We start from the raw sequence: 55,426 nt of genomic DNA, 5'->3' as shown, positions 1-55,426 counted from the left end.
GGAGCGGCGGGCATCGATGACGCCCGCAAGCTGGGCCGCGTGGCCACCAAAACCCTCATCTATTACTTCGCCACCACCGGCATCGCCGTGGCCATCGGCCTGTTCATGGCCAACATGGTCGAGCCCGGAACAGGTCTGAGCCTCGCCACCACCGGCCTGAAGGCCAAGGAGGTCACGCCGCCGAGCATGGTCGACACCTTGCTCAACATCGTGCCCATCAACCCCGTGGAGGCCATGGCCAAGGGCAACATGCTCCAGGTCATCTTCTTCGCGGTGGTCTTCGGCTTCGCTCTGAGTTCCATGGGCGAGACCGGACGCCCCCTGCTGCGCTTCTTCGAGCAGGTGGCGGACGTCATGGTCCGCGTCACCAACCTCGTCATGATCTACGCCCCCATCGGCGTGTTCGGCCTCATGGCCTACGCCGTGAGCCTGCACGGCCTCAAGGTTCTGCTGCCGCTCGGCAAGATCATCGTGGTCATGTACGCCGCCAGTCTGGCGCACGTCTGCATCACCTACCTGCCAAGCGTGCGCTTCATCGGCGGCATGTCGCCGCTGAAGTTCCTGCGCGGCGTGATCGAACCGGTCCTGGTGGCCTTCACCACCTGCTCCAGCGCCGCCGCCCTGCCCTCCAACCTGCGCTCGGTGCAGAAGCTCGGGGCCTCCAAGTCCGTATCCAGCTTCTCCATCCCCCTGGGCAACACGGTGAACATGGACGGCGCGGCCATCTACATGGGCGTGGCTGCGGTCTTCGTGGCCGAGGTCTACGGCATCCCCATGCCCCTGGACAAGCAGATCACCGTCCTGCTCATGGCCATGCTGGCCTCCGTGGGCTCGGTGGGCGTGCCCGGCGCGGCCCTGATCATGATCACCATGGTCTTCACCCAGGTGGGCATCCCGCTTGAGGGCATCGCCCTGGTGGCAGGCGTGGACCGCGTCATGGATATGGCCCGCACCACTCTGAACGTCCTGGGCGACGCCACCGGCGCGGTGGTGGTCTCCCGCCTCGAAGGCGATCTGACCAATGGAGACGAGGCCGCCGCGACGGAAAACGCCTGATACCCGCCCCCCACGTCGCACGCCTCGCACGGCCCCCGGTTTCCGCCGGGGGCCTTTTTCATCTCATGCGGCGTCCGCCTCGGCCGAAAAGTTCGCCGTCCAGGAGCAGATGGGAGAGGTAACCCAGGCCCAGTGCCAGGGCGTAGGGCAGGAAGTCGGCGGCCGGGCGGTCGTAGAGGAAGACCGGCACGGCCCAGACCGCCTGGGGGATGAGCAGCATGGACCAGACCGAGTGGGTCCAGCCCCGATGCGGGGTCACGCCCGGAATGATCGCGGCCAGCCCGAGGTAGGCGGCCCATTCGTAGCGCTTCTGGAACAACAGACCCGCGTCCAGGGCCAGCAGCGCGGCATAGAACAGATACTGGCCCTTGGACTTGGTGTCGATATCCGGGAACAGGGCCCCCACGAGGCAGAAACCAGTGAGCCCAGCCAGGGTCAGCCAGTCCCGCGGCAGCAGGCCCAGGAGCCAGAGCCCCAGCCCCAGCAGCCCGGCGGCGCAGAGCGCCCCGGCGATGTGTCCCTTGTACCCCGGCATGGCGTCACCTGAAAAAAACGGCCCGGACTCTCGCCCGGGCCGTCCGCGTTTCCGAAGGCCCGCTGGGGCCTAGAACATGTCCTTCTCGGACTCGGCGATGGTCTTCTGGATGGTGTCCTGGAGCTTCTTGGGCAGGCCCATGATCTCCACGTTCAGGAAGCCGCGCACGATGGTCGAGGTGGCCTCCTCCTCGTCCATGCCCCGGGCCATGAGGTACTCGATCTCTTCCTGGGCGATCTTGCCCACGGCGGCCTCGTGGGACAGCTCCACTCCGGCCACCGTGCCCTTCAGCTCGGGGATGGCGTGGATCACGCCCTTGCCCAGGATGAGGCCCTTGCATTCCAGGTGTCCGCGCGCGGGCACGGCGTTGGCCTCGATCATGGCGGGCACGATCATGGTGCCGCCGGTGGTGATGGTCCGCGAGATGATCTCGGCCCTGGTCTCGGGCGCGTCCATGATCACCCGGTTGCCCATGTTGAGCAGGGAGCCCTCCGGGGCCACGACCACGGAGTTGAAGCGGGCCACGGCCCCGCGTCCGGCCAGGCGGATGGTGGGATACATCTGGAGGTCGTGCACCGGCTTCATGAGCACGTAGTTGCTCAGGTACACGCCGCCCTCCTCCACCAGACCGTAGGAGCGCGGTCGCACGGTGACCTTCTCGCCCCAATTGTGGATCATGGTGAAGGTCAGCTTGCCGCCCTTCTTGACGTAGAATTCGGAGATGCCGAGGTGCGCGCCCTCGGTGTGCTGATCCGAGACGAGGCAGCCGGTGATGATGTGGACCTCGGAATCCTCCTCCACCACCACGATGTTGTGCACGTTCTGCCCGGCCTTGTCGGCCTTGATGAGCAGACAGGACTGCACCGGCTTTTCGATCTTGGCCCCCTTCCGCGTGCGGATGAAGTAGCCGCCGTGGAGGTTTTCGGCCGCCGCGCGGGTGAACTCGTCCTGGTTCTTGTCGATGAGCTTCCAGAAGTATTCGGGCAGCCCGTCATACTTGGCCAGGGCCTTCTTGATGTCCATGATCTCCACGGCCGGGTCGTTGGACTCGCAGTGGACGTTGGAGTGGTCCATGTGCAGGAAGGAGGCGCTGCGCTCCTTCTCCTCCACGTCCACGCCGGTCATGACGAGCTGTTCCTTGTCGGCCTCGGAGAGGACGCGCAGGTCGGGAATGGCCTCGTGATCCAGTCCCTGGAAGGTGAAGTTCGAAAGATCGACTTTGCTCATGGCTTGCTCCTCAGTGCAGGCAGCGCACGCATTCCTGGTAGCCGTAGGAGCGGATGTGCTCCAGAATGTCCCGGGGCCGGGCCTCGCAGCAGAGGTGCCCGTTGTAGAGCACCTGTCCCCGGTCGGCGTTGACGTAGTCCAGGATGTAGCCGGTGTGGGTGATGATGAGCCCGGAGCGGGCGGTGCGCGACTTCTGCTCCTTCATGGACAGCGGGGCCCGGGGCGAAAGCTCCCCGGAGAGCAGGGAGCGGACCACCTTGCCGATGAGCTGCATGTTCTCCAGGTCCACCCCGGACTCGGGCTCGTCGAAAAGCACGAGCTTGGGGTTTTGGGCCATGAGTTGGAGGAGTTCCGAACGCTTGATCTCGCCGCCGGAGAAGCCGGCGTTGATGTCGCGCTCCAGGAAGTCCGTAAAGTTGACCTTCTCGGCCAAGGCCTCGACGTCCACCGGACGCCCCTGTCCGCACATCTGCACGAGATGGCGGGTCTTCAGGCCGTGGATGGTCGGCGGGCGCTGGAAGGACATGCCCAAGCCGAGGCGCGCGCGCTCGTAGGACGGGGCGTGCGTCACATCCTGGCCTCGGAAGATGATCCGGCCGCCGGTCACGGTGTAGCCGGAAAAACCCATCAGGGTCATGAGCAGGGAGGTCTTGCCCGAGCCGTTGGGGCCGAACAGGATGAAGGTCTCCCCTTCCTGGATATGCAGGTTGATCCCCTTGAGGACCTCCCGCTCGCCGATTGAGACGCGCAAGTCTTCGATCTTGAGCATGCCGTTCCTCGCTCTGAAGTCAAGATGGCCGGAAGCGGAACAAGTCCGCGCGGCCTGCCGGTTGTACAGAAGCCCGGGCGTGAAGTCCAGGAAATCCCGGACGGCGCAGAGTTCTAAGATGAGTCACAAGGCGGCGATGTCAAGGGTCGCCCCCCTTGACGCCGGGGCCCGGCGGCCCCATCATCTGGGCCAACGAAACGTCCGGAGCCGCCATGACCAAACGCATGAAGTCCCTCTCCGACCTCAAGTCCCTGACCCTCGAAGCCACGGACGACAAACCCGCGCCCATCACCGCCCGCTCCGTCAAGGCGGCTCTCAAGGCGGCCGGCGGCAAGCCGTTCCATGTCACGCCCGCGAAGCCCAAGGAGCCGCCGACGCCCGCTCCCGACCCCGGCGGCGACGAGGAGGATCTTTTCCTGAACGCCATGCAGGGGGTGGACCGCATCCACGAGGACCAGGGCCGTCAGGTCACGGCCCGCCCCGCCGCGCCCGAGCCGGCGGCCCCTCCGGCCGCCAACGACGAGGCCCAGGCCCTGGCCCGTTTCCTGCGCGGCGAGATCGACTTCGAACTGGAGTTTTCCGAGGAATACATGCACGGCGTCGTGCGCGGGTTGGACCGGAAGATATTCCAGATGCTCAAGAGCGGGCGACTCTCGCACGAAGCCCATCTGGACATGCACGGGCTCAACGCGGACCAAGCATATGACGGCCTGCTCTTCTTCCTGCGCGAGAGTTATCTTCAGGGGCGACGTTGTGTGCTGCTCATCACCGGACGGGGCAAGAACTCCCCGGGCGGCCAGAGCATCCTCAAGCGGGAGATTCAGACCTGGCTCACCCGCGAACCCCTGCGCCGTGCGGTGCTGGCCTTCTGCACGGCCCAGCCCAAGGACGGCGGCGCGGGAGCGCTCTACGTGCTCCTGCGCAAGGTGAAGAAGAGCCAGGGCAAGGTGCGCTGGGACACGCTGACCAACTGGGAGACGGAGGACTTCTAGGCCGCGGCTTCGCGGGGCGCGGCGTCCTTCTGTCCCATGCCCCGCACCAGGGCCAGCTCCTCGGCCGAGAAGATGCGGCCGATGTCCAGGATGATGATGAAGTTCTCGTCCTGGCGGCCCATGCCCCGGATATACTCGGCGTTCACGGCCGCGCCCATCCTGGGGGCGGGTTCGATGGCCTCGGGAGCCATCTCGAAGACCTCGCGCACCGAATCGACCAGCGCGCCCATGACCGTGCGCTCGCCGTCGAAGTCGATCTCCACGATGATGATGCAGGTGTCCACCGTGTCCGAGCCCTTGGACATGCCGAGCTTGAGGCGCATGTCCACCACTGGCACCGCGTGGCCGCGCAGGTTGATGACCCCGCGCATGTAAGCCGGGGTGCGGGGAATCTTCGTGATGGTCGTCAGCTCCAACACCTCGCGCACGGTGCCGATGTCCAGGGCGAAGATCTCCTTGCCCAAGGTGAAGGTCAGAAACTGGTTGATGTCTTTGGCGGCGTTCTCGTCCATGCGTCCTCCCAGCCCGGGGGCCCGTGATTGCCGGATTCTTCTCGCCTGAAACGAAGGTGCCTCCGGCGGGCCGCGCTGTCAATGAAAAGGCCGAGATTATAAAGGGAGCCTTGCGGCTTTCCCTGTTGACAATCCACGGGGCGAAGGGTATCAACCTTCCCTCGCGACGATGTCGGGATGTAGCGCAGCCTGGAAGCGCACTTGAATGGGGTTCAAGGGGCCGGAGGTTCAAATCCTCTCATCCCGACCACGATGCGACAATGAAAACGGCAGGTTATCACCTGCCGTTTTTCGTTTTCCGAAGGGGAATTAAGGGTTGTGTTCCCTTTGTGTCCCCTTCGGGCGGACCAGCGTAGTGCTTGGCCAGCTTTAGTTGCACGGCATTGTCCATGAGCCCTTCCAGGTTACAATACCGGTCTGTCATCCTCACGTCTTTGTGCCCGATCATGACGGCAGCGTGTTTCATGGTCCCGCCAACAAGCAGGATGTTGGTACAAAAGGTATGCCGGTTATCGTGAAAATGGTAATCGTCGATCCCGAGTTCCGCACAAACAGCTGCCCACGCCTTTCGAAACTCCTTCTTTCTGGTGCCGTCCAAATGACCAAGCACGTGGTCCCCGCGCACCGTGATATGCCGCCGCTCCCGGCGTTCTTGAAGATGTTCCTTCCTTTCCAGCAATGCGGCCCTGGTGCGGGGCATCAGCAGTTGCAGCCGCTCTTGCTGGTTCTTGGTTCGATAGAACCGAATCATCCCTTCATTTCGAAATGAGAAGTCGATGTCCGTCCACTTCAAATCAAGGATTTCCTGACGGCTACAGCCATGCTCAACCGCCAGCAATATTATCAGCGGCAGATAATGCTTAGCGGACGACCGAGCCGCCTCCTCCAACAGACGATCCACATGCTCCGGTAACAGGAACGCTTTGCGTTCGTGCTCTTTCTCGCTCAGATACCGGATTTTGGCCGAAGGGTCCTGTCGGATCACGCCATCATGCAGCGCTTTGGACAGGACCTGCTTGGCGATGAACAGTCGCCTGTTCGCCAAGGCGGGCGAAAAACTATCCGACACGTCTGCCCGATAATCCAGCAGGACCTGCTGCGTGAGGCTGGAAATCAGACGCTTCCCCCATACTTTCACCAAGGGAGCCAGGAAGGTTTGGTAGCCTGCCAGGGTGACGGCGCTCATGCTCCCTTCCTTCACCCTGCGTCGCCATTCCGCCAAACATTGCTCGGCAACCTGCCCGAAGGTCGTGCTCCGGCTTTTCACGGCTGTGGCCCGGTCTTCCGGGGCCTGGCCGCCGGATAGCAGCTGCTTCAGCTTCGTCCGTTCGGCATCGGCTTCATGCCAGGTGCGGTACGTGGCGTGGTGTTTCTTCTCGCCGGTTCCCGGCACCTTGTACTGCACGATGTAGCTTTTGCCTTTGGTGCGCTTCCGCGCAACAATAGTAACAGTTGCCATAGGTCATCGCTCCATCGAGCTTTCTCCCGTCGACATCCCTATTTGGCTGTCAATGAACTTGCGCAGGTCGGTTCCCCTGACCCGCGTACAGGACCGTATCGCGAGCGCTGGCAAAGCGCCAGAGGCGATCAGCCGCGAGATTGTGGAACGGTGGACCCTCAAGATTCGGGCGACTTCTTCCATGGTCAGCAGTTTCAGTTCGGTGCACATCATCCCTTGGCTCCTGGGCGGTACGAACGGCTATCCATGCTGTTGCGCGCTCGCCCGCAGCCGGTTGGCGTTGGTTCCTCATTGCCTCTGATGACCCAAGCAAACCACCGGGCCGCCCTAGCGGACAAGACCTTGAGGGGGGAAATTTTAAAAAAACCTTTTTCCGCCTAGGGCAGGCTTGGAGCCCTGGGCGGAAAAAGGGGGGGACAGGGGCCTCAGGCCCCTGCGGGAGGGGTCACGGGGGGGGCTGGTCCCCCCCGAAGGCCGATGGCGGGGTGAGAAATCAGAAGTACGTCGTCCCAGGTTGCAGCGTAGGCCTATTTGCTGCTTCCCAAATAGGCATTCGATATGTCGCGCCGCCCTGGCGAATGTCCTGCCGTGGCTTCAATTTGATCGCGCACCTCAGCATCACGTTGCATCCAACCCGTTCCCGCTACATTTTGGGCCGCTTCCTGGAACGCATCCAGTGATGAATGACAATTGGGCGGTAAAAATCCGCAATGGTCCTTGTACATTTTGCGAAATCGCTCATGACGGCACCCATGAAGGGTGCACCCCATTTCTTTTTTCGTCATACCATGTGTCCTGGCCGCATAGTCGACGCGGTGTAGCCACTCGTCGCCCATTCCTTGGGGCATCAGATTATAGATTCCTTTCCGGTTCGATGGGCTGACGAAAGCCTCAGCCCGCTTCAGGGCGGTTTCTTGTTGTTCAGACAGAGCCTCAATGACCCGCGGGCGGCCGCCTTTTGTGCCATGCTGTATCAATAGTGTGTGCTCAATCCGGTTCCAGTCATTAACCAAATCGACCTTGGCCGCTTCTTCCCGCCGCAAGCCCAGTTGGTACATCAGCTCGATTTGTGCTGCTGCCCGGGGAGCATGAACATAGCTTGTATCCATCCGAAGTGCGTGCAGCACCTGTGCAACCTTGTCCGGATCGGCTGCCTTGGTTGTCGGGTTGGCGATGGTGCCCCGATGCACGCCGAAGGTACTGTTGTCCCGGCTTACGCATTCGTTGCCGTAAGCCCTACACACATGCCTGGCGGCTGAAAGGACTTCAGCGATTCTCCCGTCTCCAGCCCCTCGCCCGCGCATCTGGTCCACAACGCGTTGGAAATGCTTATTGTTCAGGTTGCTCCATTTCTGGGCACCCATGCGCGCCGCGCGGAGCGTTTGGGCAAAGAATCGCGCGGTTTCCCGAATTCTTTCCTGCTTACTTCTCGGGCCCGACAAGGTGCCGCGGTTCACCCCAAAGACCAAACTGTCAGATTTCCCGGCCATGTGTTCCCTCCCGGTTGCCCTGGTACTCCTTCAGGGAACACCACCGATGACTCGGAGCGCAAGAGCGGTAAGGGGGGAATGGATACTTTTTTGAAACACGAAAACCCCGACAGGCGGGGTGTTCGATCTCGTGGAATGGCAAACGCGGAACATAGGCCGCGTCATTTTGCGTTCCCTATCAGGCTGGCTGTCGGGATCCATTCGCCATATTCTGGGGAAGCCCCAGGGCAAAGCGACCCAAAGGGTCGCCTGTGGCGGAATCCACCACACACAGCAGCTACGGGATGAACAAATGCCCTTTTCCCACTGGGAATGGTCCCGCGAATTCAGTCAATAGCGGATGCTGCCCCGCTGGCGCTATGTCCAGCGTTTGATATGGCAGCCATGGGGGAAGGCGGCAATGACGAGGGAGCCCTCGCCATTCATCCAGCAACGGGTGCGCAGTGTGGCCTGAAGGATGCGTTTGGATTGTAACCAGGGTCGTTTGGTCGGAAAACGGTGTGCGAAGTCTTGCAGTTTCTTAATTTCACAGCGTCATCAGTTTTGATTCCATCAAAACCGATGACGCGACTTCCGGTGTGCTGTCTGACCTCCTTGGGGTTGAAGAAACCAATGGTTTCCTTAAGCATACCACGCCCCAAAGAAAACGCGCAAGCGCCTACCAGGAAACCATAAACCCTGCCAGAAACCTACAGTCGCCGGTCGTACATTCAAACTGACCGAGCCCCCGATAATTCCAAATTCTGAAAAAAGTCCCACCGGAAAACGCGTTGTGGTGTTCTTTGAAACGTTGTCCCTTAGAATTCTGACATGTTGGCTACGGTTGAAAACGGTTTGAGAGGCAGGTTGGCTCACTTTCGAGTTCGAGGGCCCTCTTCTTAGAAACAATACCGCGGGCCGTCCGTTGTAACGCATGATACATTTAACTTGACACTATCAATGTATACTTGTATCAACAGTTACAAGAAAACGCAAATAGGCGCATAGGGGGAATACATGGAACACGCACTCACCATAGGCATGGTCCTCTCGGGACTGTTCTTCGGCTGGACCATCGGCTCGCACTACACCGGGGCCACCATGGGCATGGCCTACGGAGCTGGGGTCATCAAGAAGCCCATCACCGCCTGTCTGCTCATCGCCTTCTTCGTCATCCTGGGGGCCACGTTCGAAAGCCACAACGTGGTGCAGACCGTGGGCACCGGCATCATCCGGGGCGAGGACATGACCCCGCTGGGGGCCATGGTCATGATGTTTACCGCGGCCATGGTGACCGCGGCCAACACCTGGTTCAAGTGGCCCGTGTCCACCTCGCAGCTGGCCTGCTTCTCGGTGGTGGGCTCGGCCCTGGCCATGGGCGCGCCGGTCTTCTGGAAGACGACCATCGTCTTCCTCTTCGTGACCTGGATCGGCACCCCCATCATGAGCGCCCTGCTCGGTTTCCTGCTCACCCGGCTGACCGACCGGGTGATGAAGAACTGCTCCGCCCGGGGCACCAAGTGTCTTCAGTGGGCGCTGCTGGCGGGCTGCTGCTACGCGGCCTACACCCTGGGAGCCAACAACACCGGCAACGCCGTGGGCGTGTTCTACGGCCTCAAGCTCCTGACGCCCATGAAGGCCGGGTTCATCGGCGGCATCGTCATGGCCATCGGCGCCCTGACCTGGGGCAAGCCCATTCTGGAAAAGGTCGGCAAGGGCATCGTCCAACTGGACCTGAACATGGGAGTCGGAGCCAAGCTGGCCCAGAGCATCACGGCCCACACTGCGGCGTTCATCGGCTACCCCACGTCCATGAACCAGGCGCTCATCGGCGGGGTGGCCGGGGCGGGTGGGGCTCGCGGGCTCAAGACTCTGAATCGCAAGGCACTGGCCGAGATCGTCTTCTCCTGGTTCTTCACGCCGGTGCTGGCCGGAATCGTGTCCTTCTGTCTCTACAAGCTGCTGCACTTCATTCTCAAGGTGCAGTGAGAGAAGGGAATGGACGTCTTCCTCCGACTGGTCCCTGTTCCAACCTTTTGCCGTGGAGTCCCCCGGTGAAAAGAGAAAACACCGTCCCTGCCGGCCAGACTCCGGCCAACACCATCACGGCCAGGCGCGCCACATGGTTCGTGGTGCTCCTCGGCATTGTCAGCCTCTTTGCGGACATGACCTACGAAGGGGCGCGCGGCATCATCGGCCCATATCTGGCGCTGCTCGGCGCCAGCGCCACCGTGGTGGGCGTGGTCGCCGGACTCGGGGAACTGCTCGGATACGCTCTGCGGCTGGTCTCCGGCCGCTTGGCGGACCGGACGGGACGGTACTGGCTGGTGACCATCTGCGGTTATCTGGTCAATCTCCTGGCCGTGCCGCTCTTGGCCATCACCGGGCATTGGCAGTACGCGGTGCTGCTCATGTTCGCGGAACGCGTCGGCAAGGCTCTGCGCTCCCCACCCCGGGACGCCATGCTTTCCTTCGCCGGAAAAACCATGGGCCGGGGCTGGGGGTTCGCCCTGCACGAGGCCATGGACCAGACCGGAGCCACCATTGGCCCTCTGCTCATGGCCGGTGTCATCGCCTGGAAAAACGGCCAGATCCTCCAAGACTACCAATTCGGCTTCGGCCTTCTGCTGATCCCCGCCCTGCTGTCCTTGGGGACCCTGGGACTGGCGCGCGTCCTGTTCCCCAATCCCCGCGACCTGGAGCGGCGCACGCCGGAGCTGGACACCCACGGTTTTGCCGAGCCTTTCTGGCTCTATCTTGCGGCAACGGCCTGCGTCGCCGCCGGATTCGCCGACTACCCCCTCATCGCCTATCACTTCCAGGCTCGGGCTGTGGTCGACGGAGGCTGGATCCCCTTCTTCTACGCCCTGGCCATGGCCGTGGACGGCGCCGCCGCCCTCGTCTTCGGCGCAGTTTACGACCGCAGAGGCATGGGCGTCCTCATCGCGGCCATGCTGGCGGGCGTCCTGGCCGCGCCGCTTCTGTTCCTCGGAGGATTCGCCGGCGCTATCTGCGGTGTCGTCCTCTGGGGCGTGGGAATGGGCGCCCAGGAGTCGGTCATGAAGGCCGTGGTTGCCGCCATGTCCCCGGCCGCCCGCCGCGGCTCGGCCTTCGGCGTCTTCAACATGAGCTTCGGAGTGTTCTGGTTCGCGGGCAGCGCCCTCATGGGCGTCCTGTACGACATGTCGATCCCGGCGCTGGTGAGCTTTTCCGTGGTCGTCCAGTTCCTGGCCATCCCGCTGATGCTTCTCGTCATGCGCCGTCATCGGGCCTCAACCAGCGCGGGGCACGATGTGAAGTGACCGGAGAAGAAAAAACCGCGCCGACTTCCGCCATCTTCCCAGGCGGACCGGTTCCGGCTTTACACGATTCGCCCCGAATCATACAAGGAAGCCACACGCCGGAATGACCGGACTCAACGACGGGGGTGGCAACGACGTGAAGTGGCTCTTTTTCTCCTACACGGTGCCGACGCAGCCGTCCCGGGCCCGCGTCAGCGTCTGGCGGCAGCTCAAGAAGATGGGGGCGGTGAACTGCCTGTCCTTCTGGATCCTGCCGCACCATGTGGACAGGATCGCCGCCTTGGAAAGGCTTTCCACCGAAATCGCCGCCTGCAAGGGCGAAAGCATGCTGATCGAAGGCAAAACCTTGGGCCCGGAGGACGAGGCGCGTATCAAATCCGCGCTCATGGAGTCCGGCAACGAGGAATACGGCGAACTCCTGCACAAGTGCGACGATTTCCTGTTGGAAATTGAAATGGAGACGAAGAAACAGAACTTCATCTTCGGCGAGGTGGAGGAAAACGAGGAAGAACTGGACAAGCTTAAAAAATGGTTGAATAAAATTGAAAAAAGAAACCCCGTCAACTCGCCCTTGCGCAAAGACGTTCTGAAAAAAATCAAGCGCTGCGAAAAGGCGCTGGACGACTTTTCGCGCGCTGTTTATGATAGGGTCCACGGGAAGAAGGACTAGGCACGGCCTTCCCTTCTTCCCTCCAGGGGATGGGGTCCCCCTTGATCCGCTTGTGAAGCCGATGACTCCTGCCGAAAATGATGCGGCAGGAGTCTGTGCAGCAACCGACCACGCCGCGAGGCGTGGTTTTTTTGTTGGGCCCCGCACGGAGCAAAGGACAACGACTATGAGACAGCCCACCTCCCTCCGGGACGTGATACTCCATCTGGAATTTCCCGTGCGCCACACCGGGGAGGACGACCCGTGCCTGCGCCGCGCGGCCCTGCTGCCGGGCTTCGAGAGGACGGGCGAAGGCGGCCGCGTGCGCCTGGGCCTGGGCCAGGCCGGGGTCCTGCGGGACGTGCTCCTGGACCTCTGGAAAGAGGCCAAGGGCCACCCGGGCTCGTTCCTGCGCCTGGATGGGCGGGACTTGGACCTGGAGGGCCTCAAGGAGGTCCTGGCGGTGCTGGACTGCGCCGGGGCTCGGGATGCGGCCCGGGAGGGCCGGAAATACTGCGTGCCGGGCCAAGGTGGCTGGAACTGGGGCTGCCGTCGCCTTGCCCATGTGCCACCCTGGGACGGGGCGGGAGAAACGGACAAGACGGCACTCAAGCAACGACTCCGGGACGAGACCGCCCGGAAACGGCTGGAGCTGTGTCCGCATTTCGACGCGACGCAGGCCGAAGCCCTGGCGGACGCCCTGCCGCGGGACTGCGCGCCGCCCGAGGCCCGGCCCGTGGTTGATCCGGGTCGCGCCAAGCCCCCGGCAGGCGGGGCGTCCGCGGACATCTCCGGCGCGCAACCCGGACGCCTGATTCCCAGGACCAGCTATACCGACGTGGGCGGGCTGGATCAGGCCGTGCGCACCCTGCGCGAGACTGTGGAATTGCCGTTGAAACACCCGGAAGTCCTGCGCCGTCTGGGCATCGCGCATCATCGCGGTGTGCTCCTCTTCGGCCCGCCGGGCTGCGGCAAGACACTGCTGGCCCGGGCTCTGGCCCACGAGTCCGGAGCCGCCTTCCTGCCGGTGAGCGGGCCAGAGCTCATCACCAAGTGGCACGGCGAATCCGAGGAAAAGCTGCGTGAACTTTTCGACGAGGCCCAGAAACGCCAGCCGGCCATCGTCTTCTTCGACGAGATCGACGCCATCGCCCAGTCGCGCTCCTCGGACGAGAGCCTGCGCCTGGACAGTCGCTTCACCACCCAGCTCCTGACTTTGCTGGACGGAGTGTACGACCTGGGCCGGGTCTTTGTCCTGGCCGCCACCAACCGGCCCGACCTCCTGGACCGGGCCCTGCTCCGGCCCGGCCGCTTCGACCGGCTCATCGAGATTCCGCTGCCGGACCTGGACGGACGGCGGAAAATCCTGGGAATCCATACCCGGGGCCTGCCTCTAGAACGCAACGTGGACCTGGCCGCCCTGGCCGGGGACATGGACGGACTCACGGGGGCGGACATCGCCTGCCTGGTGCGCGAGGCGGCCTATGCCTGCCTGCGCAGGCGTTTCGACCTGGACGATCTGCTGCGTGAACCGGCGGCGCTGCCCGAGGACCGGCTCAAGAATCTACGTGTGACGGCCAGGGACTTCCGCCAAGCCCTTGCCTCGGTGCGCAAAAGAACGGAGAATCTGAACCTGTGAGCAAGATGCTTCTCATGGCCCTGGCCGGGGCCGCCGGAACCCTGGCCCGGTACTGGCTGTCCGGCGCGGTCTACGGCGTCATGGGCCGGGATTTCCCCTGGGGCACGACAGCGGTGAACATCCTCGGGTCGTTCCTGTTCGGCCTGGTCTGGGTCCTGTCCGAGGAGCGGCTGCTCCTTGGCGGCCCAGCCCGGATGGTCATCCTGGTCGGCTTCATGGGGGCCTTCACCACCTTTTCCACCTTCATGTTCGAAACCGGCGAGTTGATCCGCTCGGCCCAATGGCTCCTCGCCGGACTCAACTTCCTGGGACAGGGCCTGCTCGGCCTGTCCTGCCTGGCGGCGGGCATGCTGCTCGGCAGGCTGATCTGACAAGGAGCGACACGATGCATATCAAGATCGATGCGGAAATCCTGCGCGTCTACGTGGGGGAAAGCGACCAGATCAAGGGCCGCCCGCTTTTCGAAATCGTGGCCGAGGAGGCCAGGAAACGCGGGCTGGCCGGGGCAACAGTGCTCCGGGGCGTTCTCGGCTTCGGGGCCAACAGCCTAGTGCATACCGCCAAGATCCTCCGATTGTCCGAGGATCTGCCCATGGTGGTGGAGATTGTGGACCGCCCCGAGCGCATCACAGCCTTCCTGCCCTGGCTGGAGGAGACCGTCAGCGAGGGCGCGGTGATTCGCCAGCAGGTTCAGGCGACCTTCTTCCATCCCATGCGGGTCAGCGACGTCATGACTGCGGACGTGGCCACAGTGCCGCCGGACGCTCCCCTGTCCCGGATCCTGGCCGCCATGCTCGAACGGGACATCAAGGCCGTTCCTGTGGTCCAGGACGGGACGGTGCTCGGGATCGTGACAGGCGGAGACCTTCTCGAACGCGGCGGCATGTCCCTGCGCCTCAGCCTGCACCGGGAGCTGCCCGGTCTTGTCCGCGAAGCGCAGGTCAAGGCGCTGGACCATTCGGGAAAGACGGCCCGGGACGTGATGACCGCCCCGGTGGCGACCATCGGCATCCGGGCCAAGGTGCCTGAAGCGGCCCGGCTCATGGCCAAAAAGAAGATCAAACGGCTGCCGGTGCTGGACGAGCGCGGCAAGCTGGCCGGCATCGTCAGCCGCATCGACGTGCTGCGGACCATCGCCACCGCCGCCTCCGTGGCCGACAGCCTGCCCGGTCTGCCTGGCCGCCTGGACGGACTGGCCCGGGATGTCATGCTCCGCGACGTGCCCACGGTGGCCCCGGACGCGCCGCTGGACCAGGCGCTGAAGAAAATCCTGTCCTCGCCTTTGCGGCGCGTGGTGGTCGTGGACCAGGACCGCCGGATGCTCGGCATCATCCTGGACCGGGATCTGTTCCGCCGCTTTGCGGAAAAGACGCGCTCCGGGCCGCTACAGTCCCTGGCGGCGCTTTTCTCGCGGCAACCTGCCGAACCCTCCGGTTTGGAAGGAACCGCGGCCCAAGCCATGCGCACGACCGTGTTCAGCATCGCCGAGGAGACGCCGGTATCCCTTGTGCTCCAGGAAATGGTGCAACGCAAGGCCAAGCGGCTTGTGGTGACCGATGGGCAGGGCCACCTGTCCGGCATGGTGGACAGGGACCAGATGCTCAAGGCCATCGGGGGCGTGCAGTGACGCAATCCCGCATCCGGTCATGGGCGCGCGGGCTCGCGGCCATCTTGGCCGTGCTTCTGTTCCTGGGCGCCCTGTTCCTGGCCGTACGCGGCTGGAACAACATCCATGTGGTGGAGGAGGGGCGGATTTACCGCTCGGCCCAGCTGGACCCGGAAACACTGGGCCGCTTCATTGAAAAACACGGCATCCGCTCCATCCTGAACCTGCGCGGACGCCATCCGGACTCCCATTGGTACCAGCAGGAAACGGCCGTGGCCCGGGAACACGGGGTGGTCCTCTACGACCGCAAGCTTTCGGCCCTGGAGCCTGTCGCGCCAGGAACCCTGGACGAAATAATGGACTGCGTGGACCGGACGCCCAAGCCCCTGCTCATCCACTGCGAGGGAGGCGCGGACCGGACCGGGCTCGTGGTTTCGGCCTGGCTTTTCGCCAGCAGGCATCTCCCGGCGAGTGACGCGGCTGGCCAGCTTTCTTTGCGCTACGGGCACTTCCCCTGGCTCTGGAGCGATACAGACGCCATGGACCACAGCTACTGGGACTACGTCGCCGCACGGGGCGGCATCACCACACAGGCCGAACGGCCTTAGGAGGACCGCATGAAACGGACAATCCGGGCATTGGACGCCATGGAAATCCTTGATTCACGGGGCAACCCGACAATCCGTGTCTTCGTGGAACTGGAGGGGGAGGTCACTGCCTCGGCCTCCGTGCCCTCGGGAGCTTCCACCGGCGAGAACGAGGCCGTGGAACTCCGCGACGGTGACCCCAAGCGTTACGGCGGCAAGGGTGTCCTTCAGGCCGCCGCCAATGTCAGAGACAAAATCGCCCCGGCCCTGGTCGGCCTGGATTGCGCCCAGCAGGCCGAAATCGACCGCCGCATGAGGGAACTGGATGGCACCCCCACCAAGGCCAATCTCGGAGCCAACGCCATCCTGGGCGTGTCCATGGCCGTGGCCCGGGCTGCGGCAGAGGCTTGCGGCCTGCCTCTCTACGCCTATCTTGGTGGATCGAACGCCATGCGCATTCCCGTGCCCATGATGAATGTGCTCAACGGGGGCAAACACGCGGACAACAGTGTGGACTTCCAGGAATTCATGATCGCGCCCATCGGTGCGCCCTGCTTCGCCGAGGCCTTGCGCTACGGTTCGGAGACGTTTCATGCCCTCAAGGCCATTCTCAAGAAAAAGGGTCTCGCCACCTCAGTGGGCGACGAGGGCGGCTTTGCGCCCAACCTGGGCAGCAACGAGGAGGCCTGCGAGGTCATTCTGGAGGCCATAGATGTCGCGGGCTACGTCCCGGGCAAGGATGTGGCCCTGGCCCTTGACCCCGCCGCCTCCTCCTTCGGGGTGGGCGGCGCCTACGACCTGAAAAAATCCGGACAGGGCAGGAAAACAAGCGCCGAAATGGTCGCCCTGTGGAAGGCCTGGACGGATAAGTATCCGATCATCCTCCTGGAGGATGGCCTGGCCGAGGACGACTGGGAGGGCTTCGCTGCCCTGACCAAAGTCCTCGGCGACCGCATCCAGGTCGTGGGCGACGACATCTACGTCACCAACACCCGTTTCATTGAACGCGGCATTCACGAAAAAAGCAGCAACTCGGTGCTCATCAAGCTGAACCAGATCGGCACGGTGACCGAGACCGTGGAGGCGGTGCAGTTGTGCCGCAAGGCCGGATGGAGCTTCCTCATGTCCCATCGCTCCGGAGAAACCGAGGATTCCTTCCTGGCCGACTTCGCCGTGGCCATGGACGGCGGCCAAATCAAGTCCGGCTCGGTCTGCCGCAGTGAGCGCCTGTGCAAGTACAACCGCTTCCTGGAGATCGAGCGAGGGTTGGGAGCCGCGGCCAAGTTTGGGCGGTAGTGAAGCCGACCCGCAACGGCGCCTTGTCACAACGGGAGAAACGTCATGGCGGAAACATGGTTTCTCGCAACGATCTGGATCGGACTCGCCCTGCTCGCCACCTTGTTGTCCATCTGGTTTCGCATCGCCACGGCGCTCTCGGAAATCGTCGTGGGCACCGTGGCGCAGATGGTTCTGGGAGCCGTGCTCGGCGCCTCGCTTGGGGTCGGGGATTCCTGGATCAAGTTCCTCTCCGGTACCGGAGCCATTCTCCTGACCTTCCTGGCAGGCGCCGAGCTTGATCCGACCATCTTCCGCCAGAAATGGAAAGAGGCCACGGCCGTGGGGCTCTTGAGCTTTCTCGCGCCGTTTTTCGGTTGCGCTGCAGCTGCGCACTGGCTTCTCGGCTGGAACGCCACGGCAAGCTGGCTCGCCGGCGTGGCCCTGTCCACAACCTCGGTGGCCGTGGTTTACGCGGTCATGCTGGAGTTCGGCCTGAACAAGACCGAATTCGGCAAAACCCTTCTGGCCGCATGCTTTGTCACGGATCTCGGCACCGTGGTGGCCCTGGGCCTGATCTTCGCCCCCTTCACGTTGCGCACACTCATCTTCGCGGGCGTAGGCACGGCGGCGTTCCTGGTGCTGCCGTGGATCACCGTCCGTTTCTTCGGAAAATACGGAGGACGGCCTTCGGAATTGGAGGCCAAGTACCTGCTCCTGCTGCTCTTCGGCCTCGGCGGTCTCGCCGCCTGGGCCGAAAGCGAGGCGGTGCTTCCAGCCTATCTCATCGGCATGGTCCTGGCCGGAACCGTGGGCAAGGACCACGCGCTCATCCGCCGGCTGCGCACACTGACCTTCGGCCTGCTCACGCCCTTCTACTTCATCCGGGCCGGTTCCCTCGTGTCCGTGCCTGCCCTGGCCGCGGCGCCGATGGTCTTCGTGGTGTTGTTGCTGGTCAAGATGGCGGCCAAGTTCATCGCCGTGTACCCCGCCACCCGCTTTTTTGAGAATCCCCGGCAGGAGGGCATGTACTCGACGATGCTCATGTCCACCGGACTGACCTTCGGCAGCATCGCCGCCCTCTTCGGCCTGAACAAGGGAATCGTCGACGACGCCCAGTATTCCTATCTTGTGGCGGCCGTCATCGCCAGCGCAGTGGTGCCGACGCTCATCGCCAACAAGCTTTTCCTGCCGAGGCACCTACTTCGCTCCGGTGCCGGCAGAACGATTGTCATCCCCCCGCAGCAACCAGTTCAAACGCCAGGAGGCACCCCATGATCAGGAAGCTGCTTGTCGCCTATGACGCCTCGCCCCAGTCAGAAAAGGCATTCGACTTCGCAGTGGGCATCGCCGCGAAGTACGGCGCGAAACTCATCGTCTGCTCCGTGGCGACCCTGCCCGAGCCGCCAGTGAGCGTCGAGGTCTCCGCCGTGTTGGACCACGCGGAAGAATTCTATACGAAGCATTTCACCAAACTGGCAGCCCGCGCCGCAGCTGAAGGCATCACCCCCCGCTTCGAGCTGAAGGTAGGCCACCCCGCGGAGCAGATCATTCTTCTGGCCGAGGAGGAAAAGGTGCAGATGATCGCCATGGGGCATCGAGGGAACACGCTCGTCGAAAAATGGATGCTCGGCTCCGTGTGCCGACGGGTGATCAACTACGCCAACTGCACGGTATCCGTGGTGCGTTGAGCTGGATTCGGCTATTACATGGCGGCAATCATTGGTTGCAGCGGCCGCCTGTTTGGGATAGTTGCAGCCCAGAAAAAGAAAGGAGGTCCGAGATGTCAGCATCCGGCGACAGTAGCCCGATACCGAGTACCCATAACCCGGCTCCCGCGTCCCGGCCCACGACCCGACCTCTGGCATAGTCCCTCTGGTCCGTCCCCGCTGGCGCGCCGCCGGCGCATCAAGGAGACGGACCCATGATCCGCGACATCGATCTCGCCAAGCTGCGCTCCCTGCTGGCCGAATCCGACAGGACCGGGCTGCAGGCATTTTTCAACGCCATCCACCCCACCTTAGGGGCCGAAAACCTGGACTCTTTGCACCAGGAAGAGGCCGCCCGGATCCTCCCGCTGCTCGACCCGGAAAAGGGCGCGGAAGTGTTCGCCCATCTGGAGCCCGGCCGCCAAGTGGAGCTGGCCGCCCGGCTCAAGCGCCGCGACCTTGCCGCCCTCGTCACGGCGATGTCCCCCGACGATCGCGTGGACCTGCTCAAGCGCATTCCCGAGGAAGAGCGGGAGACCATCCTGCCCGGCCTGGCCCAGGCCGAACGCAACGACATTCTGAAGCTGTCGTCCTATCCCGAAGGCACGGCAGGGGCCATCATGACCTCGGAGTACGCCGCGCTCTCCCCGGACATGACTGCCCGGGAGGCCCTGGACGCCCTCCGCCTCGCGGCTCCGGACAAGGAAACCATTTACTACGCCTACGTCCTGGACACCGAGCGGCGGCTCTCCGGGTTCGTCTCGCTCAAGGACCTCATCCTGGCGCGGCCGGAAAGCCGGGTCGGGCAGTTCATGCACAAGGACGTGATCCTGGCCCAGGTGGACGAGGACCAGGAGTCCGCGGTGCGCAAAATCGCCAAGTACGACCTGCTGGCCCTGCCCGTGGTGGATGCCAACCGGTGCCTGGTGGGCATCATCACCCACGACGACGCCATCGACGTCCTGCACCAGGAGCACACCGAGGACATGGAGAAGCTCATGGCCATCGGCGGCCGCCACGAGGCCGGGGCCTACCTGCGGACATCCTCCTGGCGGCACTTCACCAACCGGGCCACCTGGATCGTGGGCTTGGCCGCTCTAGGACTGGTCTCGGGCATGATCATCCACGGCTTCGAAGACACCCTGACGAGCCTGCTCATCCTGGCCCTGTACATGCCCATGGTGGCGGACACCGGCGGCAACACGGGCAGCCAGTCGGCCACGGTGGTGGTCCGAGCCCTGGCCCTCGGGGAGATCAGCCCCCGCGACGTGCTGCCCGTGCTCTGGAAGGAGCTGAAGATATCCATCCTCCTGGCCCTGGTGCTGGGAGTCCTGTCCTACGGCAAGGTCCTCTTCCTTTCGGCGGATTCGGAACTCCCGCCGGGCTTCAACCTGGGCCCCATCGGCCTGGCCATCGCCCTGGCCCTGTCCCTCCAGGTGGTCACCGCCACCCTCATCGGAGCGGTACTGCCACTGGCGGCCGCGCGTCTGGGCAAGGACCCCGCCGTCATCGCCAGCCCGGCCCTGACCACCATCGTGGACATCACCGGACTGCTCCTCTACTTCGGGACGGCAAAAATGATCCTTGGAATATGAGGTGCACTTGATGAGTTTAAGAAAAATAACGTGTAACATCGGCGCAAACTGGGTCCATTGCCAAAGTAGAGACTTTTGGTCCATGAAAATGACCCAGAGTCTCTACTCTCAGCTGGCCTAGGACAGGGAGCTTTACAAATACGCCGTAGTACAGCGAACATTTCCGGGAACCACTTGTGAATATTGGACCAATCCACGCAGGTATGGGGAAAAGGCCAACAAACCTGAATGCTAGATCAACGCATCACTGTATCCACTTGCGCTTGATGTTCCAGAGGCTACCCAGAAACAGCGCGAGGCAGAAGGCTCCCAGGACCGGCAGATCCACGGCGTAGGGCAGCACGTTCCCGCCGCGGACGGCCCCGTGCAAAGCGTCGGCCCCGTAGGTCAGAGGCAGGATGTAGGACAGGGGTTGCAGGGCGAGCGGAAGCTTGGCGACGGGGAAAAAGAGGCCGCAGAGAAAAATCATGGGGAAGCGGAAGAAATTGGAAAAGGTCTGGGCCTCAAAGACCTCGCTCACGGCCACGGCGATGAACAGCCCCAGGAAGGCCGAGACCACGGCCACCAGGACCACGGCCGCGAGGAACGGGGCCCAGGCCAGGGGCGGCAATTCGGAAAACATGGCGGCCAGGGCCACGGGCACGAAGGCGTTGGCCACGCCGAACAGGATGGCCCCGGAGGTCTTGGCCAGCATGAGCAATTCCAGGGAGATGGGCGCCAGAAGCAGGCGCTCGAAGGAGCGGTTCTTCTTCTCGAAGGTCACGGTCACGGCCAGCATGGAGGACGTCCCGAAAAGCACGGACAGGGCCACAACCCCGGGCAGCAGGGACGGGATGCCCTCCAGCCCGGTGCCGGAGCGGATGAAGAACATGCTCGTCCAGGCCAGGGGGAAGATCAGGCCCCAACTGATGTTCGGCGGCTTGAGGTAATAAGTCCGCATGTCCTTGAGCAGAATGTTCCAGAACGCGATCCAGCCCTTCATGCGCGGCCTCCGTTCCTGCCCTTTTCCTGATGCAGGACTTCGGCCCCGATGCCCGTGACCTCGGCGAAGACGTCCTCCAGGGAAGGACGCATGCGCCGGGCCTCGGCCACCTCCACCCCGTGATCCTCCAGGAAGCGCACCAGGGGCCCCACGGGCACGGGGCCGCCCGCCTCCACCCGGAGCAGGTTTCCTCCCTCCACATGGACGGTCAGATACGGAAACACTCGGCCCATCTCTCCGGCAGCGCTTTCCGCCGGACCATTGGCGGTGATCCGCAGCACGTGCCGGGCGCGCACGGGCTGGAGCAGGTTCTCCACGCTGTCCATGCGGATGATCCGCCCGGCGACGATGAAGGCGATACGGCCGCAGAGCCGCTCGGCCTCCTCGATATAATGAGTGGTCAGAAAAATGGTCGTGCCGCCCTGGTTCAGGTCCGCGATGAGCTGCCGGATCTGGCGCACACTGGCCAGGTCGATGCCCGTGGTGGGTTCGTCCAGGAAGAGGATGGGCGGCCGGTGGATGACTCCGGCGGCAATGGCCAGCTTGCGCTTCATGCCCTTGGAGTAGCCGCCGAACTTGCGGTCAGCGGCCTTGGCCAGGGCGAAGGCCTCCAGCAGTTCCCGGGCGCGCATCTGACGCTCTTTTTTGCCCAGGCCATAGAGCGCTGCGCAGAAACAAAGGTTCTCGAAGCCGGTCAGTTCAGGATAGAGATTGCTTTCATCCGGCACCACGCCGATGAGGCCCTGGGCCATCCGGGGGGATCGCACGCAGTCCACTCCGCCCACGCAGATGCCGCCGGAATCGGGCCGGGCCAGGCCGGTGAGCATGTTGATGGTGGTGGATTTCCCCGCCCCGTTGGGGCCCAGGAAGCCGAAGATTTCGCCCTCAGCCACGCGGAACGTGACCCCATCCACGGCCTGGACATCGTCGAAGCGTTTCCGCAGGTCCGTGGCGGCAATGGCCTGGTTCGTCATTCCTTGTGCTCCGGATCGGGATGGAAGCGGCCCAGCAACCCGGAACACGGCGCCGCGGGTCGCAGCAGGCCGCGCATCTCCTTGTCCCAAAGTTCCAGCACTCCGGCATTGGCACGGTAGTGCATGAAATTCCCCTGGCGGTCGGCGGCCACCAGGCCCGCGTCCCGCAGCACGCGCAGGTGCTGGGAAACGGCCGCCGGGGTGATCCCCAGCCGCCGGGCCAGGGCGTTCACGCACAAGGGGTGGGCCTGGAGCAGACCGATCATGCGCAGCCGGGTCTCCACGGAGAGCACCTTGAACATGCGGGCGAGCTTTTCATGATCGGACATGGCGCACCTAGTTTTTAAGTATCAATGCGGACACTTTAATACTGCCCAGAACCGGAGTCAACCGACTCGGCCCATTGCTAGAAATAATAACGAATCCGGGCCTCGACGCGGTAATCGTTCTGCTTCTCGCCGTATTCGGTGTCGTCGTCCCCCCAGGAAGAACCAGGATTTGAGACGAAATTCCCAATTCGTGACCGGGGCGTAGAGAAGTTCGGGGGACAGGGACAGACTGCCGTCGTCCAGGTTGGCGATGGTGGTCAAGGCCGGGGAGAAATAGAGGATGTCAAAGGGGTCCTTCTGCACGATCCGCAGGTAGAGATAGTCCTCCATGGCGTTCTGGCTGGAATATGCCTGGCTGTATTTCCGGCTCTTCATGAGCGGCAGCTTGTTGCCCGTCTGGTAGGCCGCCAGCGCATCCTCGACGAAGCTGTAGTATTCGGTGGTTTCGGTCTGCGAATAGCCCAGGCCGTTGCGGTAGTATTCAAAGATGAACGTGGTGTCGTAGCTGTTCAGGTAGCGCAGCCCGGCCCTGACCACCATCGTGGACATCACTGGACTGCTCCTCTACTTCTCGACGGCAAAGGCTATTCTCGGAATCTAGCCAGAAGAAAAAACACGGCGGACCGATAAAACAAGGGGCTGTCCATTGATCCAGCCTCGTTCATATCTCGGCACAACCCGGGAGAGATACTGGAGTTGGGCGCGTGTCCCCTTTGTGTCCCCTTTTCCAGCAGCGCCCTGCTGAAACCCGCGTCGTTGGACACACGCTGCACACCCTGCACAGCCGGGATGCGACGGGAGATGCTCTTTGTTTTTAGGTTGTTACATTCAATTCTTGACAGCTCCGAGCCTTGAATGGGGTTCAAGGGGTCGGAGGTTCAAATCCTCTCATCCCGACCATGAAGACCTTGCCCCGGGGCCGGTCAGCCATGAGCTGACCGGCCCTTTTTCTTTATGAATTTCCAGGACGGCAGACGTCCAAACCGCTCTGGCCGCCTTCTAACAGGCCGCCCGGACCTTCGAGCAGGCCCTGGCCCTTGTGGATCTGCCCATGCTGCGCCAGAATCTGGCCCGGGCACGCGCGGCCCTCGAGACGACGCACACCGCGCGCCCGAAATGACAGCCCCAGTCCAAGGAGACCGGTCCATGCCCGAGCAGATCATTCGCGACCACCTGCGCCAAATATTTTCCGCCGCGCTCCAGCGCATCGATCCCTACCGCATGCTGCTCGACCACGTACGCCTGGCGGACGACCGGCTCCTGGTGGATATGGAGAACGAACGCCACGAGATCGACCTTTCGACCTTCCGGCGCGTCCTGGTTCTGGGGGCGGGCAAGGCTTCGGCGCGCATGGGGCGGGCCATCGAGGACATCCTCGGCGACCGGGTTTCCGGCGGCTGCATCGTGACCAAGTACGGCCACGCCGAGCCCCTGGAGCGCATCGAGGTGCTGGAGGCCGGGCATCCCGTGCCCGACGAGAACGGCGTGCGCGCGGCCCGCAAGATCGCCGACCTGGCCGACCAGGCCGGGGCCGACACCCTGGTGCTCGCGCTCATCTCCGGCGGCGGCTCGGCGCTCCTGCCCTCGCCCTTGGAGATCGAGGTGGACGGGGAGCGCATCGCCCTGACCCTGGCGGACAAGCAGCAGGCCACCCGCGAACTTCTGGCCTGCGGCGCGGACATCGGGGAGATCAACTGCCTGCGCAAACACCTCTCAGGCCTCAAGGGCGGCCGCCTGCTCCAGCGTCTGTTCCCGGCTCGAAGCTGCAACTTCATCCTCTCCGACGTGGTCGGCGACCACCTGGACACCATCGCCTCGGGCATCACCGCCCACGACCGCTCCACCTTCGCCCAGGCCGCGGCGGTCATCGACAAGTACGGCCTGGACGCGCGCGTCTCGCCCAAGATCATGCACGTCCTGCGCCTGGGCTTGGCCGGGCGCATCCCGGACACGGTGAAACTCGGCGACCCGGCCCTGGATCTGGCCCGAAACATCCTCATCGGCACGAACCACGCAGCCATGCTGGCGGCCTGCGAAACCGCCGCCTCCCTGGGCTACAACGTGGCTCCCCTGACCTGCATGCTCACCGGCGAGGCCCGCGAGGCCGCCAAGTTCATCTCCGGCATCGCCCAGGACGTGCGCCGCCGGGAAATGCTCGTGAAGCGTCCGGCCTGCGTCATCCTGGGCGGCGAGACCGTGGTCACGCTCTTCGGCGAGGGCAAGGGCGGCCGCAACCAGGAGATGGCCCTGGCCTTCCTGGCCCAGATGGACCTGGACGAGGAACGCGGCCGGGGCATCCACTTTCTTTCGGCCTCCACCGACGGCAGCGACGGTCCCACGGACGCGGCCGGGGCCTTCGCCTCCACCGACATCCTGGAACGAGCCAAGAGCGCGGGGCTGTCCCTCGCCGACTCCCTGCGCAACAACGACTCCTATCACTTCTTCGAACGCATCGACGGGCTGTTCAAGACCGGGCCGACCATGACCAACGTCTGCGACCTGCACATTCTGCTCGTGCCCTGAGCGCCGCGCGGGAGGCGTGTTTTTCTCCGAACCGCCTGCTGCACCCGGCGGCCGGATGATGTATGATAGGATCGCAAGACCGTCCCGCGCCCCATCCGGAAGCGTGGGCGGAGATCCGACGTCCGTTCATGCCCTGGAGGTACATCATGCGCGCGGACTCCCTCGACTGCCTCCGTCTGTTCGCCCAGTATGGTCCTGGCTCCGGCCCTGGTTTCGGCCCCGGAGGGGGCTACCAGATGATGTCGCCGCTCGGCGGAGGGCTGGTCATGCTCCTCGGCCTGGCCCTGGTGATCATCCTGGCCGTCTGGCTGCTGCACCGCCCCGGAAACGGCGCGGACGACACGCCCCTGGCCATCCTCAAGACCCGCTATGCCCGAGGGGAGATCAGCCGGGAGGAATTCGAACGAATGAAGAAGGACATCCAGGGGTGATATGATGGGAAGGCCCCGACGGAATCGCAGTCCGCCGGGGCCTTCGCCAAGGGTATGAGGCGAAAGAATTCTAGGCCCGGGAAGGAACCTCGACCCGGCGGCCCTTCCACATGGCTCCCAGAATGATCACCGAGCCGACGCCCAGGGCCAGGCACATGAAGGCGAAGCTCACACTGCCCATGATCGAGAGGGCGCCCTCGGAAACGTCCATGATCCCCAGCTTCACCAGGTACTTGGGTACGGCGATGGCCCGGCTCACGGCCACGATGAGCATGATGGTGGCCATGACGGACTTGATCATGTGCTCGCGCACATAGGTGGTGCCGATGGCGCCGAGTTGCACGCCCAGGAGCGACCCGGCCAGGATGATGAGCACGAGGCGGATGTCGACCATGCCGTGCATGGCCCAGTTGACCGTGCCGGCCATGCCCATGATGAAGGCCACCACCAGTTCACTGGCCGAGGCAACAAGGCTGGACGCGCCGACCACGTAAATCATGCCGGGCACGCCGATGAAGCCGCCCACGGCGATGGTGGCGGCCAGCATGCCGGTGGCCAAGCCCACGGGAATGGTGAACCACAGGGAGATGCGCAGGCCCGAGGTCTTGAAGGTGATCATGGGCCAGAGTTCGATCTTCTGGAGCCGCAGAGCCAGGGAACTCGGCCTCTCCTCGCCACCGCAGCGCGCACACTTCACCGCGTCCATCATGATGTAGCCGCCCACGATGACCAGAACGGCCACGAAAGACAGGCTCACATAGAGGTCCGATCCGGCCTGTCCCCAGCGGTCGAGAATGGCTCGCTGGATCATGATGCCGATCTGCACGCCGACTCCGGCCGAAGCGGCCGTAATGAGACCGAGCTTGATGTCCACTTGGCCGTAGCGGAAGCGCTTGATGGCCCCGACCAGGGCCTTGGGGAACTTGTGGCACATGTTGCTGGCCACGGCCACGGTGCCGGGCACGCCCAGGCTCATCATGCCGGGAGTGAGCACGAAGGCCCCGCCCGAGCCAATGAAGCCGCTGACCAAGCCGCCGATGAAGCCCACGATGAAGAGGAAGCCCACGGCCTGAAAGTTCAATTCAATGAACTTGCTGGTGTCGAGAAGCAACGTTTCCATGATATCGATCCTTTCATTGTTCCGATTCTAGGCGTTGATGGTGGCGCGGGCCTGGGGACGGGCGGCGGAGCGCTTCGCGGCACGCGGCCTAGCCACGACGCCGAGGCAGGACCAAAGGTTGGAGGCGAATGTTCCGTGGGCATAGGAAAACACGAAGACCGTGAGGATCGGTCCGGCAGCCCAGAAAGAGCCTCGCGAAAAAAGTTCCGTCAAGGTGTTGGCGTGGGTGAACGCCGCCGCATACAACGCCACGGACACCACACCATAAATGATCGTCTTGAGCACGGGCTTCTTGCCCCCGGTCGGCTGCGCCATGATCTTCTTCCTCCTGCAGGTTGTGTGACCCGTTCGTCCGGAACGGGATGGTTTCCTTCAATCCACGGTGAACAGGGCCGAGGGCGCCCGGCCTTCCAGCTTGGCCCCCTCCTCCGGATCGCTCAGAATCAGTTCGACCCGATGCAGGTCGCGGCAAAGTCCCTCGACCTCCCGGGCGGTATCGCCGAAACGCACCACATGCCCTGCCTCCAGGCCCCGGCCCGTGGCCAGCAGCAGCCAGGGGCGGACCTCCTCGCCGGAACGGCGGACAAAGCCGTCGCGCAGATAGGCGTTCATCTGCGGGGTGGACGCGGCGGCCCCGGGGTCGCCGACGTTCAGAAAGACGAGGCCGTATTCCAGACGCTGGGCCAACCCCAGGGCATATTCCGCCAGGCGGGGGGAAAAGGAGTGTCCATGGCCCACGATCAGGATGCGCTTGCGGCCGGAACCGCCGCGCCGAATGACGCCTCCGGCCAGGGCCTGCTCGCCGGCCTCGGCCAGGGCCAGGGCTTCGGCGTAGTCCGCGAAGCGGTCCCGGCCCCCGGGGCCCTTGCGGACCCGGATGCCGTTGGGCCGCGACAATCCGGCCCAGATGCGCCTGGCGATGTTCCGGGGCATGCGGCTACTCCGCCCGCATCACGGCGCGGGGGCGCTTGTCGCGGCGCTTGGAGTCTGCGGGACGTTCCTGCCGTTCCTCATCGGTCTTGGCCAGCCGCACGGCCTCTTCCCGATCGTCGCGCTCGGCGAAGGCCACCGCCACGAACACGCGCTCCATTTTTTCACGGATGGTCGCCATACCGATTTCTCCCGGTTTGATTGTTGCAACCGTCCCAGCCATAACAATTCACGTGCCAACTCGATTTTTCGTCATAATGGCTTTGAATGAATGACTTTATTTAAAAAGGCGAACCAAGGCGCGAAACGAATCCCGTTGCAAAAACGAACGATCAGGAGTATAAAAATATGTATCACATTGATATTTTGATTCTTTTCAAGAAAATGCGGCTGTTCGATCCTGCAACAACAGTTCGATTCCGCAACACCGTTCCGGGGAGGGGCCGATGATCTTCTTCCGCAAAAACGAGGAGCAGCGTCCCGAAGCGGTCGAGGGGCTGGAGGGGCTCAAGGCCAAGGCCGGAAAGGCCGACCTGCCGGAGGCCGCCCGGTGTGCCGTGGACGCCGAACTGGAGCGCCTGGCCAAGACGGACCCCTCGGTGGCCGAGTACGCCATCGGCTCCAACTACTTGGACTACCTGCTCTCCCTGCCCTGGAACGTATTGACCCAGGACAACCTGGACCTGAAACGGGCCGAGGCTGTGCTCGACGGCAGCCATGCGGGGCTCGGCCAGGTCAAGGACCGTGTTCTGGAGTATCTGGCGCAACGGACCATGATCGCGCGCCGCCCGGCCTCCATCCTGGTGGTCGATGACGAACCTATCGCCCGCTCCAACCTCCGTCACATTCTCAGTCGCGAGGGTTATCAGGTCGAGGTGGCGGCCAACGGCGAGGGGGCCCTGGAAAAGGTCCGGCGCTGGGAGTTCGACTGCATCGTCACGGACCTCAAGATGGACCGGATGGACGGCATGACCCTCCTGACCGAGGCCCGCAAGGTTTCACCCAATACGAAGATCATGATCGTCACCGGCTACGCCACCGTGGACACGGCGGTCCAGGCCATGAAGACCGGCGCCGTGCACTACCTCTCCAAGCCCATCGAACTGGACGAACTGCGCTCGGCCGTGCGCGACATTCTCAAGGACGCCGCGCGGCACTATGGCTCCCGTTCGCCCATCCTCTGCTTCACGGGCCCTCCCGGCGTTGGCAAGACCTCTGTGGGCATGGCCGTGGCCGAGGCCCTGGGCCGTAAGTTCTGCCGCCTGTCCCTGGCCGAGTTGCGCGACGAGGCCGAATTGCGCGGCCACCGCCGGACTTACGTCGGCGCCCTGCCCGGCCGCATCATCCAGGCCATACGCGCCGTGGGTGTGAAGAACCCCGTGTTCATGCTCGACGAGATGGACAAGATCGCCCAGGACGCCAAAGGCGACCCCGCCTCGGCTCTGCTGGAAATCCTCGACCCGGAACAGAACGGCCGCTTCCTGGACCGCTATCTGGACGTGCCCTTCGACCTCTCCTCGGTGCTCTTCATCGCCACGGCCAACGGCACGGCCCGCCTGGCCGGTCCGGTGCTGGACCGCATGGAGGTGGTCTCCTTTTCGGGCTATTCCGAGGCTGAAAAGCTGCAAATCGCCGAGCGGTTCCTCGTGCCCCGGCAACTGCGCGAACACGGCCTGACCCAGCCCTTTCCCACCTTCACCACCGGGGCCTTGTCCCTGATCATCCGCGAGCACACCAACGAGGCCGGGGTGCGGGGCCTGGACCGCGAGATCGGCCGGGTATGCCGCAAATTGGCCCGAGCCTGCCTGGAACAAGGCAAGCCAGGCTTCGAGGGCGATATCGACCCGGAGCTGACCGCCTCCCTGTTGGGCCCGGCGCGCTTCAGCCACGAAGCGGCCGCCGCGACGCCCCGCGTGGGCGCGGCCACCGGTCTGGTCTGGTCCGACGCGGGCGGGGAACTGATCTCAGTGGAAGCCTCACGCATGCCCGGCAGCGGGCAACTCCTTCTCACCGGCTCCCTGGGCGAAATACTCAAGGAATCTGCCCAGATCGCCCTGAGCCACATCCGGGGCCGGGCTCCGGAACTGGGCGTGGATCCCGACTTCTTCTCCACCCAGGACATCCACATCCACATCCCGGCCGGGGCCGTGAGCAAGGACGGCCCCTCGGCGGGCCTGACCATCGCCGTGGCTCTGGTCTCCCTGCTCACCGGCCGCGCCGCCCGCGCCGACGTGGCCCTCTCCGGCGAAATCTCGCTCTCCGGCCGAGTTCTGCGCGTGGCCGGGGTGCGGGAAAAACTCCTGGCCGCCGTGCGCGGCGGAGTGCGGCAGGTGATCCTGCCCGCCGAGAACACCGCCGACGTGGAATTGCTGCGCCGAAGCACCCCTGGATTGCCCGAGATCATCCTGACCCGGGACATCGGCGAAGCCCTGGTTTCGGCCTTGGAACAAGGAGTCTCGTCATGATCCTGCCCGACGGCCGTTTCGCCCTGACTATCCGCCAGAAAGTCGTCCTGGGCATCGTCGTGGCCTTGCTGGGCCTGGGGCTGCTGGGCGCGCTGTCCTACCATCACCTCGTGCAGATCGACGAGGCCCTGCGTCTGGCCGAGGTGGTCGACGACTTGGCCAACGACATCCTGGAAGTCCGCCGTTACGAAAAGAACTATCTGCTTTACGCCCAGGAGGAGGACCGTCGGGAAAGCCTGCGCTACGCCGATCTGGGGCTTGAGCGCATCAAGCACATCGCCTCGGCCGAGGCCGAGAGTCGGCCCGGGACCATGGGTTTCGCCGGCCTTCGCAACCTGCTGACGCGCTACAAGGACGGCGTGCTCCGACTGACTTCCGACGGCGGGGACAAGGCCCTGGCCGAGGCCGCCCGCAACGACCTGCGTGAACAGGGCAAGGCCTTGGTGGAGACTTCCCAACGCTTCGTGGCCGCCCAGAGGATCACGATCCTGAATATCGTCAACAGCCTGAAGCGCCAGCTCCTGTTGTCCATCTTCGGGGCCCTGGGCCTGGGTCTGGCCTTCGTCTGGTTCGTTGGCCGGGGCATCATCCAGGCCTTGCAGCTCATCGGACGCTCCACGGCCCGCATCGCCCGAGGCGATTTCAGCCCCCTGCCGGTGCCCGCCACCCGAGACGAAACCCGCAACGTGGCCGAGGCCTTCAACCGCATGATCGTGGAACTGGAGAAGCGCCAGAATCAACTCGTGCAGGAAAAAAAGCTGGCCTCTCTGGGGGTGCTCACCTCGGGGATCGCCCATCAGTTGAACAACCCCCTGAACAACATATCCACCTCCTGCCAAATTCTGCGCGAGGAGGGCGTCATCCGGGAGGACGAATTCACCAGGGAACTCCTGGACAACATCTACCATGAGGTTCTGCGCTCACGAGACATCGTCAAAGGCCTGCTGGAATTTTCGCGGGTCACGGACTTCTCGCTCAAGCCCGTGCCCCTGGACGCCGTGGTGGAACGCTCCATGCGTCTGGTGACCAGCCAACTCCCCGCCGGAGTGGACATCTCGCGCGAAATCCCGGCCGAACTCATGGTGCTCATGGACGCCCAGCGCATGCAGGAGGTCTTCCTGAACCTTTTCATCAACGCCATGCAGGCCATCAAGACCTCGCCGGGCCGGATCACCATCCAGGCCGAGGCCGATATGGCCGCCAACCAGGCCGTGATCCGCGTGGCCGATACGGGCACGGGGATCGCACCCGAAAACCTGGGCCGCATCTTCGATCCTTTCTACACCCTCAAGGAGGTGGGCAAGGGCACAGGCCTGGGCCTGTCCATCGTCTTCGGGATCATCAAGAAACACGGCGGAACCATCGTGGCCGAGAACCGCCAGGACGGTCAGACGGGCGCGGTCTTCACCATCCGGCTGCCGCTGGAGCGGCCCGAACTGGAGGAGGCGTGATGCGAGATATTCCCTCCCTGGTTCTGGTGGTGGACGATGAACCCATCGCCCGCAAGAATCTGGCCCATGTGCTCGGCCGCATGGGCTGCCAAGTGAGCCAGGCCGACGACGGCCGCCAGGCCCTGGCCGAACTGGAGAAGAACGAGTTCGATCTGGTGCTCACGGATCTCATGATGGAAGGAGTGGACGGTTTGGCCGTACTCAAACGGACCAAGGAGCTCTGGCCGGACACGGAAGTCCTGGTGGTCACCGGCTATCCCACGGTGGAGACGGCCGTTGAGGCCATGCGCCGGGGGGCCTATCATTACCTGGCCAAGCCCTACCAGCTCGAAGAGGCCCGCCTGCTGGTCCAGAAGGCCCTGGAGAAGCGGCGTCTGCGCCAGGAGGTCCGGGAACTGCGCGAATGCATGCGCGAACGCTCCGAGCCCCTGCCGATCATCGGCGACTCCCCACCCGTGCGGCGGCTCAAGCAGGCCATCGCCCAGGTGGCGCCCACGGATTCCACCGTGCTCATCCTGGGCGAAACCGGCACGGGCAAAGAACTGGTGGCCCGCACCCTGCATCTTTTGAGCCGCCGAGCCGAGGCCCGCTTCCTGGCCATCAACTGCGGGGCCTTCAACGAGGATCTCCTGGAAAACGAGCTGTTCGGACACGAGGCCGGAGCCTTCTCCGGAGCGCAACGGATGAAGAAGGGCCTGTTCGAGTCCGCGCCCGGCGGCACCCTTTTCCTGGACGAGATGGGCGAGATGTCCATGCCCATGCAGGTCAAGCTCTTGCGGGCCATCCAGGAACGCGTCATCCGCCGCGTGGGCGGCACCGATGACGTGCCCGTTGACGTGCGCCTCGTGGCCGCCACCAACCGCGACCTCAAACACGAGGTCGAGGCCGGGCGGTTCCGTCAGGATCTTTATTACCGGCTGAATGTGATCACCCTGCTCGTGCCGCCGCTGTCCGAGCGTCTCGAGGACATCCCCCTGCTCTGCCAGTTCTTCCTGGCCAAGGCCGCGCGCATGATGGACAAACCCCAGCCGACCCTGGCCCCGGATGTTCCGAAAATTCTCTCGCGCTATGCCTTTCCGGGCAACGTCAGAGAGCTGGAAAACATCCTGGAGCGGGCCGTGATTCTGGCCGAGGACGGCGTGGTGGAGCCCAGACACCTGCCCGAAGACCTGCGCGAGACGGCGGTGCGCGTGGCCCGCCCCGGATTCTCCGAACCCGTGACCCTGGAGGAGAACGAGAAGCGATACATCGCCTGGGTTCTGAAACAGGCCGGGGGGAACCGCACCCAGGCGGCCCGCATCCTGGGCATCGACCGGGCCTCGCTCTGGCGCAAGGTCAAGAAATTCAACCTGGAAGATACGTCAGGGAAGGCTTGATCTGAAAACACGCGACGATGCATGCCCGAGCGGCGGCGGGAGCATATTTCCGCCTTGATCATTCTGCCCAAATTGACATAAGAAAATACGGAACAAGCCGACGCCGCACACCATGAAGGAAAACATCCCCACCATTCGCCTGCACCTCTGGCTGGACACCGACGACGGCGTCTTCTTCGGCTCCGGCCGGGCCCAGCTTCTGGAGCAGATCGACCGGCACGGCTCACTCAAGGCCGCGGCCGAGGCCATGGGCATCTCCTACCGCGCGGCCTGGGGGAAACTGAAGCAAAGCGAGGACGTCCTCGGCGTGCGCCTGGTCCAGACCCGAGGCAGCAACAAGGCGGGTTACGAACTCACCGAGGACGGCCGGATGCTCAAGGACATGTTCCGCCGCTGGTTCGACTCCGTGGAGCAAGCCGCGCTGGAGAAGGCCCGCGAAATCTTCCCTTGGCCGGCCAGGCCCTACCGGGGCACCCCCTCCGACTGATCCCCCGCCCTTTTTTCCCTGCCCGGCAAGGCCCCGGCCGACGGGTTCCGCTCAAGGAATTCCTCTGCTATACCCCACCGACCCGTCGAGTGAGGAGGAGCGAGTGCAGGCCACGGAAGCCCTGACCCTGAAGCAGGTTCTCGAACGCAGCGTGGAGCGTCACGCCGACAGACCCGCCCTGTCCGTGGTGGACGGACCGGTCATGACCTATGCCGAACTGGGCGAACGGGTCCGCGAAACGGCTGAACTCCTGGACGCTCACGGCATCGGGACCGGCGACCGCGTGGCCCTTCTGGCCGAGAACATGCCCAACTGGGGCGTGGCCTACTTCGCCATCGCCCGGATCGGCGCGGTGGCCGTGCCCATTCTGCCGGATTTTCACCAGAGCGCCGTGCATCACATCCTGCGCCACGCCGAATGCTCGGCGGTCTTCGTCTCCAGACGCCTGGCCTGCAAGCTGGACGACGGCGAGCTCGAGGCCTTGCGCGTACGCATCCTCCTGGACGACCTCTCGCTCATCAGCGACCCCGGCAGCGGTCCCCTCAAGGGACTGGTCAAGCGCGCGGCCAAGGAGATCGGCAGAATAAAAGAAAATACACGCCACAACCGCATCGATCGCGGCGAGAAGGAGCACTCCGCCGAAGCGGGTGAAGACGTTCCCGTCAATTCGGCCGACAAGCTGCGCAAGGTCATCAATGCCGGACGTAAGGAATTCGGCAAGATCAAGGATGCCGCGTTGCGCGCCGCCAATCGCGTCCGTGAATCAGGAGACGAGGGCTCTCCGGCCGACGAGTTGGCGGCGATCATCTACACCTCGGGCACCACGGGCAACTCCAAGGGCGTCATGCTCACGCACCGGAACATCGTCTCCAACGCCCTGGGCTCCGCCGACCTGGCGGGAATCACGGACCAGGACCGCATGCTCTCCATCCTGCCGCTGTCGCACACTTTCGAATGCACCCTGGGTCTGGTCCTGCCGCTGTCGTGCGGCGCCTCGGTGAGCTACCTGGCCAAGCCGCCGACCCCGGCCATCCTGCTTCCGGCCCTGCAGAAAATCCGCCCAACGTTCCTGCTCTGCGTGCCGCTGGTGATCGAAAAGATCTACCGCAACCGCATCCTGCCCGCGCTGCTGAAGAACGCGGCCCTGCGCGGCCTGCTCAAGATCGGCTTCACCCGGCGAAAGCTCTTCCAGGCCGCCGGGCGCAAGCTGTTCGAGACCTTCGGCGGCGCCTTGCGCTGCATGTGCATCGGCGGCGCGGCCCTGGCTCCCGAGGTGGAGGCCTTCCTGCGCGATTCCCGCTTCCCCTACAGCGTGGGCTACGGCCTCACGGAATGCTCTCCCCTGGTTTCGGGCGTCATGCCCGACAAGGTCCGCTACCGGCATTGCGGCACGGCCCTGCCCGGCGTGGAAATCCGCATTGACGCGCCCTCGCCCGACGAGGTCGGAGAAATCCTCGTGCGCGGGCCCAACGTCATGCGCGGCTACTACAAGGCCCCGGCCATCACCGAGGAAACCTTCACGCCCGACGGCTGGCTGCGCACCGGCGACCTGGGACTGCTGGACCAGGATGGCTATCTCTCCATCCGGGGAAGGCTCAAGAACGTCATTCTCGGCCCCAGCGGCGAGAACATCTACCCCGAAGAAATTGAGAGCACACTCTGCCAGTGGCCCTATGTCCTGGAATCCCTGGTCTTCTCCCAGGGCGAGCGGCTTCTGGCGCGCATCCACCTGGACTACGACTACCTGGACGCCCGCTTCGGGGTGCGGGGCCTCACCGAATCCGAGGCCGGAAAACGCATCGGGGAACTATTGGAAGAGCTGCGCCGGGGCGTGAACGAAAAGGTCTCGTCCTTCTGCCGCCTGCATCGGATCATCGAGCAGCCGGAGCCCTTCGAGAAGACTCCGACCCAGAAGATCAAGCGTTACCTGTACGTGGACGGCCAGCCTCGCTGAACCGCTCCCCTGAGCGCACCCAGGCCTCGGCCTCGGCTTCCGGCACGGCCCGCGAGAACAGATAGCCCTGACCGTACTCACAGCCGAGTTCGGCCAGGATGTTCCGCTGGGCCGCGCTCTCGATTCCTTCCGCCACCACCGAAAGCCCCAGGTTGTGGGCCAGGCCGATGATGGTCCTCACGATCTCCAGGTTTTCCGCCGAGGACTCCATGACCCGCACGAAAGACAAGTCGATCTTCAGATCGTCCAGGGGAAACTTCTGCAGGTAGCCCAGGGAGGAATATCCCGTGCCGAAGTCGTCGATGCTGAAACGGATGCCGTCCTGACGCAGCCGATGCAGCTTCTGCACCGAGTTGCGCGGATTGTCCATGATGGCCGTTTCGGTAATCTCCAGCTTGAGGCTTTCCGGCGCGAGTCCCGAGACGCCCACGGCCCGCAGCACGTCGTCGGCCAGGCCGGACTTGGCGAACTGCCGCGCCGAGACGTTCACCGCCAAGCTCAGATTCCCGGCATGGGAATTGGCTTGCTGCCAGCGTCGCATGACCCCGCAGGCTTGGTCCAGAACCCACTGCCCCAACTCGATGATCATGCCCGTCTCCTCGGCCACGGGGATGAAATCCGCCGGCGACACCGCCCCCCGGCGGGGATGATTCCAGCGCAGCAGGGTCTCGAAGCCGCCCAGGCGACCGTCACCAAGCGAGACGATGGGCTGAAACGCCAAATGAAATTCGCCGCGCCGGATGGCCCGCCGCAGATCATTCTCCAGCCGCAGGGCCGCCACGGCCTGCTCCAGCATGCGCTCGTTGAAGACGTGGAAACGGTTCTTGCCCGACTCCTTGGCCTTGTACATGGCGATGTTGGCGTGGCGGATCAACTCCTCGGCGCCGACGTCGCCATCGACGGCCAGGACAAGTCCCAAGCTGGCGGAGGTGGTGATCTCATGGCCGTCGATCACGAAGGGCTTGCGCATGGCGTCGCGCACCCGCTTGGCCACGTGGATGGCCTCCCGAGGCGACTCCAACTCCTCCAACAGCAAAATAAATTCGTCCCCGCCGAAGCGGGCCACCAGATCCACGCCGCGCACACACGCTTGAATGCGCCGGGCCACTTCCACCAACAGCAGGTCGCCGCGAGCGTGCCCCAGACTATCGTTGACGACCTTGAACCGGTCCAAGTCCAGGAAGACGAGGCCCGCCATGTTTTTCCGCCCGCGCTTGAGGCGCTCCAAGGCCAGACTCGTACGGTCCAGAAGCAGGGTTCGGTTGGCCAGTCCCGTGAGCGGATCGTGCAGGGCCAGATGCCGCAGCTGCAGTTCCGCTTCCTTGCGGGCCGTAATGTCGCGCATGGACAGCCGCCAGCCCAGGCTGCCCCCGTTCTCCCGACCGGGAATCTCCCGACGGACCACGTTCAGCCAACGCTGTTCGCCGTCTCGATTCCTGATCCGGAAGTCCAGCGTCTCGGCTCGGGAATCCCCCAGGAAACGCCGTATCGTATCGCGATCGTCAGGGGTTACGATGGTATGCAGAAATTCGGGATCTTCCTGGAACACGCCGGGCGGGTAGCCGGAAATTCTCTCGCAGGACGGACTCACGTAAAGCGCCCGGCCGTCGGGGCCGATCCAGGACTCCCAGTCGTGGTTGTAGTCCGCCACCGTGCGGTAGCGCAGTTCGGATTCCTCCAAGGCCGCCTTGGAAACCCGCAATTCCTCCACGCTCCGCAACAATTGGCGGGAGGCCTCCTCCAGCGCCTGCCGCTGGCGATGCAGTTCCACGAAAACCCTGACCTTGCCGCAGAGCACCTCGGCCTCCACGGGTTTGAACAGGTAATCCACCGCCCCCAGCTCGTAGCCCCGGAAGACGTGCTTCTGCTCCTTGTTGATGGCCGTGACGAAGATGATCGGGATGTGCCGCGTGACGGGGTCGCCGCGCAGGGCCTCGGCCACCTGGAAACCGTCCATGCCGGGCATCATGACGTCCAGAAGGATCAGGGCCAGATCCCTGCTTTTGGCGATGCTCAGGGCTTCCAGCCCTGACTGGGCCGAAAGAAACTCCAGGCCGAAAGGTTTGAGCATCCCCTGCAGGAGACGCAGGTTCATACGCTCATCATCGACCGCCAGAATAGGAGTCTTGCCGCTTCCCATGAATGCGCCGCCCAGGGTCCGTGGTTTTTCCGCTTCAGTCTTACACGATTCGCGGCTATCGGGGAATGATTTTCGAAAAAACTGTCGCCGCATGAATGAAAGGGGCCCGAAGGCCCCTTTGCACGGAGGAGAGAGGAAACACGGGAGGAATCGCTGAGGGAAAAGCAGAACCCGTGCCAAACCTCCAATCAGATAAAACTCCTTTCTTTCCGGTGAAGACGAAGCCTTGTGTCTGCCGGGCGCAGGCCGTCCCGGCGCATCCCTTCCTTTTTGCAGGACAAAAAGAAGGCCACGACATTCCGCGACATCGGCGACCAGCTCCATATTCTTGACTTCCGATGCGCCTTGTTCCAATCTATCGCGCTCCAAGCCCGACCCGTCCGGGCCATTCCCTGCCACGGAGGCACGATTCGCCATGAGCGACTATAAAGCGACCCTGCGTTTGCCCCAGACCGCCTTCCCCATGAAGGCCAACCTCAAACAGCGTGAGCCCGAGATGCTCAAGCGCTGGGAAGAGCTGGACGCCTACGCCCTCATGCTGGCCGCCAACGAAGGCCGCCCGGAATACGTGCTCCACGACGGTCCGCCCTACGCCAACGGCAACATTCACATGGGCACCGCCCTGAACAAGATCCTCAAGGATATGGTGGTCAAGTCCCGCAACATGCAGGGATTCCATGCGGGCTATGTGCCCGGCTGGGACTGCCACGGCCTGCCCATCGAGCACAAGGTCGAGCTGGAACTCAAGAAGAAGAAAAAGGAACTGCCCGCGGCGGTGATCCGCAAGCTTTGCCGCGAATACGCCGCCAAGTGGCTCTCGGTGCAGCGCGGGGAGTTCAAGCGCCTGGGCGTGTTCGGCGTCTGGGACCGGCCCTACATGACCATGGCCCCGGTCTACGAGGCCGCCACGGCCCGCGAGCTGGGGCGCTTCATGGCCAAGGGCTCCGTCTACCGAGGCAAGAAGCCCGTGCACTGGTGCTGCTCCTGCCACACCGCCCTGGCCGAGGCCGAGGTCGAGTACGCGGACCACACCTCGCCCTCGGTCTTCGTGCGCTTCCCGCTTACCGACCCCAAGGTCCGCGATATCCTGCCCGAGGCCGACCCGGCCCGGACGTACGCCGCCATCTGGACCACCACGCCCTGGACCCTGCCGTCGAACATGGCCGTGGCCGTGCATCCGGAATTCGACTACTCCTTCGTGAAGGTCGGCGGCGATGTCTACGTCCTGGCCTCGCGTCTGGTGCCGGTCTGCGCCGAGGCCTTCGGCTGGACCGAACGCACGGTCCTGGCGGAGGTTCCCGGCAGCCGCCTGGACGGTCTGGTCGCTCGGCATCCCTTCTATGACAGGCCCTCGCCGGTCGTGACCGCCGACTATGTGACCCTGGACTCGGGCACGGGCCTCGTGCATACCGCCCCGGGCCACGGCCGCGAGGACTACGAGACCGGCATGCGCCGGGGCCTGGAGGTGCTTTCGCCCCTGGACGACAGCGGCCGCTTCCTGCCCACGGTGGAGTTCTTCGCCGGGCTTCAGGTCATGGAGGCCAATCCCAAGGTCATCGAAAAACTCAAGGAGAACAGCCACCTCCTGCTCCAGGAAAATATCCGCCACTCCTATCCGCACTGCTGGCGCTGCAAGGAGCCGGTCATCTTCCGGGCCACCACCCAGTGGTTCATCTCCATGCAGGCCAACGATCTACGCGCCAAGGCCCTGGAAGCCATCCACAAGCGGGTGCGCTGGGTTCCCTCCTGGGGTGAGGAACGCATCTCGAACATGATCGAATTCCGGCCCGACTGGTGCATCTCCCGCCAGCGCAACTGGGGTGTGCCCATCATGGCCCTCATCTGCGAGGACTGCGACGAAGCTTGGTTCGGCCCCGAATGGGTGGACAAGGTGGTCGCGCACTTCCAGGCCCATCCCACGGGCTGCGACTGGTGGTTCGAGGCCCCGGACTCCGAGGTCATCCCCCAGGATCTGAAATGCCCCAAGTGCGGCGGCTCCCACTGGCGTCGCGAGACCGACATCCTGGACGTCTGGTTCGACTCCGGCACGAGCTTCGCGGCCGTGCTGGAGACCCGGGACGACACCTCCTTCCCGGCCGACCTCTACCTGGAGGGCTCGGACCAGCACCGCGGCTGGTTCCACAGCTCGCTGCTGGCCTCGGTGGGCACACGCGGCGTGCCGCCCTACAAGGCCGTGCTGACCCACGGCTACGTGGTGGACGGCGAGGGCCGCAAGATGTCCAAGTCCATCGGCAACACCATCGCGCCCCAGGAGATCATCGACAAGTTCGGCGCGGAGATCCTGCGTTTGTGGACCTCGGCGGTGAACTATCAGGAGGATGTGCGAGTCTCGGACGAAATCCTCTCCCGCTTGGTGGACGCCTATCGTCGCATCCGCAACACCTGCCGCTTCATCCTCGGCAACCTCGCGGACTTCGACCCCTCCAAGGCCGTGGCCCCGGCGGACATGCCCTCCCTGGACCGCTACGCCCTGGACCTCGTGCTCAAGGCCCACCGGACCATGCGGCAGGCTTACGCGGACTATGAATTCCACAAGGTCTACCACACGCTGCACAACCTCTGCGTCACGGACCTCTCGGCCTTCTACCTGGACATCACCAAGGACCGGCTCTACGTCGACGCCCCCGACGGAGTAGCGCGGCGCTCGGCCCAGACCGTGCTCTGGCAGGCGCTCATGCTCCTGCTGACCGACATGGCTCCGGTGCTCTCCTTCACCGCCGAGGAGGCCTTCCTGGCCCTGCCCGAGGCCCTGCACCCCGGTAATCCCACGGTCTTCGCCCTGCGCCATGAGCCCCTGGACCCGAAGCTGGGCACGGAGGAACGGGCGGCCTGGGAAACACTCCTGGCGGTTCGCGCCGAGGCGTCCAAAGCCGTGGAGCCGTTGCGCCAGGCGGGCAAGGTCGGCCACTCCCTAAGCACGGCCCTGACCCTGTACGCCCCGGAGATGATCCGCAAGGCCCTGTCCGGATTCTCTCAAGCAGAACTTGAAGAAATCTTCATCGTCTCCAAGGTGACTCTGGCCGACTCCGGCGAGGCTCCGGCCGGAGTCTTCGTCTCCGCGGAGGTGGAAGGGCTGCGGGTGTCCGTGGACGCGGCCCCCGGCGGCAAGTGCGAACGCTGCTGGAAGTTCTCCGAGAAACTCGGCGCGACCGGCCCGGCGGACGTCTGCCCGCGCTGCGCCGCCGTGCTCAAGGCCATCGGCTGACCATGAAACGCCGCTACGCCATCGCCCTGGTTCTGAGCCTGGCGGTCCTCATCCCGGACTTGGTCACCAAGGCCCTGGTCCAGGCCAAATTGGAGCTTTGGGAGTCACGCACCGTGATCCCCGGCCTCTTCGACTTGGTTCATGTGACCAACAAGGGATCGGCCTTCGGCTTCCTGAACCGGGTGGACATCACTTGGCAGACGACCTTCCTGGTGGTCGTGACCCTGCTGGCTGTCGGGGTCATGCTCCATCTTCTGCGCCAAGCCTCGGACCAGGAAACCTTCCTGATCACCGGTCTGGGCCTGATCCTGGGCGGGGCCCTGGGCAATCTGGTGGACCGTGTGCGTTACGGCGAGGTCATCGATTTCCTGGACTTCTACGTGGGCGACTGGCACTGGCCCGCCTTCAACGTGGCCGACATCGCCATCACCCTGGGCGCCTTCTGCCTGCTCATCTCGCTGTACCGGAAAAAGCCGCATGCATCCCGTTCTCATTGACCTGGGTTTCGTGACCATTCACACATACGGGGTGTTCATCGCCCTGGCCTTTCTCGGAGGCGTCGGCTGGACCTGGCGGGAAGCCCGGCGCAGGGGACTGCCGGTGGACTGTATCCCGGACGTGGCCTTCGCGGTATTCGTGGGCGCATTGGTCGGCGCGCGGGTGCTCTACATCCTGCTCTACCCCTCCTATTTCCTGGAACATCCGTTGGAAATCCTCCAGTTTTGGGAGGGAGGCATGGTCTTTTCCGGCGGCGCCATGCTGGGCGGCTGGCTGGGTTGGCGCGCGGCGCGCAGGCGGAAGCAGCCCGTCCTGCCCTGGCTGGACGCCGTGGCCCCGGGGTTGGCCCTGGGCGAGACCATCGGCCGCCTGGGTTGCTTCTCGGCCGGATGCTGCTACGGCCAGCTCTGCGGCATGCCCTGGGCCGTGACCTTCACCGACCCACACTCCCTGGCCGTGCCCCTGAACATGCCCCTGCACCCCACGCAGCTCTACCACAGCCTCTCCGGCCTGCTGGCCTTCGGCATCCTCCTGGCCCTGCGCGACCGCCTGACCAGACCGGGCAGTCTCATGGGCCTGTTCCTGGTGCTGTTCTCGCTGTCGCGCTTCGGCGTGGAATTCTTCCGGGCCGATTTCCGGGGCCAGCTCGGCCCGTTCAGCGTGACCCAAGGGGTCTACGCTCTCTTCCTCGGCCTCGGCCTGTTCCTGATGACCAACAAACGATCCGTACGGAGTTGAGCCATGTTTCCCCTGCCGAATCTGAGCAATGAGCAATGGATCATGATCCTCGCCCCAATGGGGATATTCGTCTGCATCAGCCTGTTTTCGATCTGGGACGCCTTCCGTCGGGAATTCCCGTCCATCCTGGAAAAGATGGCCTGGATCCAGCTCTCCGTGCTGGTTCCCTTTTTGGGCGGAGTGGCGTATTTGATTTTCGGAAGAAAAAGGGGGCAGAAAATTCGATGAAGACCACCATCCGAACCACCGTCGGCCTGGCCGCCCTGGCCGCCATGATGACTCTGGCCCCGGGCTGCGCCTCACGCCAGGACGTACAGACCCTGGACCAGCGCAACCGCCAGACCATGCAGGAAGCCCGTGAGCTCTTCAAACAGCTTGAGGAGCAGATCGCCGTGGCCCGCGAGGAGGCACGCAAAAGCAGCGCCCCGGTGCAGGCCAAGCAGGCCGACATCTGGGCCGAGGTGGAGTCCCTCAAGACCGAGGTGGCCACCCTCAAGGGCCAGATGGACACCATGAACATGCGTCTGGCGCCCCAGGGCGGCGTGGACATGGCCCAGCTTGACGAACGAGTCAAGGCCATCGAACTGGCCCTGGAATCCCAGTTCGCCGTGGATCTCGGCAAGGGAGCCAAGGCCGCAGCCACCGCACCGACCGCTCCGGCTCAGGCTCAGCAGTCTCAGGCGCAGGCGACTCCGGCGCAGAACGCCGAGGCCGTGGCTCCGCCCCAGGATCCGGCCGACGCCCTCTACGCCAAGGGCCTCACCGCCTTCAAGGCCCGGCAGTACGACGAGGCCCGCCGGGACTTCGCCGAGTTCGTGACCACGTTCAAAAAGCACACCCTGGTGCCCAACGCCATCTTCTGGCAGGGCGAGTGCTACTACCAGATGGGCGATTACGCCAAGGCCGTGCTGGCTTACGACGACGTCATCAACAAGCACAAGGACAGCCCAAAGTACCGCTCGGCCTTGCTCAAGCAGGGGATCTCCTTCTACAAGATGGGCAAGGATAAGCCGGGCAAGATCATCCTCCAGGAACTCATCGACAAGAACCCCGGAACGGCCGAGGCCAACCGGGCCAAGCAGTTCCTGGCCGACCCGAAGAAATAACCGGCCCCGGGCGTCGCCACGACCGGGAAGCCGCTCCATAGAGGAATCATGAGCGCCACAGTGAGTTCCGAAGTCCAGAAGGGCTTCCGCAAGATCGTCTATCTGACATTCCCTCCCGGGATTTCCAGCCGTCCGGTGGTCTGCAATCTGGCCCGCCTCTTCGACCTCTCCTTCAACATTCTGAAGGCCGAGATCAGCCCCCGCCAGGAAGGCACCATGACGCTGGAGATCAGCGGGCTGGAAACCGACTTTCACAAGGGCGTCAACTACCTCAAGGAAAACAGCGTCCGCATCACCCCGGTGGCCCAGAAGATATTCCGCGACGAAGACTCCTGCATCCACTGCGGAGTATGCACGGCCATGTGCCCCACCGGAGCCCTGGCCGTGGACAAGGCCACCCGCAAGGTGATCTTCGAGGTGGACAAATGCTCGGCCTGCGGCCTATGCACCCGGGTCTGCCCGGTGCGCGCCATGGCCGTGGACCTGGACGAAAACGGACGCCAGTAAGGAGCCCGCATGGACCAGGAACAGCGCACCTATTCCCGGGTCGCCGCCCGACTCAAGGCCCTGGCCCGGCGTTGCGATTCGCCGGACGGGCCGCAGCTGTTCCGCACGGCCCCGCGCCGGGACGGCTCATCGCTGGCCGCGCGCCTTTCCGCCTCGACCCTGCCGGAAGGGCTGGTGGAATTCCTGGTGGAGATGGACGCCAAGCTGGACCAGATCCTCGCCGGGCAGCGCCAGGATCTGCTCCGTCAGGACTTTCCCCTGGACCTGGACGTCCTCGAGGTTTCCGGCGCCGGGGTGCGGTTCAGTTCCGCGGAACCCCTGGTCGAAGGGCAACCCATGGAGGTCGTCATCGTGCTCACCCAATTCCCGCTTCGCCTGGCGTCGGCCCTTGGCCGAGTTCGCGGCGAGGAGGACGGGTTGCACCGCTTCGAATTCACCTACATCCGGGAACACGATCTGGAGAGCATCGTACAGTTCGTATTCCAGGAACAGCGCGAGGAAATCCGCAACCGGAAATGGGGTTGAACGACTTTCCGCAATCCATGCGGAACGCGGGGAACCCGGACGGTTCCCCGCCGTCTTTTGAGCCATGCGAGGAGCCCATGCAGTCCAAGGAAGACATCCTCAAGTCCCTTCTGGAGAAGGTTTCCGAGCAGATGGCCGCCGACCTCAAGCAGACCATCACCGCCGCCGTGGAGAAAGAGATTTCCCGCAGCCTGTCCTCGGCCCTGCTGGAAGGCGAGTTCTACCGCCGGGTCAACGAAGACCTGCAGGACAGCCTCAAGAACATCTACCGCGAGATCAAGACCGCCAAGCAGGCCAAGCCCCTGCCCGCCTCGCTCCAGGATCCCGACGCCCTGCTGAACAAGGCCTCGGACCAACTGGACGCAGTACTGCGCACCACGGAAAAGGCCGCCGAGGAAATCATCGAAATCGTGGAAAAGCTCCAGGACATGCAGGCGTCGTTGGGCCAAGTCATCCAGGCCTTCGACTCCGGCGGGGTCAAGAAGGAGGACCGCAAGCGGCTGGCGGAAATCAACGAAACCCTGGGCCACGACCTGATGCGCATCATGACAACCCTCTCCTTCCAGGATCTCACCGGGCAGCGGATCAAGATCATCATCGACACGATCAAGAAGATCGAGGCCATCGTGCTGGACGTGTACATGTCCACCGGCCTCATGATCCAGGCCCGCGAACAGCAGCCGGAAAAGGATTTCGCCGCCATCGAGGCCGAGGCCAAGGACCGCATGAGCACTCTCAAGGGGCCTCAGGAGAGTTCGAACCAGGGGGCGGTGGACGACCTGCTGGCCCAACTGGGCATGGATTGAGGGCGAGGAGAAACGACACGGACGAGGCCGTCCCGGGAAACCGGGACGGCTTTTTTCTTTCGGCGGGAGCTAGAGCAGCACAACCTGGGCCATGCCCAGGAGAAGCAGGAAGCCCATGGAGTCGGTGATGGTGGTCAGGAAGATGCTCGAAGCCTGGGCCGGGTCGCGGCCCAGGGCGCGCAGGACCAGAGGGATGGAGGCTCCGGCCAGCGCGCCGATGAGCATATCCAGGCCGAGCGCCGCGGACATGACCATGGCCAACAACGGCATCCGGGTGGCCACGAAGACCACGCCGAAGACCAGGGCGGCGATGAGCAGGCCGTTGAGCAGGCCGATCCTGGCCTCGCGCAGGACGGCCAGCCAGGAACGCTTGCGGTCGAAACGTTCCGTGGCCAACTGGCGGATCATGATGGCCAGGGCCTGCTGGCCGGTGTTTCCGGCCTGGTTGGCCACGATGGGCATGAGCACGGCCAGGATGGCCATCTGAGCGATGTTACCCTCGAAAAGATGCACCACCCAGGCCGAAACGGCCGAGTTGATCATGTTCAGCATGAGCCAGGGGAGACGCTTGCGTACGGAATAGAGCCATGGGGAGTCGGCGGTCTCATCCGGGCCCGCGCCGACCATGGCCTGCATGTCCTCGCTGGCTTCCTCGTGGATGATGTCGATGACGTCGTCGACCGTGACCACGCCGAGCAGCCTGCGGCCGAAGTCCACCACGGGCAGGGCCAGGAAATTATAGTGCGAGATGAGCCGGGCCACTTCCTCCTTATCCTCGTTGTAGGTCACGAAGATGAGGTTCTGGCTCTTGATCAGTTCCTTGAGGCAGGTGCCGCGCCGGGCCACCAGCAGATCGCGCAGCGAGGTGACGCCCACCAGTTCCTTGTCTTCGTTGACGAGGTAGGCGTAGTACGGGATCTCCTTGTCCTCGACCTCGCCGCGCATCTTGGCGATGGCCTGGTCCACGTTCAGATCCTGGTTCAGGACCACCACCTCGGTGTTCATGACGCCGCCGGCGGTGTCCGGATCGAAGGTCAAAAGCGTCCGAAGGCTGGCGCGGTCCTCGGCCGTGAGCTTGGAGAGCAGGGTTCGCCGCAGATCCTCGTCCAGATTGTTCAGGAGGTCCGTGGCGTCGTCCGGGGACATGTGCTCGATGATGCGGGCGGCCAAGCCGAGGCTCAGGCTGCGCACGAGCATCGCCTGGTCGTGGCTGTCCATCTCCGCGATGGACTCGGCGGCGTCCTCCAGCGGCAACTGCTTGATGAAGGCCACCTGGTCCTTGATGTCCAGGGCCTCGATATGCTCGGCCGCGTCCGCCGGGTGGGCCAGTTCGAGCTGCTCCTCGTCCAAGGGACGCTCGACCTGTTCTTCCACCGGCAGCGCCTGCTCCGGAAGTCTGTCCCTTTCCTCGCTCATAGCGGACGATCTCTAGCCTAATTCACCGGTCAGGTCAAAAGTCCCAGGCCTCGGAACGTGTGAAAAACCGTGACATTGGGCCTGGACTTGACGGGGGTGGCGGAGGTACCTTACTCCCGAAATCAGCGCATGCACGGAAACCCAATGCCCGATACACTCTTTGAGCGCTTCTTCCAGAACGAGGCCCGCCTCTTCCTGCTCACGACCATCCGCGTGGCCCTCTCCGAGGACGGGCCGGACCTCACCTCGGACGGAATCTTCGCCCCCGAGGACATGGCGCAGGCACACATCGTGGCCAAACAGCCCTGCGTGGTCGCCGGATTGCCCATCGCCTCCCTGGTGCTGGATTTCTGCGGTGGCGGACATCAGGTTCTGCTCAACGTGGACGAAGGCGAACGGGTCTCCCCGGGCGCGATCCTGGCCGTGATCCAGGCGCCGACCGCGCGTTTGCTCAAGGCCGAGCGGATCATCCTCAACTTCATCTGCCACCTCTCGGGCATCGCCACCCTCACGGCCCGTTACGTGGACGCCCTGACGGGCAGCCGCACCCGGCTCCTGGACACGCGAAAGACCTTGCCCGGACTACGCTATCCCGAGAAGTACGCCGTGCTGGCCGGAGGCGGCCTGAACCACCGCCGCAACCTCACGGAAATGCTCCTGGTCAAGAACAACCACATCGACCGGGCCGGCAGCATCACCGACGCCGTACGCCGTCTGCGCGCGGCCTATTCCCCCTGCCCGCCCCTGGAAGTGGAATGCCGCACACTGGACGAGGTGCGCGAGGCTGTGGCATGTTCCGTAGACAGGGTCATGTTCGACAACATGGACCCGGACGGAATCAGGGCGGCCCTGAAGCTGGTTCCGACGGGCATCGAAACCGAGGTCAGCGGCAACGTGACTTTGGAGACAGTTGCCGAGATCGGCCAGCTGGGAGCGGATTTCGTATCCGTGGGCCGAATCACTCACTCCGCGCCAGTGGCGGACATGAGCCTCCGCATAACACCACTCTGAGCCATGAACGACACCCACTCCCGCATTGAAGCCCTGCGCGCCGCGCTGGGCGGTCGGCTGGCCATTCTCGGCCACCACTATCAGTCCGACGAGGTCATCGCCCACGTGGACTTTCGGGGAGACTCCCTGGAATTGTCCCGCCGCGTCCCCCAACTCTCCGCCGAGCACATCGTCTTCTGCGGGGTCTTCTTCATGGCCGAATCCGCCGCCGTGCTGGCGAGGAAAGGCCAGAGGGTCCATATCCCCGCGCCTGAGGCGGGCTGCACCATGTCCAACATGGCGCCCGCGCCGTTGCTGACGGCCGTTCTGGAAGCCCTCAGCCGCGGCGGCCGCCACGTAACGCCCCTGACCTACGTGAACTCCTCGGCCGAGGTGAAGGCCGTCTGCGGCCGCTTCGGCGGCAGCGTCTGCACCTCGGCCAACGCCAAGACCATGCTCGCCTGGGCCCTGGATCAAGGCGAGGCCGTACTTTTCCTTCCGGACAAGAATCTGGCCGCCAACACCGCCGACGCCCTGGGCCTGCCCCGGGACGAGCGCCACGTCCTGGACATCCGCGCCCTGGGGAACCGCCTGGACCTGGCGGCCGCGTCCAGGGCCCGGCTCCTCGTCTGGCCCGGCTGCTGCTCCATCCACCACCGTCTCCGGGCCCGCGACGTGGCCGAGGCCCGCGCCGCACATCCCGGCTGTATGATGGCCGTGCATCCCGAATGCCTGGACGAGACCGTGCGCGCCGCCGACGCCGCCGGTTCCACCTCTTTCCTCATCGACTTCACGGCCAAGGCGCCGACCGGATCCACCGTGGTCATCGGCACCGAAGAGGCGCTGGTCCACCGCCTGGCCAAGCAATACGCGGACGAGAAGACCGTCCTGCCGCTGAAGAACGTGCGTTGCGCCAACATGGCCAAGACCACGCCCGCCAAGCTGGCCGCCCTGCTGGAGAACCTGGACCGGTTCGAACCGGTGCGGGTGGCCCCGGACATCGCGGAATCGGCCAACCTGGCCCTGCGACGGATGCTCGACGCCTGCGCCCGGGCCTGAAGGAGCGCCCCGCCATGAACAACCACGTGAAGACCGACGTCCTGGTCATCGGCTCCGGCATCGCCGGTTCCATCGCCGCCCTGACCCTGGCGGCCTCCGGCCGGGAAGTGACCCTGATCACCGCAGCCGACAGCCTCTTCATCGGCAACACCCGGCTGGCCCAGGGCGGCATCGTCTTCCACGCCCTGCAGGACAACCCCCGCAAGCTGGAACAGGACATCCTCACCGCGGGCTGGAACCAGAACCTGCTCCGGGCGGTGCGCTATCTCTGCAACAAGGGGCCGCGCATCCTGCAGGAAACGCTCATCGACACCTACCACATCCCCTTCGCCCAGAAGAGCGCGGATTCCTGGTATCTGACCCGCGAGGGCGGCCACTCCCTGGCGCGCATCCTCTGCGCCGCCGACCATACCGGCCGAACCATCATGGAGCGGCTGGTGGAACACATCGAAAAGACCCCGAACATCCGTGTGCTCACCCAGCGCACGGCCATCGACCTGCTCACGACGCACCACCACGCCCAGCACATGGACTTCAAGTTCAGCCTCCAGAACCAGTGTGTGGGGGCCTACGTGTTCAACGCCCAGATGGAGAAGGTCGAAACCATCCTGGCCGACTTCACGGTCCTGGCCACGGGCGGCGTGGGGCAGGTCTACCTGCACACGACCAATTCCCGGGGGTCCATCGGTTCGGGTCTGAGCATGGCCTCCCGCGCCGGCGCCAAGATCATGAACGCCGAGTACATGCAGTTCCACCCGACGGCGCTCTACGAGGGCTCCAGCAAGGCTGACCGCCGTTTCCTCATCTCCGAGGCCGTGCGCGGCGAGGGCGCGCGCCTGGTGAACAGCGCGGGCGAGGCCTTCATGCCCCGCCACGACCAGCGCGCCGATCTGGCCCCCCGCGACATCGTGGCCCGGGCCATCATGGAGGAACTGCTGCACACGGGTGACGACTGCGTCTACCTGGACGCGGCCAACTACGTGGACGCGGACCTCAAGGAACGTTTCCCCACGATCTACGAAAAGTGCCTGGAAATCGGAGTGGACATGGCCCGCGACCCCATCCCGGTGGTGCCCGTGGCCCACTACTTCTGCGGCGGCGTGCTGGTGGACAACCGGGGCCGGACCACCTTGGAGCGGCTTTACGCCGCCGGGGAGTGCTCCTGCACCGGCCTGCACGGGGCCAACCGTCTGGCCAGCACCTCGCTGCTGGAAGGACTCGTCTGGGGTTACAGCGCGGCCCAGGACATCATTAAGCGCACGGGCACCCAGTCCCGCCTCTCGCGCAAGCTCCAATCCTCCATCCCGGACTGGGTCAGCCTGGGCGAGGTCAAAAACGACGACCCCGCGCTCATCGCCCAGGACTGGGCCACGATCCGCAACACCATGTGGAACTACGTGGGCATCACCCGGACCACGGCGCGGCTTTCGCGGGCCTTCAGCGAAATGCGCAACCTGTCCAAGAACATCCAGGACTTCTACAAACAGACCGTCATCAGCAAGCCGATCATCGACCTCTTCCACGGGTGTCAGGCCGCCTATCTCATCACCCAGGCCGCGCTGCGCAACAAGAAGAGTCAGGGCTGCCACTACCGCGTGGACTAGAAACGACAGGCACGACCGACCGGGCCGAATTTCGCATCCGCGCCGAAGACAACACAAAAAGCCCGCCGCGCTCAATGCGCGGCGGGCTCGTCTTCGCGAAAAAACGCGGACGCTAGGCCAGCTTGTTCAGGGCCTGCTGCAGACGGGCGATCCGGCGGGCGGCATTGCGCGCGTGGATCACCTTTTTGGAAGCGGCCTTGTCCAGGGTGGAGGAAGCCAGATTCAAGGCGGCCTGAGCCTGTTCCTTGTCCTTGGAATCCAGGGCGTCATGCACCTTTTTGACCACGTTCTTGATGCGGGTCTTCACGGAACGATTGCGGTCACGACGCTTCAGGCTCTGCCGGTGGCGCTTCAAAGCGGATTCATGATTGGCCAAGGTCCTATCTCCTGATCGTTGCTTGTGTCATTCTTGGTATGTTGAGCCAAGAGAGATTGCTTACAGACACGACAAAGCGATGTCAAGCCCTTTTCACACCTGCAGGGCGCCGAAATCGGCCAGCCGTCCCAGGCGGTCCACCAGCGACTTGAGCAGATTGAGCCGGTTTTCCCGCAGGGCCGCGTCCTCGCACATGACCATTACATTGTCGAAGAAGGCGTCCACGGCGGGACGCAGATCACGCAGCAGCCCGAGCAGGCCGTGAAAGTCGCCACGCTTCCAGAGGTCGCGGAAGCGATCTTCGGTTTCGGACAGCTTGGCGGCCAGCGCCTTTTCCTCGGCGGCCTCGAAACGTCCGGCCTCGAAGGCTCCAGACAACTCGACGCCGGCCTCGCCGGCCTGCTTGCGGATGATGTTGGCCGCGCGCTTGAAGGTCAGCACGGCCTGTCCGAAGTCCGCCTCGCGGCTGAAGGCCGTCAGGGCCTCCAGACGTTCACGCAACGTTTTCACATCGGTGAAACCCGCACCCAGAGCCGCGTCCACCACGCGGGTGTCGTGTCCCTGACCGGTGAACAGGGCGCGCAGACGCTGGCCGAAGAAGTCCAGGAGCTTTTCCCGGGCCTCGGCGGCGTCCAGCTTCCAGCTCACCGCGCCGTAGCCTTCCTGAGCCCAGACCACGAGCTGCTCCAGGTCCAGGCACAGGCCGTGCTCCATGACGATGCGGCAGATGCCCAGGGCGCACCGGCGAAGGGCGTAGGGATCGTTGGCTCCAGTGGGGATCATGTTCAGGCCGAAACAACCCGCCAGGGTGTCGGCCTTTTCGGCCACGGCCAGGAGCGCACCGCCAAGGGTGGTCGGCGTCGGGGAATCCGGTCCGGCGGGCAGATACTGCTCGGCGACGGCCCGGGCCACGATCTCCGACTTGCCCTTGCGCGCGGCGTAGATGCCGCCCATGACGCCCTGCAACGTGTCGAATTCACCGACCATGCCGGAGACGAGGTCGGCCTTGGCCAGACGCCCGGCCTCGGCCAGTTCGGCGGGAGCGCCGGAGGCGTCGGCCAGTTTGGCGCACAGGGACTCCAGGCGGCGGGACTTGTCGCCCATGCTGCCCAGGGGGCCCAGGAAGACGACGTTCTCCAGCGCGGCCAGCCAGGTGCCCAGGTCCGTCTTGAGGTCCGACTCCCAGAAAAAGCGGGCGTCCTCCAGGCGGGCCTTGAGCACCCGCTCCCAGCCCTTCTTCACCAGGGTCCGATCCTGGGGCTCCAGGTTCAAGGTGCAGAGGAAGTGCGGCAGGAGCTTTCCATCCGGCCCTTCCACGCCGAAGCTCTTCTGGTGGCTCTCCATGCTCGTGAGCAGCACCTCGCGGGGCAGCTCCAGATACATGGGGTGGAAGTCTCCCAGCAGCGGGCACGGATGCTCGGCCAAGTTGCAGACCTCATCCAGCAGGGAGTCCTTCCAGATCACCCGGCCTCCGACCTTGGCCGCGGCCGCGTCGCCCTGTTCAAGGATGATCGCCTTGCGGCGCTCGGAGTCCAGGACCACGCGGCCCTGTTCCTCAACGGTACGAACGTAGTCGGCGGCCGAAGCCGTCTCAAAGGGGCCGGGGCCCATGATGCGGTGACCCCAGGTGCGGCGGCCGGAGGTCAACCCGGCCAGTTCGAAGGGGACCACTTCGGCGTCCAACAGGGCCAGGAACCAACGGATGGGGCGACCGAAATGAAAGTCCAGGGAGCCCCAATGCATCTTCTTGGGAAAGGACAGCCTCTTTATGGCCTCCATGCAAAGGTCGGGCAGGATGTCACGGGTCGAGCCGCCGCCCACGGTCTTGCGCGCGGACAGGTATTCGCCCTTGTCGGTGGTGGTCACGAAAAGCGCCTCCGGCCCCACTCCCTGGGTCTTGGCGAAGCCTTCGCCCGCCTTGGTCAGCTTGCCCTCGGCGTCGTAGGCGATGCGCTTGGGCGGGCCGGTGACGATCTCCTCCTCCCGGCGCTGGGCCTCGGCCAGGTCAGCCACCCGGACAGCGATCCGCCGGGTCGTGGCCCAGGTGGAAACCCCGCCGTGGTCCAGCCGGGCTTCGGCCAGGGCCTTGTCCAAAACCTCGCGCAGCTCCGCCGCCAGCTTGGGCACGAAACGGGCGGGCATTTCCTCGCAGCCGATCTCCAGGATGAATTCAGACATGGCTAGGCCCTCCCCTCGGCATGACGGAGCATGGGATACCCCATCTCCTCGCGCTGGGCCGCATAAAGCGCGGCGATGGCCGAGGCCAGGACACGCACCCGGCCGATGTAGGCCGTGCGCTCGGTGATGGAGATGGCCCCCCGGGCGTCCAAGAGGTTGAAGGTGTGCGAACACTTCAGACAGTAGTCATAGGCGGGCCAGGGAAGCTTCTCGGCGCAGAGCCGCTTGCTCTCGGCCTCGTACATGTTGAACAGGGAGAGGAGCATCTTGGGGTCGCTCTGCTCGAAGTTGTAGGTGGACTGCTCCACCTCGTTGCGGTGGTACACTTCGCCATAGGTCACACTTCCGTTCCAGGACAGGTCGTAGACCGACTCCTTCTCCTGGAGATACATGGCTAGGCGCTCAAGGCCGTAGGTGATCTCCACGCTCACGGGCGCGAGGTCGATGCCGCCCACCTGCTGGAAATAAGTGAACTGCGTCACCTCCATGCCGTTGAGCCAGACCTCCCAGCCCAGGCCCCAGGCGCCCAGGGTCGGGGACTCCCAGTCGTCCTCCACGAAGCGGATGTCGTGCTTCGCGGCATCGATGCCGAGCACCGACAGACTCTTCAGGTAAACGTCCTGCACGTCGGCGGGCGAAGGTTTGAGCACGACCTGGAACTGGAAATAGTGCTGAAGCCTGTTGGGGTTCTCGCCGTAGCGGCCGTCGGTGGGTCGCCGGGAGGGCTCCACATAGGCCACGTTCCACGGCTCGGGGCCGATGACCCGGAAGAAGGTGGAGGGATTGAAGGTGCCGGCCCCCACCTCGATGTCCACAGGCTGGGCCAACACGCAGCCGTATTCGGCCCAGAACCGTTGCAGGTTGAGGATCATGTCCTGAAAATGCATCCGTTTCTCTCCATCCGTTGATCTAGACCTTGCGGAACCGGCCCCCGTCCCAGGTCAACCCCAGGTGATAGGCCACGAACCGCTCGATGATCTCGTAACACTGCCGCCGCACCAGACCGCCCATGTCCAGGCGCGCCCATTCCGCCGGACGGCTTCGCCCCAGGCGGTCCAGGGTCAGCGCCGTTCCCGCCGAGGCGGGCAGACAGAGCCCTACGGTCGGACGACAGGCGGCGCAGCTCAGACGCCCCTTTTCCACGACGAAGAAACCGCTCTCCATCTCCTCGGCTGGTTTGCCGCAGACGTGGCAGGCGGAGAAGTCCGGACCGAAGCCCTGCTCAAAGGCGGTCTTGGCCCGGAAAAACAGCGGAAAAACATCCGTCGGAGGTTCGGAGCTTTCCTCCAGAACCTGAAGACTGTCAAGCAGCAGCTCGAAGGCAGCCTTGGCTCCGGCCGGTCCAGCCTCCACCGCTTCCGCGAACTTCAGGCAATTGACGGCCATTCCCAGACGCGAAGATTCGGCCTTAAGCGCTGGAAACCCGTGGAGAAGCGTTCCCTCCTCCAAGGTCAGGTAGGCTCCGCGTTTACTCGATCCGACTTGGAAGAGCACCAGATTCAGGGTATCCAGGCAACCGCAGAACCGCCGGCGACTGCGGGCGGCCCCAAAGGCGAAGGCCGTGAAGACTCCATGGCCGGGACCAAGACAACGCACCCAGGCATCGTTCTCCCGAAAACGCCCGACCTTGAGCACCAGGGCCTTTTCGGTGAACTCCATGCATCCTCGCCGAGAGTCGGAAACGACCGGTCCAGCCGCCGGGCCTCCGGTCTAGGGGAAGGTCAGCGTCTTGACGCTCCAGCCGGCCCCGTCCGTGGCCACGGCCTTGCCATTGTGCGTCACGGTCACGCCGCCCACGTTGCCGAGGCGAACCCAGAGCTTGTCGGAATACTCGAGATTCACGGCCTCGCCGCTACGGATGAAGTATTCCTTCTTTTCCCGACCATCCACGGAGACCTCCATCCAGCACATCTGGCCGGGCTTGGCCGTGATGGACACGGCCTTCACACCGGGCTTCGCCGGGGCGGGCTTGACCTGCTCCGAGACAGAGGGCGCCTCTTTGGGAGCCTCGGCCGGTGCCGCGGCCGCAACGGGAGCGGGTGCGCTCTCCGGCGCGTGGACGGGGGGCGGTGCGGGAGCCGCTACGGGCGCGGGCACGGCAGCCTGTTCCGCAGCCTGTTCAGGCTCGGCGGGAGGGGTCTCCGCCGGGGCCGAGGGTTCGGCCGTCGTCGCAGGCGCGCTTCCACCCAGGTTCAGGGTTCCGCGCCGTTGCAAATAGACGACCATGGAGACCAGGACCAGCACGAGCACGACGATGAGCAGAACGGTGGGCCAGACGCGGCGGCCGCTCCCGGTGGCCGGAGGCGTCACGGGGGCCCGAGGGGTCGCGGGACGATTGTAGACGCGCTCCTCTTCCTCGGCCAGATCAAATTCCTGATCGATGACGGCGGCCAGTTCGGTATCGTCGAGTCCCAGAATGCGCGCGTAATTGCGGACAAAACCCTTGGCGTATACGGGATGCGGCAGGTTCTTGCGGTCTCCCTCCTCCAGCGCCACGAGAATGCGGCGGCTGATCTTGGTGGACTCCATCACCTGCTTCAGGGACAGGCTCTTGCGCTCACGCTCGGCGCGCAACAGCTCTCCCAGTTCCTTCAAGGTCATGCTTTTCTCCATGAATCGGCGGGCCTAGTCCCGATACTCGATGACGGCCTTTTCGCGCAGTTTGTCCAGATATTCCTTAAGGAACGTTTCCATCTTCTTGTTGTAGAGATCTTCGTAGAGATTTTCCTTCTCCTGCTCGAAGTCACCCTGCGGCGCCTCGGCCAGGGAGTCGATCATGAGCAGGGCGTCAAACCCCTGAGCCTTGAACGGCTTGCTCACACCGCCCACGGCCACGCCCTCCAACGCGTTGCGC

At 64.2% G+C, this 55,426-nt stretch carries 54 protein-coding genes, 2 tRNA genes and 1 riboswitch (2 of these 57 running past the window's edge); of the genes, 33 read left to right on the top strand and 23 right to left on the bottom strand.

All coding sequences use genetic code 11. The features are described from left to right. Positions 1-1,056, top strand: partial view of a dicarboxylate/amino acid:cation symporter gene (locus H587_RS0102795; protein WP_027174969.1) — the 3' portion only. 189 nt of this gene lie to the left of the window's left edge; the window shows 1,056 of its 1,245 coding nt (coding positions 190-1,245); the start codon falls outside the window, past its left edge; its stop codon occupies positions 1,054-1,056. Between the two features lie 58 nt (positions 1,057-1,114). On the opposite strand, the gene H587_RS0102790 is transcribed toward H587_RS0102795, so the two are convergent. The 3 genes from H587_RS0102790 to H587_RS0102780 form a co-directional block, all read right to left on the bottom strand. Continuing rightward, positions 1,115-1,591, bottom strand: coding sequence for a metal-dependent hydrolase (locus H587_RS0102790; protein WP_027174968.1), 477 nt, complete (start codon positions 1,589-1,591; stop codon positions 1,115-1,117). Between the two features lie 69 nt (positions 1,592-1,660). Then, positions 1,661-2,818, bottom strand: a complete 1,158-nt coding sequence (locus tag H587_RS0102785; RefSeq protein WP_027174967.1) for a SufB/SufD family protein — start codon at positions 2,816-2,818, stop codon at positions 1,661-1,663. Between the two features lie 10 nt (positions 2,819-2,828). After that, a complete protein-coding gene (locus H587_RS0102780) occupies positions 2,829-3,587 on the bottom strand; it encodes an ABC transporter ATP-binding protein (RefSeq protein WP_027174966.1) in 759 nt (252 codons plus the stop codon). 212 nt (positions 3,588-3,799) lie between these two features. Here H587_RS0102780 and H587_RS0102775 point away from each other — a divergent pair, with 212 nt between their 5' ends. Then, positions 3,800-4,579 (top strand): Smr/MutS family protein, encoded by a 780-nt coding sequence (locus tag H587_RS0102775; protein WP_027174965.1) that lies wholly within the window; start codon positions 3,800-3,802, stop codon positions 4,577-4,579. Here the strand turns inward: H587_RS0102775 and H587_RS0102770 are convergent. Continuing rightward, on the bottom strand, positions 4,576-5,091 hold the full coding sequence (locus tag H587_RS0102770) for a chemotaxis protein CheW (RefSeq protein WP_027174964.1): 516 nt from the start codon (positions 5,089-5,091) through the stop codon (positions 4,576-4,578). The genes H587_RS0102775 and H587_RS0102770 overlap by 4 nt on opposite strands. Before the next feature lie 173 nt (positions 5,092-5,264). On the opposite strand from H587_RS0102770, the gene H587_RS0102765 reads away from it, so the two are divergent. Next, positions 5,265-5,341, top strand: a tRNA-Pro gene (locus H587_RS0102765). Positions 5,342-5,368: 27 nt separating this feature from the next. On the opposite strand, the gene H587_RS17005 is transcribed toward H587_RS0102765, so the two are convergent. From H587_RS17005 to H587_RS20140, 3 genes are all read right to left on the bottom strand, one after another. Continuing rightward, positions 5,369-6,550, bottom strand: a complete 1,182-nt coding sequence (locus H587_RS17005; protein ID WP_084630357.1) for a site-specific integrase — start codon at positions 6,548-6,550, stop codon at positions 5,369-5,371. A 3-nt stretch (positions 6,551-6,553) separates the two neighbouring features. Continuing rightward, positions 6,554-6,760, bottom strand: coding sequence for a helix-turn-helix domain-containing protein (locus H587_RS21355; RefSeq protein WP_169432740.1), 207 nt, complete (start codon positions 6,758-6,760; stop codon positions 6,554-6,556). 317 nt (positions 6,761-7,077) lie between these two features. Next, the gene (locus tag H587_RS20140; RefSeq protein WP_084630355.1) at positions 7,078-8,040 is read right to left on the bottom strand and encodes an integrase domain-containing protein; all 963 of its coding nucleotides are present in this window, start codon (positions 8,038-8,040) and stop codon (positions 7,078-7,080) included. A 996-nt stretch (positions 8,041-9,036) separates the two neighbouring features. Here H587_RS20140 and H587_RS0102750 point away from each other — a divergent pair. The 11 genes from H587_RS0102750 (at position 9,037) to mgtE (H587_RS0102700) (ending at position 20,381) form a co-directional block, all read left to right on the top strand. Beyond that, a complete protein-coding gene (locus H587_RS0102750; RefSeq protein WP_084630353.1) occupies positions 9,037-10,008 on the top strand; it encodes an inorganic phosphate transporter in 972 nt (323 codons plus the stop codon). 65 nt (positions 10,009-10,073) lie between these two features. Continuing rightward, the gene (locus H587_RS0102745; protein WP_211219483.1) at positions 10,074-11,321 is read left to right on the top strand and encodes an MFS transporter; all 1,248 of its coding nucleotides are present in this window, start codon (positions 10,074-10,076) and stop codon (positions 11,319-11,321) included. A gap of 103 nt (positions 11,322-11,424) precedes the next feature. Beyond that, a complete protein-coding gene (locus H587_RS0102740) occupies positions 11,425-11,991 on the top strand; it encodes a Chromate resistance protein ChrB (RefSeq protein WP_211219482.1) in 567 nt (188 codons plus the stop codon). Positions 11,992-12,007: 16 nt separating this feature from the next. Further along, positions 12,008-12,069, top strand: a riboswitch (Fluoride riboswitch). 88 nt (positions 12,070-12,157) lie between these two features. Further along, a complete protein-coding gene (locus H587_RS16995; protein WP_051202392.1) occupies positions 12,158-13,609 on the top strand; it encodes an ATP-binding protein in 1,452 nt (483 codons plus the stop codon). Then, positions 13,606-13,980 carry a fluoride efflux transporter FluC gene (locus H587_RS0102730; RefSeq protein ID WP_027174960.1) on the top strand — a complete coding sequence of 125 codons (375 nt, stop codon included), beginning with the start codon at positions 13,606-13,608 and terminating at the stop codon, positions 13,978-13,980. The genes H587_RS16995 and H587_RS0102730 overlap by 4 nt, the downstream gene beginning before the upstream one ends. A gap of 14 nt (positions 13,981-13,994) precedes the next feature. Continuing rightward, positions 13,995-15,236, top strand: a complete 1,242-nt coding sequence (locus tag H587_RS0102725; RefSeq protein ID WP_027174959.1) for a DUF190 domain-containing protein — start codon at positions 13,995-13,997, stop codon at positions 15,234-15,236. Further along, on the top strand, positions 15,233-15,823 hold the full coding sequence (locus tag H587_RS16990; protein ID WP_051202391.1) for a tyrosine-protein phosphatase: 591 nt from the start codon (positions 15,233-15,235) through the stop codon (positions 15,821-15,823). The genes H587_RS0102725 and H587_RS16990 overlap by 4 nt, the downstream gene beginning before the upstream one ends. A 9-nt stretch (positions 15,824-15,832) precedes the next feature. Further along, entirely contained in the window at positions 15,833-17,098 is a 1,266-nt protein-coding gene (gene eno, locus H587_RS0102715; protein WP_027174958.1) for a phosphopyruvate hydratase, read from the top strand. A gap of 45 nt (positions 17,099-17,143) precedes the next feature. Beyond that, positions 17,144-18,355, top strand: a complete 1,212-nt coding sequence (locus tag H587_RS0102710; RefSeq protein ID WP_027174957.1) for a cation:proton antiporter — start codon at positions 17,144-17,146, stop codon at positions 18,353-18,355. After that, positions 18,352-18,768 carry a universal stress protein gene (locus H587_RS0102705; protein ID WP_027174956.1) on the top strand — a complete coding sequence of 139 codons (417 nt, stop codon included), beginning with the start codon at positions 18,352-18,354 and terminating at the stop codon, positions 18,766-18,768. The genes H587_RS0102710 and H587_RS0102705 overlap by 4 nt, the downstream gene beginning before the upstream one ends. Before the next feature lie 233 nt (positions 18,769-19,001). Further along, complete coding sequence (mgtE, locus tag H587_RS0102700) at positions 19,002-20,381, top strand: magnesium transporter (RefSeq protein WP_027174955.1); 1,380 nt, start codon at positions 19,002-19,004, stop codon at positions 20,379-20,381. A 244-nt stretch (positions 20,382-20,625) separates the two neighbouring features. Here the strand turns inward: mgtE (H587_RS0102700) and H587_RS0102695 are convergent, their stop codons facing one another. The 4 genes from H587_RS0102695 to H587_RS0102680 are packed head-to-tail and all read right to left on the bottom strand — an operon-like array spanning position 20,626 to position 23,215. After that, positions 20,626-21,363, bottom strand: a complete 738-nt coding sequence (locus H587_RS0102695; RefSeq protein ID WP_027174954.1) for an ABC transporter permease — start codon at positions 21,361-21,363, stop codon at positions 20,626-20,628. Continuing rightward, the gene (locus H587_RS0102690; RefSeq protein ID WP_027174953.1) at positions 21,360-22,337 is read right to left on the bottom strand and encodes an ABC transporter ATP-binding protein; all 978 of its coding nucleotides are present in this window, start codon (positions 22,335-22,337) and stop codon (positions 21,360-21,362) included. Before H587_RS0102690 ends, H587_RS0102695 begins: the two co-directional genes overlap by 4 nt. Further along, positions 22,334-22,666: an ArsR/SmtB family transcription factor gene (locus H587_RS16985; RefSeq protein ID WP_051202390.1), complete on the bottom strand. Its 333-nt coding sequence runs from the start codon at positions 22,664-22,666 to the stop codon at positions 22,334-22,336. The genes H587_RS0102690 and H587_RS16985 overlap by 4 nt, the downstream gene beginning before the upstream one ends. A 57-nt stretch (positions 22,667-22,723) precedes the next feature. Continuing rightward, positions 22,724-23,215: a hypothetical protein gene (locus H587_RS0102680; protein ID WP_027174952.1), complete on the bottom strand. Its 492-nt coding sequence runs from the start codon at positions 23,213-23,215 to the stop codon at positions 22,724-22,726. A 236-nt stretch (positions 23,216-23,451) separates the two neighbouring features. Between H587_RS0102680 and H587_RS20480 the strand changes: the two genes are divergently transcribed. The 3 genes from H587_RS20480 (at position 23,452) to H587_RS16980 (ending at position 25,620) form a co-directional block, all read left to right on the top strand. Then, positions 23,452-23,566: transfer RNA gene (locus H587_RS20480), tRNA-OTHER, on the top strand. 246 nt (positions 23,567-23,812) lie between these two features. Further along, the gene (locus tag H587_RS0102675) at positions 23,813-25,189 is read left to right on the top strand and encodes a glycerate kinase type-2 family protein (RefSeq protein ID WP_211219481.1); all 1,377 of its coding nucleotides are present in this window, start codon (positions 23,813-23,815) and stop codon (positions 25,187-25,189) included. Positions 25,190-25,335: 146 nt separating this feature from the next. Next, a complete protein-coding gene (locus H587_RS16980; protein WP_051202389.1) occupies positions 25,336-25,620 on the top strand; it encodes an SHOCT domain-containing protein in 285 nt (94 codons plus the stop codon). Between the two features lie 70 nt (positions 25,621-25,690). Here H587_RS16980 and H587_RS0102665 read toward each other — a convergent pair whose 3' ends face one another. Genes H587_RS0102665 through H587_RS20475 form a run of 4 tightly spaced genes read right to left on the bottom strand, consistent with a single transcriptional unit; the run spans position 25,691 to position 27,851 of the window. After that, the gene (locus H587_RS0102665) at positions 25,691-26,740 is read right to left on the bottom strand and encodes a sulfite exporter TauE/SafE family protein (RefSeq protein ID WP_027174950.1); all 1,050 of its coding nucleotides are present in this window, start codon (positions 26,738-26,740) and stop codon (positions 25,691-25,693) included. Between the two features lie 27 nt (positions 26,741-26,767). Beyond that, entirely contained in the window at positions 26,768-27,055 is a 288-nt protein-coding gene (locus H587_RS0102660; RefSeq protein ID WP_027174949.1) for a hypothetical protein, read from the bottom strand. Between the two features lie 57 nt (positions 27,056-27,112). Beyond that, on the bottom strand, positions 27,113-27,673 hold the full coding sequence (locus H587_RS0102655; RefSeq protein WP_051202388.1) for a hypothetical protein: 561 nt from the start codon (positions 27,671-27,673) through the stop codon (positions 27,113-27,115). Positions 27,674-27,677: 4 nt separating this feature from the next. Beyond that, positions 27,678-27,851, bottom strand: coding sequence for a hypothetical protein (locus H587_RS20475; RefSeq protein WP_156904428.1), 174 nt, complete (start codon positions 27,849-27,851; stop codon positions 27,678-27,680). A 265-nt stretch (positions 27,852-28,116) separates the two neighbouring features. Between H587_RS20475 and H587_RS0102645 the strand changes: the two genes are divergently transcribed. From H587_RS0102645 to H587_RS0102625, 5 genes are all read left to right on the top strand, one after another. After that, positions 28,117-30,135, top strand: coding sequence for a S16 family serine protease (locus H587_RS0102645; protein ID WP_027174947.1), 2,019 nt, complete (start codon positions 28,117-28,119; stop codon positions 30,133-30,135). Then, on the top strand, positions 30,132-31,586 hold the full coding sequence (locus H587_RS0102640; protein ID WP_027174946.1) for a sensor histidine kinase: 1,455 nt from the start codon (positions 30,132-30,134) through the stop codon (positions 31,584-31,586). Before H587_RS0102645 ends, H587_RS0102640 begins: the two co-directional genes overlap by 4 nt. Beyond that, on the top strand, positions 31,586-32,962 hold the full coding sequence (locus H587_RS0102635) for a sigma-54-dependent transcriptional regulator (RefSeq protein WP_027174945.1): 1,377 nt from the start codon (positions 31,586-31,588) through the stop codon (positions 32,960-32,962). Before H587_RS0102640 ends, H587_RS0102635 begins: the two co-directional genes overlap by 1 nt. A gap of 112 nt (positions 32,963-33,074) precedes the next feature. Further along, a complete protein-coding gene (locus H587_RS0102630; protein ID WP_027174944.1) occupies positions 33,075-33,449 on the top strand; it encodes a winged helix-turn-helix domain-containing protein in 375 nt (124 codons plus the stop codon). Positions 33,450-33,552: 103 nt separating this feature from the next. Then, positions 33,553-35,403 (top strand): AMP-binding protein, encoded by a 1,851-nt coding sequence (locus H587_RS0102625; protein ID WP_027174943.1) that lies wholly within the window; start codon positions 33,553-33,555, stop codon positions 35,401-35,403. On the opposite strand, the gene H587_RS0102620 is transcribed toward H587_RS0102625, so the two are convergent. Then, a complete protein-coding gene (locus H587_RS0102620) occupies positions 35,366-37,543 on the bottom strand; it encodes an EAL domain-containing response regulator (RefSeq protein ID WP_027174942.1) in 2,178 nt (725 codons plus the stop codon). The two genes, H587_RS0102625 and H587_RS0102620, sit on opposite strands and share 38 nt — an antisense overlap. 415 nt (positions 37,544-37,958) lie before the next feature. Between H587_RS0102620 and ileS the strand changes: the two genes are divergently transcribed. The 8 genes from ileS (at position 37,959) to H587_RS0102580 (ending at position 44,949) form a co-directional block, all read left to right on the top strand. Next, positions 37,959-40,769 carry an isoleucine--tRNA ligase gene (ileS, locus tag H587_RS0102615; protein ID WP_027174941.1) on the top strand — a complete coding sequence of 937 codons (2,811 nt, stop codon included), beginning with the start codon at positions 37,959-37,961 and terminating at the stop codon, positions 40,767-40,769. 2 nt (positions 40,770-40,771) lie between these two features. Then, positions 40,772-41,266 carry a signal peptidase II gene (lspA, locus tag H587_RS0102610; protein ID WP_027174940.1) on the top strand — a complete coding sequence of 165 codons (495 nt, stop codon included), beginning with the start codon at positions 40,772-40,774 and terminating at the stop codon, positions 41,264-41,266. Continuing rightward, positions 41,247-42,005, top strand: a complete 759-nt coding sequence (lgt, locus tag H587_RS0102605) for a prolipoprotein diacylglyceryl transferase (RefSeq protein ID WP_027174939.1) — start codon at positions 41,247-41,249, stop codon at positions 42,003-42,005. Before lspA ends, lgt begins: the two co-directional genes overlap by 20 nt. A 3-nt stretch (positions 42,006-42,008) precedes the next feature. Further along, entirely contained in the window at positions 42,009-42,233 is a 225-nt protein-coding gene (locus H587_RS0102600; protein ID WP_034608470.1) for a PLDc N-terminal domain-containing protein, read from the top strand. After that, positions 42,230-43,111: a tol-pal system protein YbgF gene (gene ybgF, locus H587_RS0102595; protein ID WP_027174937.1), complete on the top strand. Its 882-nt coding sequence runs from the start codon at positions 42,230-42,232 to the stop codon at positions 43,109-43,111. The genes H587_RS0102600 and ybgF overlap by 4 nt, the downstream gene beginning before the upstream one ends. Before the next feature lie 48 nt (positions 43,112-43,159). Further along, positions 43,160-43,618: an NIL domain-containing protein gene (locus H587_RS0102590; protein ID WP_034608469.1), complete on the top strand. Its 459-nt coding sequence runs from the start codon at positions 43,160-43,162 to the stop codon at positions 43,616-43,618. Positions 43,619-43,627: 9 nt separating this feature from the next. Next, positions 43,628-44,143 carry a PilZ domain-containing protein gene (locus H587_RS0102585; RefSeq protein WP_027174935.1) on the top strand — a complete coding sequence of 172 codons (516 nt, stop codon included), beginning with the start codon at positions 43,628-43,630 and terminating at the stop codon, positions 44,141-44,143. 77 nt (positions 44,144-44,220) lie between these two features. Next, on the top strand, positions 44,221-44,949 hold the full coding sequence (locus H587_RS0102580; RefSeq protein WP_027174934.1) for a protein phosphatase CheZ: 729 nt from the start codon (positions 44,221-44,223) through the stop codon (positions 44,947-44,949). Between the two features lie 69 nt (positions 44,950-45,018). On the opposite strand, the gene mgtE (H587_RS0102575) is transcribed toward H587_RS0102580, so the two are convergent. After that, positions 45,019-46,365 (bottom strand): magnesium transporter, encoded by a 1,347-nt coding sequence (gene mgtE, locus H587_RS0102575; protein ID WP_027174933.1) that lies wholly within the window; start codon positions 46,363-46,365, stop codon positions 45,019-45,021. A gap of 144 nt (positions 46,366-46,509) precedes the next feature. On the opposite strand from mgtE (H587_RS0102575), the gene nadC reads away from it, so the two are divergent. Genes nadC through nadB form a run of 3 tightly spaced genes read left to right on the top strand, consistent with a single transcriptional unit; the run spans position 46,510 to position 50,018 of the window. Next, a complete protein-coding gene (gene nadC, locus H587_RS20470) occupies positions 46,510-47,376 on the top strand; it encodes a carboxylating nicotinate-nucleotide diphosphorylase (protein ID WP_027174932.1) in 867 nt (288 codons plus the stop codon). Positions 47,377-47,379: 3 nt separating this feature from the next. Next, positions 47,380-48,414: a quinolinate synthase gene (gene nadA, locus H587_RS20465; RefSeq protein WP_027174931.1), complete on the top strand. Its 1,035-nt coding sequence runs from the start codon at positions 47,380-47,382 to the stop codon at positions 48,412-48,414. A gap of 14 nt (positions 48,415-48,428) precedes the next feature. Next, positions 48,429-50,018 carry an L-aspartate oxidase gene (gene nadB / locus H587_RS0102560; protein WP_027174930.1) on the top strand — a complete coding sequence of 530 codons (1,590 nt, stop codon included), beginning with the start codon at positions 48,429-48,431 and terminating at the stop codon, positions 50,016-50,018. A gap of 112 nt (positions 50,019-50,130) precedes the next feature. Here the strand turns inward: nadB and rpsT are convergent, their stop codons facing one another. From rpsT to H587_RS20775, 6 genes are all read right to left on the bottom strand, one after another. Further along, positions 50,131-50,394, bottom strand: a complete 264-nt coding sequence (gene rpsT / locus H587_RS0102555; RefSeq protein WP_027174929.1) for a 30S ribosomal protein S20 — start codon at positions 50,392-50,394, stop codon at positions 50,131-50,133. A 93-nt stretch (positions 50,395-50,487) separates the two neighbouring features. Next, a complete protein-coding gene (glyS, locus tag H587_RS0102550; protein ID WP_027174928.1) occupies positions 50,488-52,572 on the bottom strand; it encodes a glycine--tRNA ligase subunit beta in 2,085 nt (694 codons plus the stop codon). A gap of 2 nt (positions 52,573-52,574) precedes the next feature. Continuing rightward, positions 52,575-53,459 carry a glycine--tRNA ligase subunit alpha gene (gene glyQ / locus H587_RS0102545; RefSeq protein WP_027174927.1) on the bottom strand — a complete coding sequence of 295 codons (885 nt, stop codon included), beginning with the start codon at positions 53,457-53,459 and terminating at the stop codon, positions 52,575-52,577. Positions 53,460-53,481: 22 nt separating this feature from the next. Then, positions 53,482-54,231: a DNA repair protein RecO gene (recO, locus tag H587_RS0102540; RefSeq protein WP_027174926.1), complete on the bottom strand. Its 750-nt coding sequence runs from the start codon at positions 54,229-54,231 to the stop codon at positions 53,482-53,484. A 51-nt stretch (positions 54,232-54,282) separates the two neighbouring features. Continuing rightward, positions 54,283-55,173 carry a helix-turn-helix domain-containing protein gene (locus H587_RS0102535; RefSeq protein ID WP_027174925.1) on the bottom strand — a complete coding sequence of 297 codons (891 nt, stop codon included), beginning with the start codon at positions 55,171-55,173 and terminating at the stop codon, positions 54,283-54,285. A gap of 24 nt (positions 55,174-55,197) precedes the next feature. Beyond that, a protein-coding gene (locus H587_RS20775; protein WP_027174924.1) for a SurA N-terminal domain-containing protein crosses the window boundary here: on the bottom strand, positions 55,198-55,426 show its end. 707 nt of this gene lie beyond the right edge of the window; 229 of the gene's 936 nt are visible here — the last part of the coding sequence; its start codon lies beyond the right edge, outside the window — the gene reads right to left on this strand; it ends in the stop codon at positions 55,198-55,200.

It is taken from the genome of Desulfovibrio aminophilus DSM 12254, from assembly GCF_000422565.1.
In the GTDB taxonomy this organism is placed as follows: domain Bacteria; phylum Desulfobacterota; class Desulfovibrionia; order Desulfovibrionales; family Desulfovibrionaceae; genus Aminidesulfovibrio; species Aminidesulfovibrio aminophilus.
The sequence above is the reverse complement of the archived record's forward strand: the minus strand, read 5'-3'. Positions and strand labels throughout refer to the sequence as shown.

Bases quoted from the DNA above. Each gene is read 5' to 3' on its own strand.
- H587_RS0102790 (WP_027174968.1), bottom strand. From the start codon at position 1,591: ATGCCGGGGTACAAGGGACACATCGCCGGGGCGCTCTGCGCCGCCGGG.
- H587_RS0102785 (WP_027174967.1), bottom strand. From the start codon at position 2,818: ATGAGCAAAGTCGATCTTTCGAACTTCACCTTCCAGGGACTGGATCAC.
- H587_RS0102780 (WP_027174966.1), bottom strand. From the start codon at position 3,587: ATGCTCAAGATCGAAGACTTGCGCGTCTCAATCGGCGAGCGGGAGGTC.
- H587_RS0102775 (WP_027174965.1), top strand. From the start codon at position 3,800: ATGACCAAACGCATGAAGTCCCTCTCCGACCTCAAGTCCCTGACCCTC.
- H587_RS0102770 (WP_027174964.1), bottom strand. From the start codon at position 5,091: ATGGACGAGAACGCCGCCAAAGACATCAACCAGTTTCTGACCTTCACC.
- H587_RS17005 (WP_084630357.1), bottom strand. From the start codon at position 6,550: ATGGCAACTGTTACTATTGTTGCGCGGAAGCGCACCAAAGGCAAAAGC.
- H587_RS21355 (WP_169432740.1), bottom strand. From the start codon at position 6,760: ATGTGCACCGAACTGAAACTGCTGACCATGGAAGAAGTCGCCCGAATC.
- H587_RS20140 (WP_084630355.1), bottom strand. From the start codon at position 8,040: ATGGCCGGGAAATCTGACAGTTTGGTCTTTGGGGTGAACCGCGGCACC.
- H587_RS0102750 (WP_084630353.1), top strand. From the start codon at position 9,037: ATGGAACACGCACTCACCATAGGCATGGTCCTCTCGGGACTGTTCTTC.
- H587_RS0102740 (WP_211219482.1), top strand. From the start codon at position 11,425: ATGACCGGACTCAACGACGGGGGTGGCAACGACGTGAAGTGGCTCTTT.
- H587_RS16995 (WP_051202392.1), top strand. From the start codon at position 12,158: ATGAGACAGCCCACCTCCCTCCGGGACGTGATACTCCATCTGGAATTT.
- H587_RS0102725 (WP_027174959.1), top strand. From the start codon at position 13,995: ATGCATATCAAGATCGATGCGGAAATCCTGCGCGTCTACGTGGGGGAA.
- eno (WP_027174958.1), top strand. From the start codon at position 15,833: ATGAAACGGACAATCCGGGCATTGGACGCCATGGAAATCCTTGATTCA.
- H587_RS0102710 (WP_027174957.1), top strand. From the start codon at position 17,144: ATGGCGGAAACATGGTTTCTCGCAACGATCTGGATCGGACTCGCCCTG.
- H587_RS0102705 (WP_027174956.1), top strand. From the start codon at position 18,352: ATGATCAGGAAGCTGCTTGTCGCCTATGACGCCTCGCCCCAGTCAGAA.
- mgtE (WP_027174955.1), top strand. From the start codon at position 19,002: ATGATCCGCGACATCGATCTCGCCAAGCTGCGCTCCCTGCTGGCCGAA.
- H587_RS0102695 (WP_027174954.1), bottom strand. From the start codon at position 21,363: ATGAAGGGCTGGATCGCGTTCTGGAACATTCTGCTCAAGGACATGCGG.
- H587_RS0102690 (WP_027174953.1), bottom strand. From the start codon at position 22,337: ATGACGAACCAGGCCATTGCCGCCACGGACCTGCGGAAACGCTTCGAC.
- H587_RS16985 (WP_051202390.1), bottom strand. From the start codon at position 22,666: ATGTCCGATCATGAAAAGCTCGCCCGCATGTTCAAGGTGCTCTCCGTG.
- H587_RS0102680 (WP_027174952.1), bottom strand. From the start codon at position 23,215: ATGTCCACGATGGTGGTCAGGGCCGGGCTGCGCTACCTGAACAGCTAC.
- H587_RS0102675 (WP_211219481.1), top strand. From the start codon at position 23,813: ATGCCCGAGCAGATCATTCGCGACCACCTGCGCCAAATATTTTCCGCC.
- H587_RS16980 (WP_051202389.1), top strand. From the start codon at position 25,336: ATGCGCGCGGACTCCCTCGACTGCCTCCGTCTGTTCGCCCAGTATGGT.
- H587_RS0102665 (WP_027174950.1), bottom strand. From the start codon at position 26,740: ATGGAAACGTTGCTTCTCGACACCAGCAAGTTCATTGAATTGAACTTT.
- H587_RS0102660 (WP_027174949.1), bottom strand. From the start codon at position 27,055: ATGGCGCAGCCGACCGGGGGCAAGAAGCCCGTGCTCAAGACGATCATT.
- H587_RS0102655 (WP_051202388.1), bottom strand. From the start codon at position 27,673: ATGCCCCGGAACATCGCCAGGCGCATCTGGGCCGGATTGTCGCGGCCC.
- H587_RS20475 (WP_156904428.1), bottom strand. From the start codon at position 27,851: ATGGCGACCATCCGTGAAAAAATGGAGCGCGTGTTCGTGGCGGTGGCC.
- H587_RS0102645 (WP_027174947.1), top strand. From the start codon at position 28,117: ATGATCTTCTTCCGCAAAAACGAGGAGCAGCGTCCCGAAGCGGTCGAG.
- H587_RS0102640 (WP_027174946.1), top strand. From the start codon at position 30,132: ATGATCCTGCCCGACGGCCGTTTCGCCCTGACTATCCGCCAGAAAGTC.
- H587_RS0102635 (WP_027174945.1), top strand. From the start codon at position 31,586: ATGCGAGATATTCCCTCCCTGGTTCTGGTGGTGGACGATGAACCCATC.
- H587_RS0102630 (WP_027174944.1), top strand. From the start codon at position 33,075: ATGAAGGAAAACATCCCCACCATTCGCCTGCACCTCTGGCTGGACACC.
- H587_RS0102620 (WP_027174942.1), bottom strand. From the start codon at position 37,543: ATGGGAAGCGGCAAGACTCCTATTCTGGCGGTCGATGATGAGCGTATG.
- ileS (WP_027174941.1), top strand. From the start codon at position 37,959: ATGAGCGACTATAAAGCGACCCTGCGTTTGCCCCAGACCGCCTTCCCC.
- lspA (WP_027174940.1), top strand. From the start codon at position 40,772: ATGAAACGCCGCTACGCCATCGCCCTGGTTCTGAGCCTGGCGGTCCTC.
- lgt (WP_027174939.1), top strand. From the start codon at position 41,247: ATGCATCCCGTTCTCATTGACCTGGGTTTCGTGACCATTCACACATAC.
- H587_RS0102600 (WP_034608470.1), top strand. From the start codon at position 42,009: ATGTTTCCCCTGCCGAATCTGAGCAATGAGCAATGGATCATGATCCTC.
- ybgF (WP_027174937.1), top strand. From the start codon at position 42,230: ATGAAGACCACCATCCGAACCACCGTCGGCCTGGCCGCCCTGGCCGCC.
- H587_RS0102590 (WP_034608469.1), top strand. From the start codon at position 43,160: ATGAGCGCCACAGTGAGTTCCGAAGTCCAGAAGGGCTTCCGCAAGATC.
- H587_RS0102585 (WP_027174935.1), top strand. From the start codon at position 43,628: ATGGACCAGGAACAGCGCACCTATTCCCGGGTCGCCGCCCGACTCAAG.
- H587_RS0102580 (WP_027174934.1), top strand. From the start codon at position 44,221: ATGCAGTCCAAGGAAGACATCCTCAAGTCCCTTCTGGAGAAGGTTTCC.
- mgtE (WP_027174933.1), bottom strand. From the start codon at position 46,365: ATGAGCGAGGAAAGGGACAGACTTCCGGAGCAGGCGCTGCCGGTGGAA.
- nadC (WP_027174932.1), top strand. From the start codon at position 46,510: ATGCCCGATACACTCTTTGAGCGCTTCTTCCAGAACGAGGCCCGCCTC.
- nadA (WP_027174931.1), top strand. From the start codon at position 47,380: ATGAACGACACCCACTCCCGCATTGAAGCCCTGCGCGCCGCGCTGGGC.
- nadB (WP_027174930.1), top strand. From the start codon at position 48,429: ATGAACAACCACGTGAAGACCGACGTCCTGGTCATCGGCTCCGGCATC.
- glyS (WP_027174928.1), bottom strand. From the start codon at position 52,572: ATGTCTGAATTCATCCTGGAGATCGGCTGCGAGGAAATGCCCGCCCGT.
- glyQ (WP_027174927.1), bottom strand. From the start codon at position 53,459: ATGCATTTTCAGGACATGATCCTCAACCTGCAACGGTTCTGGGCCGAA.
- recO (WP_027174926.1), bottom strand. From the start codon at position 54,231: ATGGAGTTCACCGAAAAGGCCCTGGTGCTCAAGGTCGGGCGTTTTCGG.
- H587_RS0102535 (WP_027174925.1), bottom strand. From the start codon at position 55,173: ATGACCTTGAAGGAACTGGGAGAGCTGTTGCGCGCCGAGCGTGAGCGC.